This is a genomic window from Streptomyces sp. NBC_01498 (genome assembly GCF_036327775.1).
Lineage (GTDB): Bacteria > Actinomycetota > Actinomycetes > Streptomycetales > Streptomycetaceae > Streptomyces.
Genome location: NZ_CP109598.1, coordinates 3,681,440 through 3,738,148, shown reverse-complemented (window position 1 = coordinate 3,738,148; position 56,709 = coordinate 3,681,440). Strand labels below are relative to the sequence as shown.

General features: G+C 71.7%; 52 protein-coding genes and 1 tRNA gene (1 of these 53 running past the window's edge). 25 read left to right on the top strand and 28 right to left on the bottom strand.

Features of this window, described 5'->3' with window-relative positions:
- On the bottom strand, nt 1–93 hold the start of the coding sequence (gene pdhA, locus OG875_RS15935; protein ID WP_330174899.1) for a pyruvate dehydrogenase (acetyl-transferring) E1 component subunit alpha. 1,134 nt of this gene lie to the left of the window's left edge; only the first 93 of its 1,227 coding nucleotides appear in the window; its start codon is at nt 91–93; the stop codon falls past the left edge of the window.
- A gap of 325 nt (nt 94–418) precedes the next feature.
- Here pdhA (OG875_RS15935) and OG875_RS15930 point away from each other — a divergent pair, with 325 nt between their 5' ends.
- From OG875_RS15930 to OG875_RS15920, 3 genes are all read left to right on the top strand, one after another.
- Nucleotides 419–1,078, top strand: a complete 660-nt coding sequence (locus OG875_RS15930) for a response regulator transcription factor (RefSeq protein ID WP_330174898.1) — start codon at nt 419–421, stop codon at nt 1,076–1,078.
- Between the two features lie 307 nt (nt 1,079–1,385).
- Nucleotides 1,386–1,940 (top strand): pyridoxamine 5'-phosphate oxidase family protein, encoded by a 555-nt coding sequence (locus tag OG875_RS15925; RefSeq protein WP_330174897.1) that lies wholly within the window; start codon nt 1,386–1,388, stop codon nt 1,938–1,940.
- Between the two features lie 191 nt (nt 1,941–2,131).
- Complete coding sequence (locus tag OG875_RS15920) at nt 2,132–3,211, top strand: phosphotransferase (protein WP_443079120.1); 1,080 nt, start codon at nt 2,132–2,134, stop codon at nt 3,209–3,211.
- Here the strand turns inward: OG875_RS15920 and OG875_RS15915 are convergent, their stop codons facing one another.
- Complete coding sequence (locus OG875_RS15915; RefSeq protein WP_330174896.1) at nt 3,212–4,774, bottom strand: protein kinase domain-containing protein; 1,563 nt, start codon at nt 4,772–4,774, stop codon at nt 3,212–3,214.
- A 404-nt stretch (nt 4,775–5,178) separates the two neighbouring features.
- Here OG875_RS15915 and OG875_RS15910 point away from each other — a divergent pair, with 404 nt between their 5' ends.
- The 6 genes from OG875_RS15910 (at nt 5,179) to OG875_RS15885 (ending at nt 13,118) form a co-directional block, all read left to right on the top strand.
- Nucleotides 5,179–6,819 (top strand): protein kinase domain-containing protein, encoded by a 1,641-nt coding sequence (locus OG875_RS15910; RefSeq protein ID WP_330174895.1) that lies wholly within the window; start codon nt 5,179–5,181, stop codon nt 6,817–6,819.
- A gap of 213 nt (nt 6,820–7,032) precedes the next feature.
- Nucleotides 7,033–7,704 carry a hypothetical protein gene (locus tag OG875_RS15905; RefSeq protein WP_330174894.1) on the top strand — a complete coding sequence of 224 codons (672 nt, stop codon included), beginning with the start codon at nt 7,033–7,035 and terminating at the stop codon, nt 7,702–7,704.
- A gap of 138 nt (nt 7,705–7,842) precedes the next feature.
- Nucleotides 7,843–8,490 (top strand): PadR family transcriptional regulator, encoded by a 648-nt coding sequence (locus OG875_RS15900; RefSeq protein WP_330174893.1) that lies wholly within the window; start codon nt 7,843–7,845, stop codon nt 8,488–8,490.
- A gap of 254 nt (nt 8,491–8,744) precedes the next feature.
- Entirely contained in the window at nt 8,745–9,494 is a 750-nt protein-coding gene (locus OG875_RS15895; RefSeq protein WP_330174892.1) for an ABC transporter ATP-binding protein, read from the top strand.
- A complete protein-coding gene (locus OG875_RS15890) occupies nt 9,491–12,466 on the top strand; it encodes an FtsX-like permease family protein (RefSeq protein ID WP_330174891.1) in 2,976 nt (991 codons plus the stop codon). Before OG875_RS15895 ends, OG875_RS15890 begins: the two co-directional genes overlap by 4 nt.
- 97 nt (nt 12,467–12,563) lie before the next feature.
- Nucleotides 12,564–13,118 carry a bacterial proteasome activator family protein gene (locus OG875_RS15885; protein WP_330174890.1) on the top strand — a complete coding sequence of 185 codons (555 nt, stop codon included), beginning with the start codon at nt 12,564–12,566 and terminating at the stop codon, nt 13,116–13,118.
- Between the two features lie 161 nt (nt 13,119–13,279).
- Here the strand turns inward: OG875_RS15885 and OG875_RS15880 are convergent, their stop codons facing one another.
- The 7 genes from OG875_RS15880 to pdhA (OG875_RS15850) form a co-directional block, all read right to left on the bottom strand.
- Entirely contained in the window at nt 13,280–14,266 is a 987-nt protein-coding gene (locus OG875_RS15880) for an NAD(P)H-quinone oxidoreductase (RefSeq protein ID WP_330174889.1), read from the bottom strand.
- Nucleotides 14,267–14,589: 323 nt separating this feature from the next.
- Nucleotides 14,590–15,645: a potassium channel family protein gene (locus OG875_RS15875; protein WP_330177759.1), complete on the bottom strand. Its 1,056-nt coding sequence runs from the start codon at nt 15,643–15,645 to the stop codon at nt 14,590–14,592.
- A gap of 20 nt (nt 15,646–15,665) precedes the next feature.
- The gene (locus tag OG875_RS15870) at nt 15,666–17,219 is read right to left on the bottom strand and encodes a molybdopterin molybdotransferase MoeA (RefSeq protein WP_330174888.1); all 1,554 of its coding nucleotides are present in this window, start codon (nt 17,217–17,219) and stop codon (nt 15,666–15,668) included.
- Nucleotides 17,216–18,205, bottom strand: coding sequence for a DUF6457 domain-containing protein (locus tag OG875_RS15865; protein ID WP_443079263.1), 990 nt, complete (start codon nt 18,203–18,205; stop codon nt 17,216–17,218). The genes OG875_RS15870 and OG875_RS15865 overlap by 4 nt, the downstream gene beginning before the upstream one ends.
- Before the next feature lie 212 nt (nt 18,206–18,417).
- Nucleotides 18,418–19,827, bottom strand: a complete 1,410-nt coding sequence (locus OG875_RS15860) for a dihydrolipoamide acetyltransferase family protein (protein ID WP_330174886.1) — start codon at nt 19,825–19,827, stop codon at nt 18,418–18,420.
- Nucleotides 19,827–20,858: an alpha-ketoacid dehydrogenase subunit beta gene (locus OG875_RS15855; protein WP_330174885.1), complete on the bottom strand. Its 1,032-nt coding sequence runs from the start codon at nt 20,856–20,858 to the stop codon at nt 19,827–19,829. Before OG875_RS15855 ends, OG875_RS15860 begins: the two co-directional genes overlap by 1 nt.
- Entirely contained in the window at nt 20,855–22,036 is a 1,182-nt protein-coding gene (gene pdhA, locus OG875_RS15850; RefSeq protein ID WP_330174884.1) for a pyruvate dehydrogenase (acetyl-transferring) E1 component subunit alpha, read from the bottom strand. The genes OG875_RS15855 and pdhA (OG875_RS15850) overlap by 4 nt, the downstream gene beginning before the upstream one ends.
- A gap of 173 nt (nt 22,037–22,209) precedes the next feature.
- Between pdhA (OG875_RS15850) and OG875_RS15845 the strand changes: the two genes are divergently transcribed.
- Nucleotides 22,210–22,722, top strand: a complete 513-nt coding sequence (locus OG875_RS15845) for an Lrp/AsnC family transcriptional regulator (RefSeq protein WP_330174883.1) — start codon at nt 22,210–22,212, stop codon at nt 22,720–22,722.
- 125 nt (nt 22,723–22,847) lie between these two features.
- Here the strand turns inward: OG875_RS15845 and OG875_RS15840 are convergent, their stop codons facing one another.
- A complete protein-coding gene (locus tag OG875_RS15840) occupies nt 22,848–23,444 on the bottom strand; it encodes a TetR/AcrR family transcriptional regulator (protein WP_330174882.1) in 597 nt (198 codons plus the stop codon).
- Nucleotides 23,441–24,970, bottom strand: a complete 1,530-nt coding sequence (locus tag OG875_RS15835; protein WP_330174881.1) for a 3-hydroxyacyl-CoA dehydrogenase — start codon at nt 24,968–24,970, stop codon at nt 23,441–23,443. Before OG875_RS15835 ends, OG875_RS15840 begins: the two co-directional genes overlap by 4 nt.
- 242 nt (nt 24,971–25,212) lie before the next feature.
- Here OG875_RS15835 and paaN point away from each other — a divergent pair, with 242 nt between their 5' ends.
- Nucleotides 25,213–26,922: a phenylacetic acid degradation protein PaaN gene (gene paaN / locus OG875_RS15830; RefSeq protein ID WP_330174880.1), complete on the top strand. Its 1,710-nt coding sequence runs from the start codon at nt 25,213–25,215 to the stop codon at nt 26,920–26,922.
- Nucleotides 26,923–26,974: 52 nt separating this feature from the next.
- Here the strand turns inward: paaN and OG875_RS15825 are convergent, their stop codons facing one another.
- From OG875_RS15825 to OG875_RS15815, 3 genes are read right to left on the bottom strand one after another with little or no spacing between them, the layout of a single operon-like run.
- Nucleotides 26,975–27,727, bottom strand: coding sequence for a TrmH family RNA methyltransferase (locus tag OG875_RS15825; protein WP_330174879.1), 753 nt, complete (start codon nt 27,725–27,727; stop codon nt 26,975–26,977).
- Between the two features lie 29 nt (nt 27,728–27,756).
- Nucleotides 27,757–29,049: an HTTM domain-containing protein gene (locus OG875_RS15820; RefSeq protein ID WP_330174878.1), complete on the bottom strand. Its 1,293-nt coding sequence runs from the start codon at nt 29,047–29,049 to the stop codon at nt 27,757–27,759.
- On the bottom strand, nt 29,046–29,885 hold the full coding sequence (locus OG875_RS15815) for a DUF5819 family protein (RefSeq protein WP_330174877.1): 840 nt from the start codon (nt 29,883–29,885) through the stop codon (nt 29,046–29,048). Before OG875_RS15815 ends, OG875_RS15820 begins: the two co-directional genes overlap by 4 nt.
- A gap of 115 nt (nt 29,886–30,000) precedes the next feature.
- On the opposite strand from OG875_RS15815, the gene paaA reads away from it, so the two are divergent.
- The 5 genes from paaA to OG875_RS15790 are packed head-to-tail and all read left to right on the top strand — an operon-like array spanning nt 30,001 to nt 33,717.
- Nucleotides 30,001–31,011 (top strand): 1,2-phenylacetyl-CoA epoxidase subunit PaaA, encoded by a 1,011-nt coding sequence (gene paaA, locus OG875_RS15810; RefSeq protein WP_443079119.1) that lies wholly within the window; start codon nt 30,001–30,003, stop codon nt 31,009–31,011.
- Nucleotides 31,008–31,298: a 1,2-phenylacetyl-CoA epoxidase subunit PaaB gene (gene paaB / locus OG875_RS15805; protein ID WP_242574060.1), complete on the top strand. Its 291-nt coding sequence runs from the start codon at nt 31,008–31,010 to the stop codon at nt 31,296–31,298. Before paaA ends, paaB begins: the two co-directional genes overlap by 4 nt.
- On the top strand, nt 31,295–32,161 hold the full coding sequence (paaC, locus tag OG875_RS15800; RefSeq protein WP_443079118.1) for a 1,2-phenylacetyl-CoA epoxidase subunit PaaC: 867 nt from the start codon (nt 31,295–31,297) through the stop codon (nt 32,159–32,161). Before paaB ends, paaC begins: the two co-directional genes overlap by 4 nt.
- Nucleotides 32,155–32,661, top strand: coding sequence for a 1,2-phenylacetyl-CoA epoxidase subunit PaaD (gene paaD, locus OG875_RS15795; RefSeq protein ID WP_330174876.1), 507 nt, complete (start codon nt 32,155–32,157; stop codon nt 32,659–32,661). The genes paaC and paaD overlap by 7 nt, the downstream gene beginning before the upstream one ends.
- On the top strand, nt 32,662–33,717 hold the full coding sequence (locus tag OG875_RS15790; protein WP_330174875.1) for a 2Fe-2S iron-sulfur cluster-binding protein: 1,056 nt from the start codon (nt 32,662–32,664) through the stop codon (nt 33,715–33,717). It begins immediately after the preceding gene.
- Nucleotides 33,718–33,869: 152 nt separating this feature from the next.
- Here the strand turns inward: OG875_RS15790 and OG875_RS15785 are convergent, their stop codons facing one another.
- From OG875_RS15785 to OG875_RS15770, 4 genes are all read right to left on the bottom strand, one after another.
- Nucleotides 33,870–34,214, bottom strand: a complete 345-nt coding sequence (locus OG875_RS15785) for a rhodanese-like domain-containing protein (RefSeq protein WP_330174874.1) — start codon at nt 34,212–34,214, stop codon at nt 33,870–33,872.
- Nucleotides 34,215–34,408: 194 nt separating this feature from the next.
- Nucleotides 34,409–35,302: a J domain-containing protein gene (locus OG875_RS15780; RefSeq protein WP_330174873.1), complete on the bottom strand. Its 894-nt coding sequence runs from the start codon at nt 35,300–35,302 to the stop codon at nt 34,409–34,411.
- A 108-nt stretch (nt 35,303–35,410) separates the two neighbouring features.
- The gene (locus OG875_RS15775; RefSeq protein ID WP_330174872.1) at nt 35,411–36,874 is read right to left on the bottom strand and encodes a DUF2252 domain-containing protein; all 1,464 of its coding nucleotides are present in this window, start codon (nt 36,872–36,874) and stop codon (nt 35,411–35,413) included.
- A gap of 129 nt (nt 36,875–37,003) precedes the next feature.
- Complete coding sequence (locus OG875_RS15770; protein WP_330174871.1) at nt 37,004–37,360, bottom strand: winged helix-turn-helix transcriptional regulator; 357 nt, start codon at nt 37,358–37,360, stop codon at nt 37,004–37,006.
- Between the two features lie 207 nt (nt 37,361–37,567).
- On the opposite strand from OG875_RS15770, the gene OG875_RS15765 reads away from it, so the two are divergent.
- Nucleotides 37,568–38,179: an FMN-dependent NADH-azoreductase gene (locus OG875_RS15765; RefSeq protein WP_330174870.1), complete on the top strand. Its 612-nt coding sequence runs from the start codon at nt 37,568–37,570 to the stop codon at nt 38,177–38,179.
- Between the two features lie 101 nt (nt 38,180–38,280).
- Here the strand turns inward: OG875_RS15765 and OG875_RS15760 are convergent, their stop codons facing one another.
- Both OG875_RS15760 and OG875_RS15755 read right to left on the bottom strand, forming a co-directional pair.
- On the bottom strand, nt 38,281–39,057 hold the full coding sequence (locus tag OG875_RS15760) for an oxidoreductase (RefSeq protein ID WP_330174869.1): 777 nt from the start codon (nt 39,055–39,057) through the stop codon (nt 38,281–38,283).
- 495 nt (nt 39,058–39,552) lie between these two features.
- Nucleotides 39,553–39,639, bottom strand: a tRNA-Leu gene (locus OG875_RS15755).
- A gap of 313 nt (nt 39,640–39,952) precedes the next feature.
- Here OG875_RS15755 and OG875_RS15750 point away from each other — a divergent pair.
- The 6 genes from OG875_RS15750 to pknB all read left to right on the top strand — a co-directional run bounded on the left by OG875_RS15750 (nt 39,953) and on the right by pknB (nt 48,138).
- Complete coding sequence (locus tag OG875_RS15750) at nt 39,953–40,816, top strand: DUF3662 and FHA domain-containing protein (RefSeq protein ID WP_330174868.1); 864 nt, start codon at nt 39,953–39,955, stop codon at nt 40,814–40,816.
- Nucleotides 40,817–40,826: 10 nt separating this feature from the next.
- Complete coding sequence (locus tag OG875_RS15745; RefSeq protein WP_330174867.1) at nt 40,827–41,339, top strand: FHA domain-containing protein FhaB/FipA; 513 nt, start codon at nt 40,827–40,829, stop codon at nt 41,337–41,339.
- Nucleotides 41,340–41,480: 141 nt separating this feature from the next.
- Entirely contained in the window at nt 41,481–43,007 is a 1,527-nt protein-coding gene (locus OG875_RS15740; protein ID WP_330174866.1) for a PP2C family protein-serine/threonine phosphatase, read from the top strand.
- Nucleotides 43,008–43,033: 26 nt separating this feature from the next.
- Entirely contained in the window at nt 43,034–44,443 is a 1,410-nt protein-coding gene (locus OG875_RS15735) for an FtsW/RodA/SpoVE family cell cycle protein (protein ID WP_330174865.1), read from the top strand.
- A complete protein-coding gene (locus OG875_RS15730; RefSeq protein ID WP_330174864.1) occupies nt 44,440–45,900 on the top strand; it encodes a peptidoglycan D,D-transpeptidase FtsI family protein in 1,461 nt (486 codons plus the stop codon). The genes OG875_RS15735 and OG875_RS15730 overlap by 4 nt, the downstream gene beginning before the upstream one ends.
- A gap of 222 nt (nt 45,901–46,122) precedes the next feature.
- Nucleotides 46,123–48,138: a Stk1 family PASTA domain-containing Ser/Thr kinase gene (pknB, locus tag OG875_RS15725; RefSeq protein ID WP_330174863.1), complete on the top strand. Its 2,016-nt coding sequence runs from the start codon at nt 46,123–46,125 to the stop codon at nt 48,136–48,138.
- Between the two features lie 168 nt (nt 48,139–48,306).
- Here the strand turns inward: pknB and OG875_RS15720 are convergent, their stop codons facing one another.
- The 5 genes from OG875_RS15720 to OG875_RS15700 all read right to left on the bottom strand — a co-directional run bounded on the left by OG875_RS15720 (nt 48,307) and on the right by OG875_RS15700 (nt 52,518).
- The gene (locus tag OG875_RS15720; RefSeq protein ID WP_330177756.1) at nt 48,307–49,023 is read right to left on the bottom strand and encodes a class E sortase; all 717 of its coding nucleotides are present in this window, start codon (nt 49,021–49,023) and stop codon (nt 48,307–48,309) included.
- A gap of 259 nt (nt 49,024–49,282) precedes the next feature.
- Nucleotides 49,283–50,728, bottom strand: a complete 1,446-nt coding sequence (locus OG875_RS15715; protein ID WP_330174862.1) for a class E sortase — start codon at nt 50,726–50,728, stop codon at nt 49,283–49,285.
- Nucleotides 50,725–51,366, bottom strand: coding sequence for an aminodeoxychorismate/anthranilate synthase component II (locus OG875_RS15710; protein ID WP_330174861.1), 642 nt, complete (start codon nt 51,364–51,366; stop codon nt 50,725–50,727). The genes OG875_RS15715 and OG875_RS15710 overlap by 4 nt, the downstream gene beginning before the upstream one ends.
- Entirely contained in the window at nt 51,363–51,536 is a 174-nt protein-coding gene (locus OG875_RS15705; protein ID WP_330174860.1) for a hypothetical protein, read from the bottom strand. The genes OG875_RS15710 and OG875_RS15705 overlap by 4 nt, the downstream gene beginning before the upstream one ends.
- Nucleotides 51,537–51,750: 214 nt before the next feature.
- Complete coding sequence (locus tag OG875_RS15700) at nt 51,751–52,518, bottom strand: DUF881 domain-containing protein (protein WP_330174859.1); 768 nt, start codon at nt 52,516–52,518, stop codon at nt 51,751–51,753.
- Nucleotides 52,519–52,660: 142 nt separating this feature from the next.
- Here OG875_RS15700 and crgA point away from each other — a divergent pair, with 142 nt between their 5' ends.
- Nucleotides 52,661–52,918, top strand: a complete 258-nt coding sequence (gene crgA / locus OG875_RS15695; protein ID WP_330174858.1) for a cell division protein CrgA — start codon at nt 52,661–52,663, stop codon at nt 52,916–52,918.
- Between the two features lie 434 nt (nt 52,919–53,352).
- On the opposite strand, the gene OG875_RS15690 is transcribed toward crgA, so the two are convergent.
- Nucleotides 53,353–54,246 (bottom strand): rhomboid family intramembrane serine protease, encoded by an 894-nt coding sequence (locus OG875_RS15690; protein ID WP_330174857.1) that lies wholly within the window; start codon nt 54,244–54,246, stop codon nt 53,353–53,355.
- Between the two features lie 258 nt (nt 54,247–54,504).
- The gene (locus OG875_RS15685; protein ID WP_330174856.1) at nt 54,505–55,032 is read right to left on the bottom strand and encodes a peptidylprolyl isomerase; all 528 of its coding nucleotides are present in this window, start codon (nt 55,030–55,032) and stop codon (nt 54,505–54,507) included.
- 301 nt (nt 55,033–55,333) lie between these two features.
- Between OG875_RS15685 and OG875_RS15680 the strand changes: the two genes are divergently transcribed.
- Nucleotides 55,334–56,020 (top strand): DUF5324 family protein, encoded by a 687-nt coding sequence (locus tag OG875_RS15680; RefSeq protein WP_330174855.1) that lies wholly within the window; start codon nt 55,334–55,336, stop codon nt 56,018–56,020.
- Nucleotides 56,021–56,180: 160 nt separating this feature from the next.
- On the opposite strand, the gene OG875_RS15675 is transcribed toward OG875_RS15680, so the two are convergent.
- Complete coding sequence (locus OG875_RS15675; RefSeq protein ID WP_330174854.1) at nt 56,181–56,609, bottom strand: DUF6344 domain-containing protein; 429 nt, start codon at nt 56,607–56,609, stop codon at nt 56,181–56,183.
- Nucleotides 56,610–56,709: the final 100 nt, after the last annotated feature.

Below are 56,709 nucleotides of genomic sequence, written 5' to 3'. Positions count from 1 at the left end.
AGCCTTCGGCTGCGGCGTCCTCTTGACACCGGCGCGCTTGGTGCCGCTGCTACGTCGCGGCTTTCGCGCGGCGGCAGTGCTCTCCACGGTCACGTGCGTGCTCCTCCGTCGGTCCGGTCCCCGGGATCCGCCGGGTACCAGTGCGGCTCGCCTGTCTCCGGACGTGTGCACGGGGTGGGTGCGGTCCGGCCGGGACAGGCGTGACAGGTGCCCCGGCGAGCACCCTGTCACAGGCACGTTACCCAGTGGGTCGCACTCCTGCGAAACCCCTACTGACCTGCGATTTTGCTTGGATTTCCAAGTAAATCGAAAAAGTTGGGGACAACCACTGGTCACAGCCTTGCAGGCCGCCGGAACAACGGCACGTTATCCCGGCGGCCCACGGCGGGGATAGGGGGAAGTGTGTTTGACTGATCTCGTGCCTGAAAAGGGAAAAATCACCGTTTTTCTACTGGACGACCACGAGGTCGTCCGACGGGGTGTGCACGAGCTGCTCGCCGTCGAGGACGACATCGAGGTGGTCGGCGAGGCCGGGACCGCCGCGGAGGCGCTCACCCGGATCCCGGCGACCCGACCGGACGTGGCGGTGCTCGACGTACGGCTGCCGGACGGCAGCGGGGTCGAGGTGTGCCGGGAGATCCGCGCGCGGGACGAGGCCATCAAGTGCCTGATGCTCACCTCGTTCTCCGACGACGAGGCGCTGTTCGACGCGATCATGGCGGGCGCCTCGGGGTACGTGCTCAAGGCCATCCGGGGCGACGAACTACTCACCGCCGTACGGGACGTGGCGGCCGGCCGGTCCCTGCTGGACCCGGTCGCGACGGCGCGCGTCCTCCAGCGGCTGCGCGAGGGCAGCACCCCCAAGGGCGACGAGAAACTCGCGGCCCTCACCGAGCAGGAACGCAAGATCCTGGACCTGATCGGGGAGGGGCTGACCAATCGCGCGATCGGCGAGCGGCTGCATCTCGCCGAGAAGACGATCAAGAATTACGTCTCCAGCCTGCTCGCCAAGCTGGGTATGGAGCGGCGCTCGCAGGCGGCGGCGTACGTGGCGCGCATCCAGGCCGAGCAGCGCTGACCCGAGCCGATCGAACGCCGAGCACGCCGACCCGCTGAACCTCGGTCCGACCGACCGCCGGCCCGACCGACCGCAGACCACGGCGACCCGACTGAACGCCGACGCGACCGACCGTGGGCGCGACTGACCTCCGGCGCGACCGTTCGACCCGCCTGACCTGGGACGACGCGGTGACGGCAGCGGTGAAACCCGGCGAAGGCCCCGACTCCGCCCGGGTCGGGCGGAGGCCCGGCGAGGACCAAGGTCCCGCCGATCGGGGGCGGGCTCCCCTGGCTGTGTGGACGGGCGGTGACAGAGAGTGGACGGCATGTCCACTGATGTGCGCGCGATCGAACTGCTTCGACGAGTCCGGTACGGGCGCGTGGCGACGAGTATGCGGGCGATGCCCTTCGTGGCACCGGCACGCCACATCGTCAGGGACGGGAACGTGGTCCTGCGGATGCACCGCGGGATGGGGTACCACCGGGCGTGCGGCGGCAGCGTGGTCGCGTACGGCGCCGACAACTTCAGCAGCGGCGAGCCCGGCCTGTGGTCGGTCCAGTTCACCGGCACCGCGAACATGATCAGGCCGACGGAGGACGAACTGGCGCTTTTCGGCGGGGGCCCGCACCGCGTCGACGGCGAACCCTTCGAGCCCGTCTACATGAGCCTCACACCGCGGTTCGCGACCGTGCACCTTCTCGAATACGCGACGGACCACGCCGCCGAGGACCGCGCCGGGCACCTGCCCGGGGGCTCCTCCGCGTGCGTATGCCCCGACGGAGACCGGGACGGGCGGCCGGACGGTCGGCGCGACGCGGACCGGGACGGGCAGCCGGTGGTCCGTACCGAGGGCCGACCCGCCGAGTACCTCGCGGGATGACGGGACGGCGGGGCAACCGGCCGGACCGCCCGCCGGGCCCGCGCCCGCCCGTACCCCGCCGCACAGTGGACCATGCGTTCGACCACGCGTTCGAGCAGTCATTCGACCGGCCGTTCGACATTTCCCCGGCCGCCCCCCGCGCGAGCGCACCGCGACAAGACCGCCACGCTGCGTGATCTATCATCTGAAAGGTGCCGCGCTCATCTGCAACAATTGCGACGCTGCCCTATGTCGCGCCCGCTCCCCCCGTGGTGGACCTGCCCTTCGGCCTCCTGCCGCTCGGTGACCTGCTCCGCCGCTACCAGTACGGCGGCGAACCGCTGGCCTGCCAGCCGGTCGCCCAGGGCCTGCTGAACCGGGGCTACCGGCTCACCACCACCCACGGTGCCTACTTCCTCAAGCACCATCTCGACGGCGACCGCGAGTCCATCGGCCGCCAGCACCGCGCCACCCGCCGGCTCCAGGCGCTCGGCATGCCCGTCGCACCGCCCGTACGGGACACCGAGGGCGGCACCGTCGCCGTCGTCGGCGGCCACTGCTACGCCCTGCACCCCTGGATCAACGGCCGGCACCGTACCGGCGCCCAGCTCACCCACCACGCCTCGCGGCGGCTCGGGACGCTCCTCGGAGCCGTACACACCTGTCTGGAGGAGGTCATGGGGGCCGCGCCGGACCACCCTCCGTACGAAGGCGCGTACGACAGCGCCACCCCGGCCGACACCTTCGCCCTCATCGACGAACTCCTCGCGCTCGCCCGCGACCGCAGCCCGCGCGACGAGTTCGATCTCCTCGCCGAGCACCGGCTGCGGGAACGCCGCGACCTGCTGGAGCGCTACGCCCACCACCGGCCGCCGCGCGGCGCCGAGACGCCCACCGGGTGGGTGCACGGCGACTTCCACCCGCTGAACCTGCTCTACCGGGGCACCGAACCCGTCGCGATCGTCGACTGGGACCGGCTGTCCGTCCAGCCGCGCGCGGAGGAGGCCGTCCGGGCGGCGGCGATCTTCTTCGTCCTGCCGTCGGGGGAGCTGGACCTGGCGAAGGTACGGGCGTACGCGCACGCCTACCGGCAGGCGTCGGGCGCGGACGCCGCCGAACTGGCCGCCGCCGTCCACCGGGTGTGGTGGGAGCGGCTCAACGACTTCTGGATACTGCGCTGGCGCTACCAGCTGGACGACCGAAGGGCCGACCCGCAGTTTCCCGCGGTGTCGGCCCTGGCGGTCTGGTGGACGCGGGGGTACGAGAAAGTACGCGACGCGTTCGCCGGGTGATCAGTTCTGGTCGCCGAGGCCGACGGAGGTGCCCTCGCCGCCGCCGATCGCCGTTTCCTCCTCCGGCGGAGGCGTCTCCTCCGGCGGGTCCTCGGTCGTCGGGTCCGACGACGGCTCCCCGCTGCCCCCGTCCGTCGTCCCCTCGTCGTCGCCCGGGTCGGGGGACGACGGGGTGTTGGACGGCTTGTCCGACTCCGACGGCTTCTCGCTCGGGGTGTCGTCCGTCGGGTACTCCGGCTGCTGGTTGCCGCCCGTCGAGGTGTCCTGGTCGCCGTCGTCCGACGGCGTGGGCTCCTCGTCCGACTTCGACGGCTCGTCGCTGGGGGTGTCCGACGGGCTCTGGCTGGTCTTCTGGTCGGGGGTGCCGCTGTCACCCGAGCCGGTGATGTTGTTCACCGCGTACGCGACTCCCGCCACGATCGCGACCACGGCGAGCAGGGCGACCAGCCACATCTTGCCGCGGCCACCGCCCCCGTTGCCGTGGTGCATCCCGTCGTAGCCGCCGTCGTGCGGATTCTGCGGCGGCAGCATCGGGCGCTGCGCGGTGTCGCCGTGCATCGGGTGCCCGAGCGCGGCCGTCGCGGCGACGCCCATCGCCGGGATGCCGCTCTCGTGCAGGTCGACGGGGCCGGTGTTCCAGGTGCCCGTGTGGCTGCCCTGCTGCTGGAGCATCTGCATGCCGTACTGGACGAGGCCGCGCATCTCCTCGGCGCTCTGGAACCGGTCGTCCGGGTCCTTCGCCAGCGAGCGCATGACCAGCCCGTCCAGCTCCGGCGGCGCCACGTCCGAGACCTCGGAGGGCGGGACGGCGATGTCCTGGACGTGCTGGTACACCACGGACAGCGGTGTCTCGCCGGTGAACGGCGGGCGCAGCGACAGGAGTTCGTAGAGCAGACAGCCGGTGGCGTACAGGTCGGACCGGTGGTCGACGGCCTTGCCCAGCGCCTGCTCGGGGGAGAGGTACTGGGGCGTGCCCATGACCATGCCGGTCTGGGTCATGGTCGACTGCGCGCCGTGCAGGGCGCGCGCGATGCCGAAGTCCATGACCTTGACCGCGCCGCCGTGCGTGATGATCACGTTCGCCGGCTTGATGTCGCGGTGCACGATGCCGTGCTGGTGCGAGTACGCGAGCGCTTCCAGCACCCCGGAGACGATGATCAGCGCCTGCTCGGGCGGCGGGGCCTCGGCGTTGAGGAGCAGATCGCGGATCGTGCGGCCCTCGACGAGCTCCATGACGATGTACGGGACGGTCTGGCCGCCCACCACATCCTCACCGGAGTCGTACACGGCCACCACGGCATGGTGGTTGAGCCCGGCCACCGACTGGGCCTCGCGGGTGAAGCGGGCCTTCGAGACGGGGTCCTCGGCGAGGTCGGAACGCAGCAGCTTGACCGCCACGGTGCGGCCGAGCCGCACGTCCTCCGCCGCGTACACCTCGGCCATGCCGCCCCGGCCGAGGCGGTACGTCATCCGGTAGCGGCCGTCGCCGACCAGTCCGCCGACGCCCCATGAGTCCGCCGCATCAGGCACTCCGCCGCCGCCTGCTTCGGGTTCGGGTGCCATCAGTCCTCGCCGTCGTTTCTGTCCACGTGCCCGCCCGCGTGCGCGGGACGCGGTGGTGCCTGGGATGAAGGGAATGCATGGAATGTATGGGGTTCAGGGCCCGTTGGGGAACCTGAACGGTGCTGTGCCGGTCACGCTACAGCCTCCGCGCGGCGGGCCCGCCGGAGCTGGACCGGTCATCCAATCAGCTACGGGTGCGGGCACGCACATTCCATGCGGGTCCTGTAACGCTTCCGGGATGCTTGTTGTGCGTACGGTCACGGAACGGGCGCCCGGCTTGACGTGTCAGTGCCCTGCGGCAGACTTGCCCCCGTAGACACGGGACCACGCGAGCGCGGATCAGCACGGATCGACGCGAAGCCACCGGCAACACCGCGCCGCCGTGCCGGGGGGGAAGCACACTCATGAGCCAGGACGGCGCACAGGGCCGCTACGCGGGCGGTTCGGTCGCGGGGGGCCGCTACCAGCTTCGTGATCTTCTCGGTGAGGGCGGCATGGCGTCCGTCTACCTCGCGTACGACTCGGCGCTCGACCGGCAGGTCGCGATCAAGACGCTCCACACCGAACTGGGCCGCGAGCAGTCCTTCCGCGAGCGCTTCCGCCGCGAGGCGCAGGCTGTGGCGAAACTCTCGCACACCAACATCGTCTCCGTGTTCGACACGGGTGAGGACGAGCTGGACGGCTCGCTCATGCCGTACATCGTCATGGAGTACGTGGAGGGGCAGCCGCTCGGCTCCGTCCTCCAGTCGGACATCCGGCAGTACGGGGCGATGCCGGCCGACCGCGCGCTGAAGGTGACGGCGGACGTGCTCGCCGCGCTGGAGACCAGTCACGAGATGGGCCTGGTCCACCGGGACATCAAGCCCGGCAACGTGATGGTGACCAAGCGCGGCGTCATCAAGGTGATGGACTTCGGCATCGCGCGGGCCATGCAGTCGGGTGTCACGTCGATGACGCAGACCGGCATGGTCGTCGGGACTCCGCAGTACCTGTCGCCCGAGCAGGCGCTGGGGCGCGGCGTGGACGCCCGTTCCGACCTGTATTCGGTCGGCATCATGCTCTTCCAGCTGCTGACGGGCCGGCTGCCCTTCGACGCGGACTCGCCGCTGGCGATCGCGTACGCGCATGTGCAGGAGGAGCCGGTCGCGCCCTCCTCGATCAACCGTTCCGTCACGCCCGCGGTAGACGCACTGGTCGCGCGGGCGTTGAAGAAGAACCCGAACGAGCGGTTTCCGAGCGCCGCCGCGATGCGTGACGAGTGCGCGCGGGTGCTGCCGCAGGGCCAGACCGGCGCGCCGGTGATCGTGCGGGGCGCCCCGTCGGCGAGCGGCGCGGGGGTGGCCTCGGCGGTTTTCCCGCCGGTCGACCAGGGGACGCAGCCGCTGCACGGCGGAGCGCCGGGTCCGCACGGCGGGGTGCAGACGCCGTACCAGCCGGGGCCGTACGGGCCGCCGGCGTCGGCCGCGCCGACGTACGGGTATCCGCAGCAGCACCAGCCGCAGCCCCAGCACCACGGCTACCAGACGCCGACGCCGTACACGATGTCGCCGCAGACGCATCCGATGGGGCAGGGGCAGGGCGGCAACGGCGGCGGTGCGGGTGGCGGTGGTGGTGGCGGTCGGCGGAACATGGCGCTCGTCGTCGGATCGGTCGCCCTCGCGGTCGCCGCGATCGCCGGTCTGGTCTTCGTGCTCACCCAGGGTGGCAACGAGGACGACGACCCGAACGCCAAGCCGAGCGGTTCGAGCGCGGCGGGTCACCGCCCGCCGGAGCGCCACCGCGTCATCGACAAGGACAAGTGCGAGGACGCGTGGGAGGACGGTGTGGACCCGAGCAAGGTCCAGGCGCCCGACCTGCGGTACAAGGACATCCTGTCGGTGAAGGAGTGTCTGCGGTCGGCGGACTGGACCTGGAAGGAGATCCAGGTCGACGACCCGACGCAGGCGGAAGGCATCGTGGTCGATCAGTTCCCGAGCCAGGGCTCGGCGGTGCTGCCCGGGAAGCAGGAGTTCGAGCTGAAGATCTCGACGGGCAACCCGGGATAGTCGACCTGGGTGGACGATCCGGGGTGGTCGATCCGGGGTGGTCGATCCGGCCGGGCTGTCGGTTCCGGGCAGCCGGCCCTTCCCCGTGGGTGAGGAAGCGGCCCGCGCGCTGTACGTGAGGAAGCGGCTCCGCGCGCGGAGTGTACGGGCACTTTGACCGTCGGCCGTCGCCGAGATGCCGCTTCCGTCACCACATGTGACGCTGAGTCGGTGATGTCACGGCTCGACGGACGGCCCCTCGCACGGCTCCGCGTCTTCTGCGCGCTCGTCGTCTCGGTGGCCGCTCTGGCGGTGACCGTTCCCCTCGCGTACGGCGAGGACGGGGAGCCGCCGCGTGGCGGGCCGACCCGGGCGCCGAGTGCGACCGCCTCGCTGGCGGGGCATCCGGCCGGGCAGGGGCGCCCCCGGCCGGGTCGTCCGACCGGGACCGGCGGGGCGTCGGAGCCGGGAGCCGCCGACGGGCGGTGGGAGGCCGTGACGCGGCCGTCGGTGTCGCCGAGCACGAGCCCGAGCACGAGCGGAAGACCGTCGTCCGGTTCCGCTTCGCCGAGTCCGGGACGTTCCGGGTCCACCTCACCCGAGCCGGAGAGCGGCCGAACCGACGGCGCGGAGGAGGACGGCGGCACGGGGGACGGACGGGACCCGGACGGCCGCGACGAGGGCTCCGGGGACGACGAGGAGCTTCTGCCGGAGGACCTCGACGCCTCGCAGGACACACCTCTCCCGTCCCGTACGCCTCCTCAGGACTCCACCGCGCGGGAGCGGAACAGCCAGGCCGTCTCCCGGTCCGCCGTCGGGCCGAGCCCCGCGCTGACCCTCGGCGTCGGTATGGCGCTCATGGGACTCGGCATCGGTTTTCTGGGTGTACGGCTGCGGCGTCGCTGAGGGCGGAGGCGCCCGTGCACCTGTCCTGAGCTGGCCCTTCACCACTCCCGTAGGCCCCACTCTCCTCCTTGAGGGGGACCTGTGGGGTCCGTCTCAAGGACCTTGCCAGCGGGACCATACTCGGTATACATACTGAGTATGTCGATCCGCCACGGGCTTCTGGCCCTCCTCGAACCGGGCCCGCGCTACGGCTCTCAGCTCCGTACGGAGTTCGAGTCCCGCACCGGCGCCACCTGGCCCCTGAACGTCGGCCAGGTCTACACGACCCTCAACCGGCTGGAGCGCGACGGCCTCGTCGCCCAGGACGGTGAGGACGACGCCGGCCGCGCGCTCTACGCGATCACGGACGCGGGCCGCGACGAGCTGCGGAACTGGTTCCGGTCGCCGGTCGACCGGCGCAGTCCGCCGCGCGACGAACTGGCCATCAAGCTCGCCATGGCCGTCGGCACGCCCGGCATCGACATCCGGGAGGTGATCCAGTCGCAGCGCCACCACACCGTGCAGGCGATGCAGGACTACACCCGGCTCAAGGCCCAGGCCACCGAGGCAGCACCGGACAACCCGGACGACGTGGCGTGGCTGCTCGTCCTGGAGCAGCTCATCTTCCACACGGAGGCCGAGGCGCGCTGGCTCGACCACTGCGAGGCCCGGCTCGTCCGTCTCTCGATGAAGGCGGCGGAGACGGCAGCCGCCGAGCCGCCCCGCCCCGCCGAAGCGGACGCGGACGCGGGGGAGAAGGCCGCGCGGGGTCCACGGCTCGGCCTCGGGCGCGCCCGGAAGCGCTGACGAGGGGCGCGTGGCGGAGCACGTACGGAATCCGCGCGGAGCCCGTAACGAGCCCGCGCGGATCAGGTACCGAGCCCACACGGACCAGGTACCGAAGCCCGTCACTCGCAGAAGCACAAGCAAGAACACACACAGGAACACACGTCCCACGCACCACGGGGCCCCACCGCCCCTCATACGGACACCCGCCCCACGCGACGCACCAGAACCAGCACCAGCACCAGCACCAGACCCGTTCCCAAGGGGGACCCTTCATGCCCGACCAGGCATCCCAACCATCCCGACCCGTCCTGCGGCTCCAGGACCTCACCCGCGTCCACGGCAGCGGCGCCACCGAGGTGCACGCACTGCGCGGCATCAACCTCGACGTCTTCCCCGGCGAACTCGTCGCCGTCATGGGCCCGTCCGGCTCGGGCAAGTCCACGCTGCTGACCATCGCCGGCGGCCTCGACACCCCCACCTCGGGGCGGGTGCTGGTCGAGGACACCGACCTCACCACCGCCGACCGCAAGCAGATCGCCGCCCTGCGCCGCCGCAGCATCGGCTACGTCTTCCAGGACTACAACCTCATCCCGGCCCTCACCGCCGCCGAGAACGTCGCGCTCCCCCGCGAACTCGACGGTGTCTCGGCCCGCAAGGCCCACCGCGAGGCCGTCGACGCCCTGCGCGAGATGGAGCTCGACCATCTCGCCGACCGTTTCCCGGACGAGATGTCCGGCGGCCAGCAGCAGCGCGTGGCCATCGCCCGCGCGCTCGTCGGCGACCGCCGCCTCGTACTCGCCGACGAGCCCACCGGCGCCCTCGACTCCGAGACCGGCGAATCCGTGCTCGCCCTGCTGCGCAGCCGCTGCGACGCGGGAGCCGCCGGTGTCCTGGTCACCCACGAGCCGCGCTTCGCGGCCTGGGCCGACCGTGTCGTGTTCCTCCGGGACGGCGCCGTCGTGGACCAGACCGTCCGCAGCCAGGCCGACTCCCTCCTCACGGGGCAGGCGGCCGAACGGTGAGGACCTGGTACCACTCCTGGCGTGCCGCGATCCGCATAGCCCGCCGTGACGCCTGGCGCTTCAAGGGCCGCAGCTTTCTCGTCCTCGCCATGCTCGCCCTGCCGATCCTCGGGGTCAGCGCGGCCGATCTGACGCTGCGCAGCGCGGAGCTGTCCCCGGCCGAGAAGCTGACCCGTGAACTCGGGCACGCCGACGCCCGGGTGGACGACCCGAAGCTCGGCGGCGCGGCACTTCTCCAGCTGCCGGACGGCACCTCGCTCGTCCCGGAGGGGGACTACGGCGACAAGCCCTGGCCCCAGGGCGACACGGACGTACTCGCCGCCCTCCCCGAGGGCACGAGGTCGCTTGAGGACGCGAGGGGCACGGCCAAGCTCCGGACCGTCCACGGTCTGCTGAACAGCGAGATCCGGGAGCTGGACGCGGCGGACCCGATGGCCGAGGGCATCATGCACCTCGACCGGGGCCGGTTCCCGCGGACGGCGAACGAGGTCGCCGCGACCACCGCCTTCCTGGAGGCCAGCGGTCTGCACGTCGGCTCGAAGCTCACGGCGCGCGGCCTCGACACCGAGTACCGGATCGTCGGCGCGTACGAACTGCCCGACAATCTGGACGAGGCCCAGGTCAACGCGCTGCCCGGCGCCCTGCTCGACCCGCTCGGCACGGCGCTGGCCGCCGCCGAACTGCCCGACACCCGGAAGTCGGTCACGCATCTGGTCACCACGTCCGGCGACGCCGGTTTCACGTGGAACATGGTGATGAAGGCCAACAAAAAGGGCATCACGGTCGCCTCCCGTGCCGTCATCCTCGACCCGCCCGCCGACTCCGACGTGCCGTACTTCCAGCAGCAGGGCGCGTCGGCGGGCGAGAAAGGCCCCCGATACACCACCGCGCTCGCCGCCGCGGCCACCGTCGTCGCCCTCATGATGCTGGAGATCTGCCTGCTGGCCGGTCCCGCGTTCGCCGTGGGCGCCCGCCGCTCGCGCCGCCAGCTCGGACTGGTCGGTGCCAACGGCGGCGACCGGCACCACATCAGGGCCATCGTCCTGAGCGGCGGACTGGTGATCGGTGTGGTCGCCGCCGTCGTGGGCACGACGCTGGGCGTGGCGCTGACCTTCCTGCTCCGCCCGGTGCTCGAAGACTGGCTGGGCGTGCGTTTCGGCGGGTTCGACGTACGCCCGCTGGAGCTGGCCGGGATCGCCCTGCTCGCCGTCATCACCGGCCTGCTCGCGGCGATCGTCCCGGCGGTGACCGCGTCCCGGCAGACCGTCGTGGCCTCGCTCACCGGCCGCCAGGGCGTCCGCCGCAGCAGTCGCGTGCTGCCGGCCGTCGGACTGGTCGCCGTCGTGCTGGGCGCGGGCATCGCCCTCTACGGCTCGGCGGTCTCCGACCAGGTGCTGCTCGTCGGGGGCGGCAGCGCCCTGGCCGAGCTGGGCGTGGTGGCACTGACCCCCGCCCTGGTCGGCCTCTTCGGGCGGATCGGCCACTGGTTGCCGCTCTCCCCGCGCCTCGCGCTGCGGGACGCCGTACGCAACCGGGGCCGTACGGCTCCGGCGGTGGCCGCGGTGCTGGCGGCGGTCGCGGGCACGGTGGCCGTGGCGACGTACACGGCCAGTTCGGAAGCCCAGGAGCGGGCCCGGTACGAGGCGTCGCTGCCGTACGGCGCGGTCGCGATCCTGTCGCCGGAGTCGGCGGCCGACGTGCCCGCGATCCGGGACGACGTGCAGCGGCTGCTGCCGACCGGGATCCGGGCCGACGTGGACCGCGTCGTGGTCGGCAAGGGGAACTGTTCGGCATACGGGGGCAACGACGAGTGCGGACGGTACGAGGTCGTCGTACCGAAGGCGCACGAGTGCCCGCTGTGGCAGTACTCCGGGACCGGGGACCCCGCCGAGAAGTTCTCCGTGGCCGAGCGGCGCAAGCTCGCGTACGACTGGCGCTGCGCCCAGGGGGACAACGGCGCCGGCAGCTACGGAGGCGAGATCGTGATCGGTGACGAGAAGCTGCTCACGGTGCTGGGCATCAAGGACCCGGAGGCGCGCGAGGCCCTGGCGAACGGGCAGGCGGTCTCCTTCAGCAAGCGCAACGTCGCGCCCGCCGCTTCGGCCGCTGCCACCGCTTCGGGGACGGGCGGCGCGCGGAGCGGGACGCCGGCCGCGGCGGCCGACAGGACTGGCGGGTCCGGCGGGTCCGGCGGGTCTGACGGGACAATCAGCATCCGTGTCATCGAGGCGGCGGACATGGAAGCGGCCGACCAGGCGGGGGCCGAGGGCAAGGAACCACCCGGCACCGTCACGTCGATCCCCGCCCACCAGGCACCCGACGACGAGCGCGCGTACGGCATCACGATGATCGTGCCGGCGGACGCCGCGCGGAAGGCGGGGCTGACGACCGTACCGTTCGGCGCGTTCTACACCACCCGGCAGGTGCCGAGCAGTGCGGAGGAGCAGCAGGTCTTCGCCGAGATCGACAAGACGGGCAGCGACGCCCAGCTGATCATCGAGAACGGCTTCACCCCCGAGAACGGTGCCACCCTGCTGGCCCTCGCCGTCTTCGCGGGACTCATCACGATCGGCGCGGCCGGTATCGCCACGGGCCTCGCCCAGGCGGACGCCGAGCCCGACCTGAAGACGCTGGCGGCGGTCGGGGCGCCGCCCCGGGTCCGCAAGGCCCTGAGCGGGTTCCAGTGCGGGGTGGTGGCGGCGATGGGTGTCGTGCTCGGCTCGGCGTCGGGAATCCTGCCCGCCATCGGGCTGCGCTTCACGGAACGCCGTGCGGAGGAAGGAAGGTTCCAGCGGCTTCTGGACGACGGGTACGCGGGCGGCGGAGGGGACGTCACGGCGCCCTTCGTGCCCGTGGTCATCCCCTGGGAGACGCTGGGCCTGCTGCTGATCGCGGTACCGCTCGGCGCGGCGCTCCTCGCCGCGCTGGTGACCCGCTCGCGGGGCGCGCTGACCCGCAGGGCGGCGATCTGAGACGGGTCCGGCGGGCCCGCTGCCCCCGGAGGAGAGCCGTGCGCTCACCTTCGGGGGCTCACCGCGCGTCGGTACCCAGGTGCGCGACAATGAACATATGGAAATGCCGAGGAACGAACAGTCGCAAGAGAGCAACCCGCAAGTCCTCGTGGTGGGCCAGGACGGGATGGCGCTCGGCGGCGGTCACGGGGACAACGAGCCGCGCGAGATCCCGGTGACGGAGATGGTCGAACAGCCCGCGAAGGTCATGCGTATCGGCAGCATGATCAAGCAGCTGCTGGAGGAGGTGCGGGCGGCGCCGCTGGACGAGGCGAGCCGGGTACGGCTCAAGGAGATCCACGCCGGTTCGGTGAAGGAACTGGAGGACGGGCTCGCCCCCGAACTCGTCGAGGAGCTGGAACGCCTCTCCCTCCCCTTCACCGACGAGGCCATCCCGTCGGAGGCCGAACTGCGCATCGCGCAGGCGCAGTTGGTGGGCTGGCTGGAGGGTTTGTTCCACGGGATCCAGACCGCCCTGTTCGCCCAGCAGATGGCGGCGCGGGCGCAGTTGGAGCAGATGCGCAGGGCGCTGCCGCCGGGTGCGTCGGGCGGCGACGAGGACGGCGACGACCCGGGCGCCCACGGCGCGATCCGCTCGGGCCCGTATCTCTGACGGTCGGTCGGTGAAGGGACTCTGACGGTCGTTCTCGGGGGCCGTTTTCCGCTGATCGCCGGACGTGCGCCTGGTGCCGCCCGTCCGGTGATCGCGGGCCTTCCTACGGTCTTGCGGACCTACCGGCCTGCCGACCTCACGGGCCTGCCGACCTCACGGGCTCACGGGCGCGTCAGCAGGATCTTGCCGACGTGGTCGCTGGCCTCCAGCGCGCGGTGCGCCTCGGACGCCTCCGACAGCGGGAAGGTGGCGTGGACGACCGGCCGCACCTGGCCGGTGGCGATGAGCGGCCAGACGTGTTCGCGTACGGCCGCGACGATGGACGCCTTCTCGCCGAGCGGACGGCCCCGGAGCGAGGTGGCCGTGATCGCGGCGCGCTTGCCCAGCAGGGCGGACAGATTGAGTTCGCCCTTCACCCCGCCCTGGAGTCCGATCACCGCGAGTCGCCCGTTGACGGCCAGCGCCTTCACGTTCCGGTCGAGGTACTTCGCGCCGACGATGTCGAGGATGACGTCCGCGCCGGCCCCGTCGGTGGCCTTCTTGAGTTCCGCCACGAAATCCTGTTCGCGGTAGTCGATCAGGATGTCCGCGCCCAACTCGGCGCAGCGCGCCAGCTTCTCGGGCCCGCCCGCCGTGACCGCGACGCGCGCGCCCACGGACTTCGCGAGCTGGATGGCCATCGTGCCGATGCCACTCGCGCCGCCGTGCGCCAACAGCGTCTCGCCCGGCCGCAGATGGGCGATCATGAAGACGTTCGACCAGACCGTGCAGGTCACTTCGGGAAGCGCGGCGGCCGTCACCAGGTCCACACCCTCGGGTACGGGGAGCAACTGGCCCACGGGGACGGCGACCTTCTCCGCGTAACCGCCGCCCGAGAGCAGGGCGCACACCTCGTCGCCGACCGACCAGCCCGATTCCTCGGTGCCGGGGCCGAGCGCGGCGACCCGGCCCGCGCACTCCAGACCGGGGTACGGGGACGAGCCTGGCGGAGGGTCGTAGAAGCCCTGGCGTTGCAGCAGATCGGCGCGATTGACCGCGCTCGCGACGACATCGACGAGGATTTCACCCTCGGCCGGTACGGGGTCGGGCACGTCGGCCCAGACGAGCGACTCGGGGCCACCGGGTTCCGGAATCGTGATCGCATACATGCCCGGGAGGCTACCCCCGGGGCCGCACCGCAGTACGGGCCGAGGGGTCCGGGACGCTTCGGGCTGGGGGCTCGGGCGAGGACGCCGGGCTCCGGCGCGGGGCGCGGGCTCGGGGCTCCGGCGCGGGGCGCGGGCTCGGGCGGGGGCAGCGGGCTCCGGCGCGGGGCAGGGCGGGGCTGCGCGCGGCGGGCCGACCGCCAGGGCGGGGCCGGAACCAAGCCGGGGCCGGAACCAGGGCGGGACCGGGACCAGGCCGGGACCAGGGCGGGGCCCGGCCCCCGCAGCCCGGCCGCAGCCCGGCGGCCGGGCCCTCCCCGTACTCCTCAGTCCGTCCTGTTCTGGTCCGACGGCGGGTCCGCCCGCACGATCGTGATCAGCCGGTCGGTGAGCTGGAGCGGGCTGGCCGCAGGGTCGTCGTACCCCAGCAGCCGGTGCCCGCGCAGGACGCTGACCACCAGGTCGTCCGTCTCCCGTACGTTCCGCCCCACCTCGGCCTTTATCACCGGCCGTTCGATGAGGTCGAGGCCGCTGCCCTGCTGGATCAGGTCCTCCATCACCGTGCCCGCGACCGGACTGAGCACCGAGAGCCCGAGCAGCCGGCCGGCCGCGCTGGCGCTGGTGATCACGGCGTCCGCGCCGGACTGGCGCAGCAGCGGCGCGTTCTCCTCCTCACGCACGGCAGCCACGATCTTCGCCCCCCGGTTGAGCTGGCGCGCGGTCAGCGCGACCAGCACCGCCGTGTCGTCGCGCTGCGTCGCGATCACGATCTGCCGGGCCCGCTGAAGTTCGGCCCGCAACAGCACATCGCTCCGGGTGGCGTCGCCGATGACCCCGGCGAAACCGTCCGCGTTGGCCGCCTCGATCACCTTCGCACTCGGGTCGACGATGACGATCTGGTCCTTGCTGAGCCCGGTGGCGCAGAGGGTCTGCATCGCCGACCGGCCCTTGGTGCCGAATCCGACGATGACGGTGTGGTCACGCAAGTTGGTCCTCCAGCGGTTCAGCCGCCACTCCTCCCGGGTGCGCTCCGTGAGGACCTCAAGAGTGGTGCCGACCAGGATGATCAGAAAGAGCACGCGCAGCGGCGTGACCAGCACGACATTGATGAGCCGGGCCGCGTCGCTGTACGGAACGATGTCGCCGTAACCCGTGGTGGAGAGGGTGACGGTGGCGTAGTAGACGGAGTCGAGGAAGTCGACCGAGTCGTCGGAGTTGTCGTGGTAGCCGGTGCGGTCGATCCAGACGATGAAAACTGTCGTCGCGAGCACGCCGAGCGCCATCAGCAGCCGCTTGCTGACCTGTCGCAGCGGCTGTTCCACTATCCGTCGGGGCAGTTTCACCCGGCTGGTGACCAGGTGCTCATCGGCATGACGCGCCATCGCGTCGTGGCCGGGAAGTTTCACGTGAAACACCCGTCTTCAGGGGGAGCGGTGGCGTCGGCCATGACCGCCCAGGGCAGATCGAGGACTTCCAGCTCGTCCCCCGGTCGCGCGCCGCCGGGTGGCACGACCGCGAGTCCGTCGGCGACGGCGATCCCGCGCAGCATGGCGGGCCCGTTGTAGCGCAGCGGTACGAGCCGGTCGTCGCGGTGGACGAAGGGGACGAGCCGGGTGTCGTGGGGATGTCCGTGCAACTCTTCCCGTACGGGCGCGACATACGCCGCCCCCGGGGCCCGTCCGCTGAGCGCCCGTAGCAGCGGTTCCGCGAGCGTCAGCAGTCCGGACACGGCGGCGAGCGGATTGCCCGGCAGGCCCACCAGATGACGGCCGTCGGCGAGCCCGGCCAGCAGCATGGGGTGGCCGGGGCGTACGGCGACCCCGTCCACGAGCAGGTCGGCGCCCGCCCTCGCGAGCACGGGGTGGACATGGTCGACGGGCCCGGCGGCCGTACCGCCCGTGGTGAGGACCAGATCGGCCTCGGATTCGGTGACCGCTTGGTACAGGGCGCGCTCGTTGTCGGCGACCCGGCGGGTGTCGATCACCTCGGCGCCGAGCGCGCGCAGCCAGGGCGCGAGCATCGGGCCGAGCGCGTCACGGATGAGGCCGTCGCGGGGCAGTCCCCGGACGAGCAGTTCGTCGCCGAGTACCAGCACGTCGACGGTGGGACGGCGGGCGACGAGGAGGGCGTCGTAACCGGCGGCGGCGGCCAGACCGAGCACCGCCGGGGTCACCACGGCGCCGGCGGGCAGGAGTTGCTCGCCCGAGCGGCACTCCTGGGCACGGGGGCGGATGTCCTGGCCCTGGACCACCTGACGTTCGGCGTGGAGATGGCCGGTGGGGTCCGTGCGGGCGTGCTCGCTGCGGATCACGGCGGTGGCGTCGGGCGGGACACGGGCGCCGGTCGCGATCCGTACGGCGGTGCCGTCGGGGAGCGGGGTGGTGGCGGTGTGCCCGGCGAGGATGCCGTCGGAGGCGTGCGCCGCCGCCTCCTGGGGGCGTACCGACCAGGGGCCGGGGCCGGACACCGCCCAGCCGTCCATCGCGGAGGTGTCGAACGACGGCAGATCGGTGAGCGCGGCCAGGGGCGCGGCGAGGACCTGCCCGAGGGCCTGGGCGAGAGGGACGCTGGTGGTACGGGAGGGGTGGGCGGGGTCGCCGGTGCGCCGGCCGGGGGCGTTCGCGGCCGAGCGGCCGGAGCGGGCGGCGATCGTACGGGCCTCGGCCCAGGACACCGCGCGGTCCCGACGCGCGGCGGCGGTGGGCCGGGCGGACGTGGCGGCGGGTCCCGGGGACGGGGTTGCGGGTCCTCGGCCCGCGCCGGGCTCGGAGTCCCGTCGGCCCCGACCGGCCGACCGGTCCCACTGGTCCCGGTGATCCCACGGACCCGGGTCATCAGGTCGGTCCCGCCCGTCCCGCCGGTCCCGGTCGTCCGGCCCGTCCCGCTCCTCCGGATGCCTGGCGAACAGGGCGAGGACATCTTCGACCCCGTCGGCCTCGCGGTCCTGGGCCGTCATCCGGCGTCGGCCCCCTCGGCGGTACCGCTGCCACCGTCATCCGTGGCGCGATTCGCTCCGTTGCCGCTGCGGTCGGTGCCGCCCGCGCCCGGTCCGCTGCCGCCGCTGCCCGTACGGCCGTTCTCCGTTTGGCCGTTCTCCTCCTCGTCGGCCCAGCGCAGGGCCAGCGCCGTTGCCTTGCGGGTCGCCTCGGCCACCGCCTCGGGACCGCCGCCCCCGGCCGCCACGCGCCCCGCCGCGTACCCGACCAGGAAGGTCGTCAGGGGTGCGGCGGGCCGGGCGACACCGTGCGCGGCGTCGCGGGCGAGATCGAGGAGGACGTTGATGTCGACGTCGAGTTCGAAGCCGAGTTCGTCCTTGACAGCGGTGATCCATTCGTCCAGCACGGTTCCATGCTCCCTGATACGTGCCCGCGCCGTGAAAACGTCCTCCCAGGTGTCGCAGTCGAAGGATGCGAGCGGGTCGGTGTCCGTGGCGACAGGGGTGAGGTGAAGTTCCTGCGTCAGAAGTCGTAACGGCAGCCCCGCGAGACTGCCGTACTCGGTGGCGAGCAGGGCGATCTCCCGGCGCAGCGGCTCCGTACGGTAAGCGGCCACCAGGGGCTGATCGCGGCCGTCCGCGTCGGTGAGCAGCGCGCCCTCGCGCTCGACGTCCGCCGCGAGGGCCGCCAGGAGCCGGTCGGTCGTCGCGCGCGTCAGGAACGGCAGATCGGCTGAGAGTACGAGGACGGTGTCCGCCCGGACCTGGCGTACCCCGGCGTCGAGCGCGGGGACCGGCCCGCCGCCGGGCGGCTCCTCGCGGGCCCAGTGCACGGGCCGGACCGTGGGCCGCCGCCCGCCCACGACGACCGTGCGCGCTGCGCCGCCGCAGGCGCCGAGCACCCGGTCGAGCAGCGTCCGCCCGCCGACGCCGACGGCGGGTTTGTCGGCGCCGCCGAGGCGCTTGGCGGCGCCCCCGGCGAGCACGATGGCGTCATGGACGGTCACGGTCATGGCTGAAGTATGGTCCGCGATCGCGGGTCCGACGCACCCGATGGGCGACCGTGACGGCGAACCGCGCGGGTCCGGCCGTGGCACCGGTCCGGCCGCCGGGTCCCCGGCCGGACCCGAGACGGGACTCCGGCCCGACCCGAGGGGGGTTCCGGGGGCCTCGCGGCCGCGTCCCCGACCTCTCCCCCGCAGAGGACTCCTCGCCCCTCCTACAAGGTGCGCAGCAGCACCGCCGGTTGTTCCACGCAGTCCGCCACGTACCGGAGGAAGCCGCCCGCCGTGCCGCCGTCGCACACCCGGTGGTCGAAGGTGAGGGAGAGCTGGACGACCTTGCGTACGGCCAACTCGCCCTGGTGGACCCACGGTTTCGCGACGATACGGCCGATGCCGAGCATCGCGGCCTCGGGGTGGTTGATGATCGGCGTGGAGCCGTCGACGCCGAACACGCCGTAGTTGTTCAGCGTGAACGTGCCGCCGGTCAGGTCCCCGGGGGTGAGCGTCCCGGCCCTGCCCGCCTCCGTCAGCCGCGCGAACTCCGCGCTCAGCGACTCCGCCGAACGGTCCTGCGCGTCCCGTACGACCGGAACGACCAGCCCGCGCTCGGTCTGGGCGGCGAAGCCGAGGTGGACGTCGCGCAGCCGGACGATCTCCCTGGCCTCCGTGTCCACCGTGGAGTTCAGCTCCGGGAACCGGGCGAGCGCGGCCGTGCAGATCCGTGCCAGCAGGGCGATGAGGGATATCTTCGGCCCGCCGGCGGCGTTGGCGGCGGCCCTGGCCGCCAGCAGTTCGGTCGCGTCCGCGTCGACCCAGCAGGTCGCCTCCGGGATCTCGCGCCGGCTGCGGCTGAGCTTGTCGGCGACCGCGCCCCGGACACCGCGCAGCGGTACGCGCTCGACGACCGCCGCCGACCTGGACGCACCGGACGACGCACCGGGCACGGGAGTGGGAACGGGCGAGGACGACGTCTGTACGGAGCTTTCCAACCGCTCGATGGCCTGCTCGACGTCACCGCGCAGGATCAGCCCCTCGGGGCCCGATCCGGCGAGCGCCCGGAGGTCAAGCCCGTTCTGCCGGGCCAGCCGCCGCACCAGGGGTGAGATGACCGGGACGGGCCCGGACCGCTCGGGAACGGCCACCGGCTCCGGTGCCGCCACCGGGGCAACGGCGACCGGGGCGGCGGGCGTGACCGGGGCGGCGGGCACAGTGGTGACCGTCACCGGCCGGACCCGGCGACGGCGCGCGGCCGGCGCGGCCGTGCCGTATCCCACCAGCACGTTCCCCGACGACTCGGCGGATTCGTCCGCCCCGGCAGTGGCCGTCCCGTCGCCCGAACCCGCGCCGTCGGCTCCCGCACCGGCCCGCGCCGGCTCCGACGCCCCGACCGCCACCGTCAACAGCGGTGCGCCGACCGGCAGTTCGGTGCCTTCCTCGCCGTACCGCGCGGTGACCACACCCCCGTAGGGGCACGGCACCTCGACCATCGCCTTGGCCGTCTCGACCTCCACGACGGGCTGGTCGATCGCCACGACATCGCCGACCGCCACCAGCCAGCGGACGATCTCGGCCTCGGTCAGCCCCTCGCCGAGATCCGGCAGCTTGAATTCGAGCACCTGGGCCATCAGCTGTCCGCCTCCCACTGAAGCCGCGCGACCGCGTCGAGCACCCGGTCCACACCCGGCAGATGGTGCTGCTCCAGCATCGGCGGCGGATACGGGATGTCGAATCCCGCGACCCGCAGCACCGGAGCCTCCAGATGGTGGAAGCACCGCTCGGTGATCCGGGCGGCGATCTCCCCGCCCGGCCCGCCGAAGCCCTGGGACTCGTGGACGACCACCGCGCGGCCGGTCCTCCGTACGGAGGCGACCACCGTCTCGTCGTCGAACGGCACCAGCGAGCGCAGGTCCACCACTTCCAGGTCCCAGCCCTCCGCGCGCGCCGCCTCGGCCGCCTCCAGACAGACCGTGAGGGAGGGCCCGTACGTGACGAGCGTGGCGCTGCGTCCCGGACGCCGCACCACGGCCCGGCCTATCGGCTCCACCGTGGCGGGCGCCCCGGGCGACCACTGCGACTTCGACCAGTACAGCCGCTTGGGCTCCAGGAAGACCACCGGGTCGTCGGAGGCGATGGACGCCCGCAGCAGCCCGTACGCGTCCTCGACGGTCGCGGGGGTGACCACATGGAGGCCCGGCGTCGCCATGTAGTACGCCTCGGAGGAGTCGCTGTGGTGCTCGACCCCGCCGATCCCGCCTCCGTAAGGAATGCGGATGGTGATCGGCAGCGGCAGCGCGCCGCGCGTGCGGTTGCGCGTCTTGGCGACATGGCTGGCCAGCTGCTCGAACGCCGGGTAGGCGAAGGCGTCGAACTGCATCTCCACGACGGGCCGCAGCCCGTACATGGCCATGCCGACGGCCGCGCCGAGAATGCCCGCCTCGGCCAGCGGTGTGTCGGTGCAGCGGTCGTCGCCGAACTCGGCGGCGAGTCCGTCGGTCACCCGGAAGACTCCGCCGAGCGTGCCGACGTCCTCACCGAGGATGTGCACGGTCGGGTCCTCGGCCATCGCGTCACGCATCGCTTGCCGCAACGCCTGCGCCATGGTCGCGGGCTTCGCCGCCTTGGCGGACCCGGCCGCCCTGGGGGCCACGGTGGTCATCGGGTCCCGCCCTGTCCCGGCGCGTCGTCGGCCGGCTCGGCCGACGCGTCCAGTTCGGCCCGCAACAGGGCTGCCTGCTCCCGCAGTTGCGAGGTCTGCTCCGCGTACACATGGGCGAAGAGGTCCATGGGGTCGAGCTCCGGGTCGGCGTTCATCCGGTCGCGCAGCCGCGCGGCCATCGCGTCGGCGTCGTCCGCCGCCTTGCTGATCCCGTCCCGGTCGAGCATGCCGCGCTCCGTCAGCTCGTGCTCCAGCAGCCGGACCGGGTCGTGGGCGCGCCACGCCTCGACCTCGCCGTCACCCCGGTAGCGCGTCGCGTCGTCCGCGTTCGTGTGGGCGTCCAGGCGGTAGGTCACGGCCTCGACGAGGGTCGGGCCCCCGCCGCTCCGGGCCCGTCGCACGGCCTCGGAGAGCACCGCGTGCATCGCGGGCGCGTCGTTCCCGTCGACCAGCCTGCCCGGCATGCCGTAACCGACGGCCTTGTGGGCCAGCGACGGGGCGGCGGTCTGCTTGGCGAGCGGGACGGAGATGGCGAAGCCGTTGTTCTGTACGAGGAAGACCACGGGCGCCTGCCACACGGCGGCGAAGTTCAGCGCCTCGTGGAAGTCGCCCTCGCTGGTGCCGCCGTCGCCGACCATGGCGAGCGCGACCACGTCGTCGCCCTTGAGGCGCGCGGCGTGCGCCAGCCCCACGGCGTGCGGGAGCTGGGTGGCCAGCGGGGTCGAGAGCGGCGCGATGCGGTGCTCGCGGGGGTCGTAGCCGGTGTGCCAGTCGCCGCGCAGCAGCGTGAGGGCCTGGACGGGGTCCAGACCGCGCGCCACGACGGCGAGGGTGTCGCGGTAGCTGGGGAAGAGCCAGTCCCGCTCCTGGAGCACCAGGGCGGCGGCGACCTCGCAGGCTTCCTGGCCGGTGCTCGACGGGTAGACGGCCAGCCGGCCCTGCTTGGTGAGGGCGGTGGCCTGCGCGTTGAAGCGACGGCCGCGGACCAGTTCCGCGTACAGCCGGCGCAGCAGCTCGGGGTCGACGTCCCCGGCCGCTTCCGTACCCAGTACGCGGTACGGCTCGCGGTCGGGAAGCAACGGGGCGGGGTCCGTGCGGGGCTGCCACACCGGGGGCGGGGTGGTCCGGTGGACGACGGCACCCGGGGGTTCCTGGACCGTCGTGCTGCTCTTCTTCAACGCGTGCACCTCCTTCGGGGCGGGCGTGGGCGGCGCGGGGGTGTGGTCCGCCTCACCTACCGATTGTTCGGTTGCCGCGCCAATTTGGCTACTGGCGGCCTCAGCCTGTGGACAAACGGTTCTGCACAGCCTGTGATGGACACAGGGTGTCCAGGAACGGAGAGGTGGGGCCCATGGCGGCTGAACAAATGGCCGGGGAGTGGGGAACGGGCGGGCAGGAGCCGCCACCCCGGCCGCTGGACGCGATCGACCGCGACATCCTGCGCATCCTCCAGGCGGACGGCCGCGCCTCGGTGCGCTCCGTGGCCGAGCGGGTCCATGTGTCGCGCGCCAACGCGTACGCCCGGATCAACCGGCTCGTCGAGGACCGCGTCATCCGGGGTTTCGGTGCTCGGATCAACCATGAACGGGCAGGTCAGGGCGCCTCCGCGTACATCACCCTGAAGATCGTGCAGAACTCGTGGCGGACCGTCCGCGAGCAGCTCCAGGAGCTGCCGGGAGCCACCCACATCGCCCTGGTCAGCGGCGATTTCGATGTGCTGCTGCTGGTCCACGCCCCGGACAACCGCACGCTGCGCGAACTGGTGCTGACCCGGCTCCAGTCGATCCCCGAGGTGCTGTCCACCCGCACGCTGCTGGTCTTCGAGGAGACCGACCTCGACCAGAACGCCCCGCCCGCGCCCTGACGGCACCGGGACAGGCGGGACGGAGCGGACGGGACGGACGGGACGGACGGGACGGACGGGACGGACGGGACGGGGCCCGGAACCGGACGGAGCCGTTCCGCACCGCCGCCGAATCCCGCAGCCGGTTACGCCGGTCCGGTACGCAGCCCGTCGAAGGCCATCCGTACGACCGCCTCGGCCACCTGGTGGCTGTCGTAGCCGCCGGCCCCCTGCGGCCGGTACCACTCCACCAGCGAGTTGACCATGCCGAACAGCAGCCTCGTCGCCAGCCGGGTGTCCATGTCCGCGCGAAGGTCGCCGTCGCTGGCCGCCGCCTTGAGCAGGTCGGCGACCCGCTGGTCGAACTCCCGCCGCCGCTCCATGGCCCAGCGCTCGGTCCGGGTGTTGCCCCGCACCCGCAGCAGCAGCGTCACGTAGGGCAGCTCGGCCATCAGGACCTCGACGGTCCGGCGCGTCACGTACTCGACCTGCTCGATCGCCCGGCCGCGCCCGGCGCCCGGCTCGTCCAGGATTCCGAAGAGGCCGTCCGTGGCCCGGCTGACCGCCCGGCGCAGCAGCTCCTCCTTGCCGGTCACATGGTGGTAGATCGAGGACTTGGAGATCCCGGCGGCCTTCGACAGATGCTCCATCGACGTGCCGTCGTAACCGCGTTCGTTGAAGACGGCGACGGCGACGGTCAGCAGCGTCTCGGGCGTGTACGTGTCGCGCTTGGGAGTCGTCATGCGCCCGCCCCTTCCCGTACGGCCTCGGCGGCGGCAAGGCGGCGCAGGGCCCGTGAGGCGGCGTACCGGCCCGTCGGGTACTCCTCGTGCAGCCGCTCCAGCAGCCGCAGGATCCGGCCCGCCCCCAGCTCCGTGCCCCAGTCGAGCGGCCCGCGCGGGTAGTTCACGCCGAGCCGCATGGCGGTGTCGATGTCCTCGGCGGACGCGACGCCCCGCGCCTCGGCGTCCAGCGCGAAGTCCACGAGCATGGCGACCGTACGCGCCACGATCATGCCGGGGACGTCGGCGATCACACTGACCCGCTTGCCGAGCGCCTGGAAGAGGCCGACGGCCGTACGGAGCGACTCGTCGGGCACCGAGGCGGACGCCGCCAGGGCCGTCCTGGTCGCGGTGCGGAAGTCCAGCGCGAGGTCGAAGTGGATCAGAGGCTCGCCGGAGCTGTCGGCGGCGGCGCCGTCCGTGAGGGACAGCGCGGTGCCGCAGGGCAGTTCGAGCCGGCCGGGGAGTCCGGGGGGCGCGTCCTCTTTACGTATGAGCTCGATCCCGGCCTCCTCGATCAGTTCGAGGAGCGTCGCCGCCCCGGCCGGCTCGCCCCGGACGACGACGGACGACGGCGGGTCGGCGGGCGGCGCGGTGTGCGGTACGGGCGCGGGGGCGCCGTCCTCGTACGAGAACCAGCCGCGCCCCGACTTGCGGCCGAGCCGGCCCGACTCCACGAGGCGCCGCTGGGCCAGCGAGGGCGTGAACCGGGCGTCCTGGAAGAAGGACTCCCACACGGACCGGGTGACCGCCTCGTTGACGTCCTGGCCGATCAGGTCGGTCAGTTCGAAGGGGCCCATCCGGAAGCCGCCGGACTCGCGCAGGACGGCGTCGATGGTCGCCGGGTCGGCGGCCCGCTCCTCGTGGACCCGCAGCGCCTCGGCGTAGAAGGGACGGGCGACGCGGTTGACGACGAAGCCGGGGGTGTCGGCGCAGCGGACCGGTGTCTTGCCCCAGGCCGCGGCCGTCTCCCGGGCGCGGGTGGCCGCCGGCTCGTCGGTGGCGTGGCCGCTGACGACCTCGACCAGCGGCATGAGCGGCGCGGGGTTGAAGAAGTGCAGGCCGACGACACGGCCGGGGTGGCGCAGGGGACCGGCGACGGCCGTGACGGAGAGGGAGGAGGTGTTGGTGGCGAGCACGCAGTCCTCGCCGACGATGTCCTCCAGCGCCGCGAACAGCTCCTGTTTGACGGTCAGTCGCTCCAGGACGGCTTCGACGACGAGCGCGGCGTCCGCGAGGTCGGTCAGTTCGGCGGCGGGGAGCAGCCGGGCCTTGGCGCTGTCGCGGGCACCGGCGTCCAGCCGGCCCTTCTCGGTCAGCCGGTCCAGCCGGGCGCCGACGGCGCGGGCCGCTTCGAGGGCGCGGCCGGGCAGGGCGTCGTAGAGGCGCACGGGGTGGCCGGCGACGAGAGCCACCTGGGCGATGCCCTGCCCCATCGTGCCGGTGCCGACCACCGCGACGACGCGGGAGCGCTCGATTGCTGTCATGGACCCGATCCTCCTGTATGAGCTTCCGCCGCGGTACGGGAGCCTCCCCCGGAGGCCGGTCCGGCATGGTGTTCAGCCGGATCCGACCGGAACAAGACCGTTCACCGGACGGGACAGGCCGGGTTTTCCACAGCCCCCTTGTCCCGACCGATCGTTCGGTTACTCTAACTCTGTCCGTCGCTCGTGTCCCGCAGTCGTACATGTCCCCCGTCCCGCCCAGCTCGACGAGGAGTTGGTCCGTCATGGCCGCCCAGCTCAGCCCCCAGCAGCTCACCGAGAAGCACCGGCCCACGCTCGACCGGGCCCTCGACGCGATTGGTACGCGCGCCTACTGGTCGCCCCATCCCGAGCACCCGAAGGCGTACGGCGAGAGCGCGCCCGCCGACGGCCTGGCCGCGTTCCAGGCCCTGCGCGACACCCGTTTCGACCTGGACCAGCCGGGCACCGACGGCTGGACGGGCGGCGAGACCTCGCCCTACGGCCCCGAGCTGGGCGTCGAGTATCCGCACGCCGATCCGGACGTCCTGCTGCCCGCCATGCGCGCGGGCATGGGCGCCTGGCGCGCGGCGGGTCCGGAGACGCGCGCCCTGGTGAGCCTGGAGATCCTGGCGCGGATCAGCGCCCGTACCCACGAGTTCGCCCACGCCGTGATGCACACCAGCGGCCAGGCGTTCATGATGGCGTTCCAGGCGGGCGGCCCGCACGCGCAGGACCGCGGCCTGGAGGCGGTGGCGTACGCGTACCGAGAGCAGACCCGTACGCCCGCCGACGCCGACTGGTCCAAGCCGCAGGGCAAGCGCGCTCCCCTGGAGCTGCGGAAGTCCTTCACCACGGCGCCGCGCGGCATTTCGCTGCTGATCGGCTGCAACACCTTCCCGACGTGGAACGGCTATCCGGGCCTGTTCGCCTCGCTGGCCACCGGCAACCCGGTCCTCGTCAAGCCGCACCCGCGCGCGGTGCTGCCCCTCGCGCTCACGGTGCGGGTGGCCCGCGAGGTCCTGGCCGAGGCCGGTTTCGACCCGAACCTGGTCGCGCTGGCCGCCGAGCGCCCCGGCGAGGGCATCGCCAAGACCCTGGCCGTGCGGCCCGAGATCAAGATCATCGACTACACGGGTTCCACCGCCTTCGGCGACTGGCTTGAGGTCAACGCCCGCCAGGCGCAGGTCTACACGGAGAAGGCCGGCGTCAACACGGTCGTCGTGGACTCCACCGACAACTACCGGGGCATGCTCGCCAACCTGGCGTTCTCCCTCTCGCTGTACAGCGGCCAGATGTGCACCACCCCGCAGAATCTCCTGATCCCGCGCGACGGCATCACGACGGACGCGGGCCCGAAGTCGTTCGACGAGGTCGTGGCCGACCTGGCCGCCTCCGTGAGCGGTCTGCTCGGCGACGACGCGCGCGCCAACGGCCTGCTCGGCGCCCTGGTCAACCCGGATGTGAGGGCGAGGCTGGACGGCGCCGCCGCGCTGGGCGAGGTGGCCCTCGCCTCCCGCGAGATCGCCCACCCGGACTTCCCGGACGCGGTGGTCCGCACCCCCGTGATCGTCACGTCCGACGGCTCGCGCAAGCAGTGGGACGCGGCGGAGGGGGCGAACGGCTCCGAGGCGCCGTATCTCAGCGAGTGCTTCGGCCCGGTCTCGTTCGCGGTCGCCGTGGACTCCACCGAGGAGGCGCTGGAGCTGCTGCGCCGCACGGTGCGGGACAAGGGCGCGATGACGGTCGGGGCGTACACGACGTCGGCCGAGACGGAGCGGGCCGTCGAGGACGTCTGTCTGGAGGAGCTGGCGCAGCTGTCGCTGAACCTGACGGGCGGCGTCTATGTGAACCAGACCGCGGCGTTCTCCGACTTCCACGGCTCCGGCGGCAACCCGGCGGCGAACGCGGCGCTGTGCGACGCGGCGTTCGTGGCCAACCGCTTCCGTACGGTGGAGGTCCGCCGCCAGGCGTGACACCGGCTCCCGGGCCCGGCCGCCCGGCCGTCCGACGGCGGCCGGGCGCCGGTCAGTTCGGCCCGCCCCAGTGGAACAGGGTCATGGCCACGCTGGTGGCGAGGTTGTAGCTGGAGACCTGGGGCCGCATCGGCAGGGCCAGCAATGTGTCGGCCCTCCCGCGCAGTTCGGCGGAGAGCCCGTGGCGCTCCGAGCCGAAGGCGAGCAGCGCGTCGTCGGGGATGCTCACGGCGCGGATGTCGGCGCCCTCCGGGTCCAGGGCGTACAGCGGGCCCGGGGGGAACGCGTCCGGGGGCAGCCGTTCCACGGCGGTGGCGAAGTGCAGCCCGGCGCCCGCGCGGACGACGTTCGGGTGCCAGGGATCGAGGTCCCCGGTGGTCACCACGCCGGTCGCGCCGAAACCGGCCGCGAGGCGCACCACCGCGCCCACGTTCCCGAGGTTGCGCGGATTGTCGAGGACGACGACCGGGGAGCGCCGGGGGGCGGCGGCCAGCCTCGCCAGGTTCTCCGGGCGCCCGGGTCTGACGGCGAGCGCCACCACCCGCGTCGGGTGCACCTGCGGCACCAGGGCGCGCAGCTCGGCGGCGGGCACCTCCACGAGACACCGCCGCAGGGTGCCGGTCACGTCGTCGGCGAGTTCGGCCGCGAGGGCGAGCACGGACTCCTTGTCACTGGTGACGGCGAGCCTTACGCCGGCCCCGAACCGCAGGGCGTGCTTCAGCGCGTGGAAGCCGTCGAGGACGACGGCTCCCGGCGCGGTCTCGTGCCACAGCCGCAGGGCGTGCGCGGCGTCGGAGTCGTTCATCGCGCCAGCGTAGGCGGCCGGGCGGGCCGTCAGCGCACCAGCGAGGGGTCCGTGCCGGGGCCGGAGGGCGGCGGGGGCGCCGGGTCGTGCGGGAGCGCCTTGCCGTCGTCCACCCGGCGCTGGTCGGGTACCGAGCCCCCGGGAGCCCGCGGCTCCGGGTCCCCCGGCCGGGCGGTGTACCGCCGTCGTAGCGTCGTCGCCGCCTCGCCGACCCTGACCAGGAAACCCGTCGGCAGGAAGACGGCGTCGGCGGCGATCATCGCGAGCGAGAAGAACGGCAGCCCGAGCAGGACGGCGATCCCCGCGTGCTCCAGCATCATCGCCACCAGCAGCACGTTCTTGACGCGCCGGTTGAAGAGTGTGAACGGGAACGCGACCTGCACCATCACCGTGCCGTACGTCAGCGCCATGACGATCACACCGCTGGACGCCAGGATGTCGGAGAGGGCGGGCCAAGGGGCGAAGTAGTCCAGATGCAACGGGTAGTAGAGGGCGGTGCCGTCCTGCCAGCGCGAGCCCTGGATCTTGTACCAGCCGGCCGTGGCGTAGATCAGACAGACCTCCGCCATGATCACGACGAGGGTGGCGTTGTGCACGAGGTTCGCGACGACGTCCAGCAGCGCGCGCAGCTCACCGCCGGGCGCGTGGCGGTTCACCGCCCACCACAGCCCCTGGGAGACCCACAGGGCCCACAGCAGCGCCGTCAGCCACCACTCGCCGCCGGTCCGGTCCAGCAGCGTGCCCAGCAGGGCCACACCGAGCACGGCCCACAGGACCGGCCCGACCCGGTCCACCGGCGCGGCCCCGCCGGTCGCCGCTGCGCGCGCGGCGCGGGCCTCCCGGCGGGCGTCGAGCGACCAGACCCGGCCGCAGCGGGTGAGCACCAGATAGATCGCCATCAGATGGATGACGTTGTCGCCGCCGTCGCCCATGAAGATGCTGCGGTTCTGGAGGGACAGCACGCCCACCATGAACAGCACGGACATGGTGCGGGTGCGCCAGCCGAGCATCAGCAGGACGCTGGACAGGACGGCGACGGCGTACACGCTCTCGAACCAGACGCCGCTGTCGGACCACATCAGTGTGGTGAACGCGCCGTTGCCGGAGATCAGTTGCTGGGCCATGTCCCAGCTCCACGGGCTGCCGGGGCCGTACAGCTCACGGCGGTGGGGCAGTTCACGCAGCAGGAAGAGAAGCCAGGCGGCGGCGAACCCGATGCGGACGATCGCGCTCTGGTACGGGCCGAGGGCCTGGGAGGTGACGCGCTGGAGGGCGAGGAGGGCCTTGCGGTCGACGGTCGGCTCGTGGGTGTGGCGGCTCATCCGCGGTCCTCCGTACGGCCGTTGCGGACGCCTTCGGCCAGATCACCGGAGGTGACGGTCCACCACGGGAAGACCCGGTGGCCGGGCCGCGTGTTGGTCTTCTCGCCGCTCCACGGGGGCGCCTGGACGGACCGGGAGACGGACCGGAGCTGGATGCGTTCGACGGGCCCGCCGAGGTCGTGCGCCTCCAGGCGCAGCATGACTATCCGGCGTATATAGCCCTCGGAGAGCTGCCCGCGCAGACCGTTGGGGCGGGCCTTGTCGTCGTGGGAGTCGACGAAGAAGTCCCAGCCCCGGCGCAGCTCGTTCTGGTCGACATGGCTGGGGAAGGGGTTGCCGTGGATGGCCGCGCCGTCCTCGGCGGTCAGATTGATCCAGTCGGTCGTACGGCGCGACCCGCCGGGCCCCTCGACCTCGGCGCGCACCTCGACGGCGATGTTCTGCTGGAGGGGGTTGGGCGCGAAGAGCTTCCAGTTCTGCTCGAACTCGGGGTAGACCCAGTCGCCGATCTGCTCGCCGTACTGCTTGGAGACCGTGTTGGACGGGGCGACGTGCAGGAAGACCATGGCCACATGGCCCACGGCGAGCAGCCCGACGACGGCGAGAGCGAGCGCGGCGGCCAGCTGGTACGGGAAGGAGAGCCCGGCTATGCCCCGGGAGACGGCGGGCGGCGGGCCGGGTGAAGGACCGCGCGGCGGGCCTTCCGGCTGTGTAGCGGACGAGAGGCCGGACGAGGGGCCGCCGGACGAGGAGGCGGGGGGTGGGCCCGGCTGCGGGCCGGGCGAGGGGCCGGGTGGTGGCTCCGGGTTCTCACCCTTGTCGTCGTACGAATCCATCCCGCCCCGATCCCCGTCTTTTCCACCGTCGGTTATCCACAGGGTTGACACCCTACGGGCCGCCGACCGACCATTGAAGTCCATGAACCGAACGATCGGTCGGTAGGGGGCTCGGATGACGGCAGTGACCGTGGGGACGGCTGTGGAGGCGCGGGTGGACATGACGGCAGCGGCACACGAGGCGGCGTTCGACGCGGCCGTGGCGGCCGACGAGCGCATCGAGCCCCGCGACTGGATGCCGGACGCCTACCGCGCCTCGCTCGTCCGCCAGATGGCCCAGCACGCGCACTCGGAAATCATCGGCATGCAGCCGGAGGCGAACTGGATCACCCGCGCGCCCTCCCTGCGGCGCAAGGCGATCCTGATGGCCAAGGTGCAGGACGAGGCGGGACACGGGCTGTATCTCTACAGCGCGGCGGAAACGCTCGGCACGAGCCGCGACGAGCTGCTCGACAAGCTCCACGCCGGCCGCCAGAAGTATTCGTCGATCTTCAACTATCCAACGCTGACCTGGGCGGACGTCGGCGCCGTCGGCTGGCTCGTGGACGGCGCCGCGATCACCAACCAGGTCCCGCTCTGCCGCTGCTCCTACGGGCCCTACGCACGCGCGATGGTCCGCGTCTGCAAGGAGGAGTCCTTCCACCAGCGCCAGGGGTACGAGTCGCTGCTCGCCCTCAGCCGGGGCACCCCGGCGCAGCACGAGATGGCACAGGACGCGGTGAACCGCTGGTGGTGGCCCTCGCTCATGATGTTCGGCCCGCCGGACGACGAGTCGGCGCACTCCGCGCAGTCCATGACCTGGAAGATCAAGCGGCATTCGAACGACGAGCTGCGGCAGCGGTTCGTGGACATCTGCGTCCCGCAGGCCGAGACGCTCGGACTCACCCTCCCCGACCCGGACCTGAAGTGGAACGAGGAGCGGGGGAAGCACGACTTCGGGGCGATCGACTGGGACGAGTTCCGCGAGGTCCTGAAGGGCAACGGCCCGTGCAACGAACAGCGGATCGGCCAGCGGCGCCGCGCGCACGAGGAAGGCGCCTGGGTGCGCGAGGCGGCGACGGCGTACGCGGCGAAGCACAGTGGCGGTACGGGCGACAGCGACACGCGGAAAGAGGCGACGGCATGAGCGGTTCGACCCAGTGGCCTCTGTGGGAGGTCTTCGTACGCTCCCGCCGGGGGCTCTCACACACCCACGCGGGCAGCCTGCACGCCCCGGACGCGGAGATGGCCCTGCGCAACGCGCGCGACCTCTACACCCGGCGCAGCGAGGGCGTGTCGATCTGGGTGGTGCCCTCCGCCTCGGTCACGGCCTCCTCGCCCGACGAGAAGGACGCCTTCTTCGAGCCGGCCGGCGACAAGCCGTACCGGCACCCCACGTTCTACGAGATCCCGGAAGGGGTGCGTCACCTGTGAGCGCCACCCCGACGGAGACGAACGCGGAACCGAACGCGAACGCGGAGCCGGACTCAGGGCCGGGCACGGACGCCGGGGGCGGGTCCGGCGGCGCGGCGCTGGCCCTCGCCGACGACGCGCTGATCCTCTCGCACCGGCTGGGGGAGTGGGCGGGCCACGCGCCCGAGCTGGAGGAGGAGGTGGCCCTCGCCAACATCGCACTCGACCTGCTCGGCCAGGCCCGCATCCTGTACTCCCTGGTGGGGGACGAGGACGAACTGGCCTATCTCCGCGAGGAACGCGCCTTCCGCAACCTCCAGCTGGTCGAGCAGCCGAACGGCGACTTCGCGCACACCATCGCCCGTCAGCTCTACTTCTCCACCTACCAGCGGCTGCTGTACGAGCGGCTGGCGGCCGGGGACGGCCCGTTCGCCGCGCTGGCCGCCAAGGCCGTGAAAGAGGTCGACTACCACCAGGACCACGCCGAGCAGTGGACACTGCGACTCGGTGACGGCACGGCGGAGAGCCATGAGCGGATGCAGCGGGCGTGCACGGCGCTGTGGCGGTTCACCGGCGAGATGTTCCGACCGGTGGGCGGCGCGCTCGACCACGCCGGGCCCGACCGTGCCGGACTTGACCACGCCGGGCCCGACCGTGCGGACAGCGAGCTGCTGACCGGTGTCGACGGACGGGAACTGGAGGAGCGCTGGCTCTCCTCCGTCACCGCCGTGCTGGAGCGCGCGACGCTCACCGTGCCCGGCGGACCCCGCACCGGGGCCTGGAGGGCGGGCGCGGGACGACAGGGCCTGCACACCGAGTCGTTCGGCCGGATGCTCGCCGAGATGCAGCATCTGCACCGCAGCCACCCTGGGGCGTCATGGTGACCGGGACGGGCGAACCGACGGCGCTGGAGAGCGAACTGCGCGCGCTCGCCGGCTCCGTCCTCGACCCCGAACTGCCCGTGGTGACGCTGGAGGAGCTGGGCGTACTGCGCGCGGTCCATGTCTCCGGCCCCGGCCGGGTCGAGGTCGAGCTGACCCCCACCTACACGGGCTGCCCCGCGATCGAGGCGATGTCCTCGGACATCGAACAGGTGCTGCACGAGCACGGGATACCCGACGTCACCGTCGTCACCGTGCTCTCCCCCGCCTGGTCCACCGACGACATCAGCGCCGAGGGCCGGCGCAAGCTCGCGGAGTTCGGAATCGCCCCGCCGCGCCCGCACAGCACCGACGGACCGGTCCCGCTCACCCTCGCCATCCGCTGCCCGCACTGCGGCTCGACGGACACCGAACTGCTGAGCAGGTTCTCCTCCACCGCCTGCAAGGCACTGCGCCGCTGCTCGGTCTGCCGTGAACCGTTCGACCACTTCAAGGAGTTGTAGATGTTCCACCCGCTCCGCGTCAGCGAGGTCGAGCGGCTCACGGACGACTCGGTGGCCGTCACCTTCGCCGTGCCGCCCGAGCTGCGCGAGACGTTCCGGCACACACCGGGCCAGCACGTCGCGCTGCGCCGCGTCGGGGACGGCGACGGGATCCGCCGTACGTACTCGATCTGCGCGCCCGCGGACGAGCACCCCGTGCTGCGCGTGGGCATCCGGCTGGTCGAGGGCGGCGAGTTCTCGACGTACGCCCTCAAGGAACTCGCCGAGGGCGACACGGTCGACGTGATGGAGCCGACCGGCCGCTTCGTGCTCACGCCGCGCGCCGGGTACTTCGCCGCGATCGTCGGCGGCAGCGGCATCACACCGGTGCTGTCGATCGCCTCCACGCTCCTCGCCCGGGAGCCGGAGGCCCGGTTCTGTCTGATCCGCAGCGACCGCACGGTGGCCTCGACGATGTTCCTGGAGGAGGTCGCCGACCTCAAGGACCGTTACCCGGACCGCTTCCAGCTGGTCACGGTCGTCTCCCGGGAGGAACAGCAGACCGGGCTCACCTCGGGCCGTCTGGACGAGGAACGGCTGGCGGGGCTGCTGCCCGCGCTGCTGTCGGTGGACAGTGTCGACGGCTGGTTCCTGTGCGGGCCGTTCGGCCTGGTCACCGGCGCGGAGCGGGCACTGCGCACGCTCGGTGTCCGGCGGAAGACGATCCACCAGGAGATCTTCCACGTGGACGACGCCCTGGCACCCCCGGCCCCGGCGGCGACCAGGCCCGTGCCCGCCGGCGGAAGCACGCTCACCGCGACGCTCGACGGGCGCTCCGGCAGCTGGCCCGTCCAGGAGGGGGAGTCCCTGCTGGAGACGGTGCTGCGCAGCCGCGCCGACGCGCCCTACGCGTGCAAGGGCGGCGTCTGCGGCACCTGCCGGGCCTTCCTCGTCTCCGGCGAGGTCCGGATGGACCGCAACTTCGCCCTGGAGCCGGAGGAGACCGAGGCGGGCTTCGTCCTGGCCTGCCAGTCCCGTCCGGCCACCACCCAGGTCGAGTTGGACTTCGACCGCTGAGCGCCGGCCCCCACGCGGACCCCGCGCACCCCGCGGACCGCTCCGGGCGGCCGTAACCAGGACCCGGCGGGCGCGGCCGGGGGTGCGGGCCGAGGGTGCGGGCCGGGGCGGCAAGTCGGCGCGCCCGAGGCGGAGTCGGGAGTGCCGGGTCGTCAGAGGACGAAGGCCGGGGTGCCGTTGTCGGTGACCATCGGGCAGCCCGCGCCGTCCCACGCCTGCATCCCGCCCTCGACGTTCACCGCGTCGATCCCCTGCCCCACCAGATACTGGGTGACCTGCGCGGACCGGCCGCCGACCCGGCACATGACGAAGGCCCTTCGTCCCTCGGCCACCGCCTCGGTCACCTCGCCGAAGCGCGCCACGAAGTCGCTCATCGGGACGTGCAGCGCGCCTTCGACATGGCCGGCCGCCCACTCGTCGTCCTCACGGACGTCGAGCACCAGACCGTCGGAAGGGACCGCCGCGACATCCACCGCGGGCAGCTGGGCGAAACTCATGTGATGCCTTCTCTCATACAGATGTGTCTGCGGGATACGTCTGCCGGATACGCCTGACGAACTGTCCGTAGGTGCGCGCCGGAACGGCTGCCCGCACCTCGCCGGGCGTGCTCCGGACGCGCCGTCCGTGCCCGGCACAGCGTCCGTGCCCGGCACGACAAACGCGACAGGTACAGCCTGGCGTACGGGACGCGCTACGGCCGCACCAACCGGGCCAGTTCCGACTCGCGTCCCGAAACCTCCGCGAGCAACTGCTCGGCGATCTCCTCCAGCAGCCGGTCGGGGTCGTCCGGTGCCATCTGGAGCATGGCGCCGATCGCGCTCTGCTCCAGGTCCTGCGCCACGATCGTCAGCAGTTCCTTGCGCTTGGCCAGCCAGTCCAGCCGGGCGTAGAGCTCCTCGTTCTCACCGAGTCGCGGCGCCTCGGGGACCGGCCCCGCCGCCCACTCCTCGGCGAGCTCCCTCAGCAGCGCCTCGTCCCCGCGTCCGTAGGCCCCGTTGACGCGGGTGATGAACTCCTCCCGCCGCTCCCGCTCCGTGTCGTCCTGAGCGAGATCCGGATGCGCCTTGCGAGCCAGATCGCGGTAGAGCTTGCGTACCTCGTCGGTCGGCCGCACCCGCTTCGGCGGCTGCACGGGCTGGTCGGTGAGCATCGCCGCGGCCTCGGCCGACAGCCCGTCGGAGTCCAGCCAGTCGTGGAACAGCTCCTCGACCCCCGGCATCGGCTGCACCAGCGCCCGCGCCTCACGGGCCTTGCGCAGATCCTCGGGGTCGCCCGACCGGGCCGCGCGCGCCTCGGCGATCATCGCGTCCAGCTCGTCCAGCCGCGCGTACATCGGGCCCAGCCGCTGGTGGTGCAGCCGGGAGAAGTTCTCCACCTCGACCCGGAACGTCTCCACCGCGATCTCGAACTCGATCAGCGCCTGCTCGGCGGCCCGCACGGCCCGCTCCAGCCGGGCCTCCGGCCGCTCGGCCCCCGTGGCGTCCGCGTCCTCGTTGGTGGTCTCCGTCGTCGCATCCGGCACGTCTGGCACGTCCTGCTCGTCGTCGTTACGGGTCGTCGGCTCCCCGAAGGCGTCCTGCGTCACCCGTCCAGCCTACGGGCGAACCCGCCCGCCCTCCTCACGTCCCCGGCCACGACGCCGCGCACCCCGCAGGTCCCGGCCCCAACCCGGACCGGGCCGCCCGCGTACCCCTCAGACCCCTTGCTCGGCGGCTATCCGGCCGCTCCTGACGGCCTCCACCAGCTCGGCGTGATCGGCCTCGGTCCGGTCCGCGTACGCGACGGCGAAGGCGGCGACGGCCTCGTCCAGCTCGTCGTTCTTGCCGCAGTACCCCGCGACGAACCTCGGGTCCACGCTGTGCGCGTGCGCCCTCGCCAGCAGCGCGCCCGTCATGCGCGCGTAGTCGTCGATCTGGTCCGCCGGAAGCGCGGCCGGGTCGACACTCCCCTTGCGGTTCCGGAACTGCCGCACCTGATACGGCCTGCCGTCCACCGTCGTCCACCCCAGCAGGTTGTCGCTGACGACCTGCATCCGCTTCTGCCCGCACACCACCCGGCGCCCCTCGTGCCCGGCCGCCGGTGTCTCGAACCCGGCCGCCTCCACGTACGGCAGCAGCGCCGACGCCCGCGCCTCCTTCACCTGGAGCACCAGCGGCTCGCCCAGGTGGTCCAGCAGCAGCACCACGTACGACCGCGTCCCGACGCTGCCCGTGCCGACCACCCGGAACGCCACGTCGTGTATCGCGTACCGCGCGAGCAGCGGCAGCCGGTCCTCGGAGAGCGTGTCGACATATTCGCCGAGCGCCGCGGCGACCGCCGCCGCCTCCTCGTCCGGCACCCGCCGCAGCACCGGCGGCGCGTCGACGAAACGCCGCTGCGCCACCCGGCCGCCCCTCCCACCACCGTCACCGTCACCGTCGGCGTCCACGATCTCGGTCGACCGGGCGGCGAACCGCGCGCTCGTGTTCTTCCGCGCCTTCTCCGACACCCGCTCCAGGGTCCCCATCAGGTCGCGCGCGTCCGTGTGGGAGACGAGCTCCTCGTCGGCGATCGCGTTCCACGCGTCCAGCACCGGCAGCTTCGACAGCAGCCGCATCGTGCGCCGGTACGCGCCCACCGCGTCCCGCGCACCGCTCCGGCAGGTGTCCTCGTCGGCGCCGGCCTCCCGCCCGGCGAGCACCAGTGAGGTCGCGAGCCGCTTGACGTCCCACTCCCAGGGACCGACCACCGTCTCGTCGAAGTCGTTCAGATCGATGACGAGACGGCCTCGCGCGTCCCCGTACAGCCCGAAGTTCGCCGCGTGCGCGTCACCGCATATCTGCGCCCCCGCGCCCGTCACCGGGGTCCGCACCAGGTCGTGGGCCATCAGCCCCGCCGCGCCGCGCAGAAACGCGAACGGCGTCGCGGCCATCCGCCCCACCCGCAGCGGCGCCAGCTCCGGCACCCGGCCGCGGTTCGACTCCTCGACGGCCCGCACCGCGTCCGGCCGCCCGGCGGAGAGCGTCAGCGAGTCGTGCGACGACCTCGGCACCTGCTTCCGCAGGGCCTTCCCGGCCTCTTTCCGCGTGCTCCGCGCGCTGCCCGGCGGAACCCGCCGTGCGAAGCCCGGCACCACCGGAATGCGCTCATCCGTCACCGCCGAACCGTCCTCACCCATGGCACGTCAGCCTCCCCCGTCACATGCCCCACATCATCCGCCCACGACGGTACTCCCGCACCACGAGACCGTCTCCCCCTGTGGATAACTCCCCGCGGCCACCACCCGGGCCCGGCTCGCGGGGCCCGTTCAGCCCCGCTCGGGACAGCCGCGCTCACCGGGCAGATGCTTCTCGGCCCACCGCCCCAGCTCCCGGAGCGCGGGCTCCATCGCGGCTCCCGCCTCGGTGAGCCGGTACGCGACCCGCAGCGGCGGCCCCGCGTCGACCTCCCGCACCACCAGCCCGGCAGCCGCCAGCTCCGTCAGCCGGTCGGACAGCATGCGCTCGCTGATACCGGGGATCGCCCGCCGCAACTCCGCGAAGTGCACGGCCCGCTGCATCAGGACGGACACGATCAGCCCGGTCCACCGCTTGCCGAACAGCTCGAAGACACGCGTCATCCCCAAGTCCACCTGCTTGCAAGGTTCCTCGCGGCTTCCCTCCATGCCCCCAGCCTACCGGTGAGACCGAGAACACCTAATTAAAAGTAAGCAACTATGCTATCAATAGGAACGTACGAAAGTACGGATTCAGCCAAGCCCCGCCGCACGCCGTGCGCGGACCACCCTCGGCCTCCCCTGCACCTTTCGTCCCTTTCGTTACGCCAGTTGTTACGCCAGTCCGTCCGCCCGCTCCCACCCATGGAGACCCTCATGGCCACGCTGCTGCACATCGACTCCGCCGTCTCCCCGCAGGGCTCCGCCTCGCGCGAGGTCACCGCCGCCTTCGTCGAGAGCTGGCGCGAGCAGCACCCGGAAGGCCGGGTCGTCTACCGCGATCTGGCCGCGACCCCGCTGCCCCACCTGAGCATCGGCGCCGTCGTCGCGGGCCCGGAGGACGCGCTGCGAGCCGAACTCGCCGCCGAACTGGCGGCTGCCGACGCGGTTCTCATCGGCGCCCCGATGTACAACTTCACGATCTCGTCCACGCTGAAGGCATGGCTGGACCACGTGATCATCACCGGCCACAACTCGCAGGAGCACAGCGTGATCACCGGCCGGCCGGTGACGGTCGTCGCCAGCCGGGGCGGCTCGTACGCGCCCGGAACCCCGCGCGAGAGCTTCGAGTTCGTCCAGAACTATCTGGAAAAGGTCCTGAACGCGATGTTCGGCGTCGAGGTCGACTTCATCGTCGCCGAACTGACCCTGGCCCACGTGGTTCCCGCGATGGCCGGCCTCATCCCGCTCGCCGAGGCGTCCCGTACGAACGCCCGCGCCGAGGCCGCGCGCAAGGCCAAGGCCCTGGCCGCCCGCCTCGCCGCCTGACCCGCACCCCGACGCCCGCCTCGCCGCCTGACGACACGCACCCCGACGCCCGTGCGGGCCGACCACCGAGGGGCCGACCACCGCCCCGGACCGGCCGGTTCTCACCGCATGGTGGTGATCATCCCGGCGTCGATGGTGACGTCCGCGCCCGTGATGTTGGCCGCGCGGTCGCTCGCCAGGAAGGCGACGAGGTCGGCCACCTCGGACGGCGTGCTGAAGCGCCCGAGCGGGGTGGCGCCGACGGCGGAACGGGCGATGTCCTCGGCGCTCTCCCCGGTGGCGTCCGACATGGTCCTGGCCACGCCCGTGTCTCCGAGCCACAGATCGGTGGCGACGGGGCCGGGGCTGACCGAGACCACACGGACGCCACGAGGGCCCACTTCCTTCGACAGCCCCTTGGCGAAGTTCGTGAGGGCCGCCTTGATCACGGAGTAGTCCAGCACCAGGGGGTCGGGCAGAAAGGCGTTCACGGAGCCCACCATCACGATCACGCCGCCGCCCCGCTCCACCATGCCCGGGAGAACCGCGCGCGTGGCGCGTACGGCCGTCATGAATCCCAGCGTCCACGACGTGTGCCAGTCGTCGTCGGTGATGGTGAGGAATCCACCGGGGCGGGGTGTCACCGCACCCACGTTGTTGACCAGGAGGGCGATACGGCCCCGCCGCTCCGCCGCCTCGACCAGGGCCGCCGGCCCGGACGTCGTCGTGAGGTCACCGGGGACGAAGGTGACCTTGCCGGCGTCGACCAGTTCCTCGATCTCCGGGCTCGGGCCGCGTGCCCCCGCGACGACATGCGCTCCGGCGTCCGTGAGCGTACGCGTCACCGCCAGCCCGATTCCCTTGCTCGCGCCGGTCACCACGGCGGTCCTGCCGTCCATGTGCAAGTCCATCGCCACGCCGCCTCACGTCTCGTGGAGTCAGTGCCGGGACGCGAAACCCATGTGGCGAGCGGCCGGCTCCGTCGGCAGTCGCCGACACCGAACCGGAGCGAGTGCTCTACCGCTTCACGCCCTCCGGGCGGTCATATGTTCAACGTAACGCCGCACTCACGGCACCGCGCGCGGAGGTTGCCCGCCCGGTTTCCCACGGAAGCCCGGGGCCGTCTCCGGACCACGCGCGCAGGCACCTCGCGGACAACTCGCAGGCGCCTCGCACCGATGTGAGAGACACCTCACACCAGGCATAACAGTCAAAGATCGACCACCGGCAACCGACCACCGGCGACCAACCGCCCTCACCACCGCCGACCCCCGCCCCACCTCTCCTACCGCCGACCCCCGCCCCACCACCGCACACAACAAAAAGGCCGCCATCGCTGTCACGATGACGACCGTTTCGTCGTTGCTCCGGACCACCGAACGATCGGTGACCTCTGGTGCGCGAGGGGGGAGTTGAACCCCCACGCCCTTTCGGGCACTGGAACCTGAATCCAGCGCGTCTGCCTATTCCGCCACCCGCGCATTGGGTGTGCCGCCCGCTCCCTCACCTGCTGGTGTGATCGCCTGGCGACATCGAAAAGATTAGCACGCTGCCAAGGGTGGAATCACATCCGTTTGTCGCGGCCGCCCGGCCGGGGAACAAGTAGGCCGAGGTGCCCTCCCCGCCCCTCCGGAGACCACCCCGGATGCGGGACACTGTCTTGGGGCCGCCTCTACGATCCGTGTGAGGGGTGACACTCATCGACGGGGCAGACAAGGGGAACCAGCCGATTTCCCGACGCGTGGATACGATCAGTAAGCAGTACCAGGACGGCGACAACGGAGGAGGTGCCCCATGGGAGTCCTGAAGCGGTTCGAGCAGCGACTCGAAGGTCTCGTCAACGGCACCTTCGCGAAGGTGTTCAAGTCCGAGGTCCAGCCCGTGGAGATCGCCGGCGCCCTTCAGCGTGAGTGCGACAACAACGCCACGATCTGGAATCGCGAGCGGACGGTCGTCCCCAACGACTTCATCGTGGAGTTGAGCGCGCCCGACTTCGAGCGGCTGAGCCCGTACTCGGGCCAGCTCGGCGACGAACTCTCCGGGCTCGTCCGCGACTACGCGAAGCAGCAGCGCTACACCTTCATGGGCCCGATCAAGGTCCATCTGGAGAAGGCCGACGACCTCGACACCGGTCTGTACCGGGTGCGCAGCCGCACCCTGGCGTCGAGCACGTCCCAGGGCACACCCCAGGGCCCCGACAGCGGTCCCGCCCACGGAGCGCCGCCCCGGAGCCACGCGGCCCCGCCGGCCGCGCCGCCCGGTGGCGGTTACGGGTATCCGCCGCCCATGCCGCCGTCGCCCCCGCCGGGCGCCGGCCATCAGGCACCGTCCGCCCGTCCCTCTTCGGCACCGCCTCCCGGGGCGATGCCGGGTGCCCAGGTCCGCCGGTGGATCGAGATCAACGGCAACCGCCACCAGATCTCCCGTTCCACGCTCGTGCTGGGCCGCAGCACCGACGCCGACGTGCGGATCGACGACCCCGGCGTCTCCCGCCGGCACTGCGAGATCCGGACAGGTACGCCCTCGACGATCCAGGATCTCGGATCCACCAACGGCATCGTGGTAGACGGACAGCACACCACCCGCGCTACGCTCCGCGACGGCTCGCGGATCGTCGTGGGCCAAACCACCATCGTTTACCGGCAAGCCGAAGGGTGAAGCGGGGGCAATGTCAGAGCTGACCCTGACGGTCATGCGGCTAGGTTTCCTGGCTGTTCTGTGGCTGTTCGTGATTGTGGCCGTCCAGGTCATTCGGAGCGATCTGTTCGGCACGCGTGTCACGCAGCGCGGCTCACGCCGCAATGCCGACGCGCGACCACCGGCGACCGCCCGCCAGAACACCGCTCCGCCCGCGCAGCGGCAGCAGAGCGGCCGCCAGCGCCGGGGGGCGCCCACGAAGCTGGTCGTCTCGGAGGGCATCCTCACCGGCACCACGGTGGCCCTCCAGGGACAGACCATCACCCTGGGCCGGGCGCACGACTCGACGATCGTGCTGGACGACGACTACGCGTCCAGCAGGCATGCCAGGATCTATCCGGACCGGGACGGTCAGTGGATCGTCGAGGATCTCGGGTCCACCAACGGCACGTATCTCGACCGGACCCGGCTCACCACCCCGACACCGATTCCGCCGGGCGCGCCGATCCGCATCGGCAAGACCGTCATCGAGCTGCGGAAGTAGTACGACAATGAGCGAGCGGAGCGAGCGAGCCGCGGCGGTCCCGACGTGGGACCGCGGGGGGCTCCCGACCGGAGGGTGGGCAGTGTGGCTCGAGACCGGCTGGCGCCACATTCGGCCGGCGAACCGACAGGAGAGGCGCGCATGAGCCTTTCCCTGCGCTTCGCCGCCGGGTCGCACAAAGGCATGATCCGGGAGGGGAACGAGGACTCCGGCTATGCCGGTCCCCGGCTCCTGGCCATCGCCGACGGCATGGGCGGCCAGGCCGCCGGAGAGGTCGCCTCGTCCGAGGTGATCTCCACGCTCGTGCAGCTCGACGACGACGTGCCGGGATCGGACATCCTCACCTCGCTCGGTACGGCGGTCCAGCGCGCCAACGACCAGTTGCGCGTGATGGTCGAGGAGGACCCCCAGCTGGAGGGCATGGGCACCACGCTCACCGCCCTCCTGTGGACGGGCCGGCGTCTCGGACTCGTCCATGTCGGCGACTCCCGCGCGTACCTCCTGCGCGACGGCGTGCTCACCCAGATCACCCAGGACCACACCTGGGTGCAGCGCCTGGTCGACGAGGGGCGCATCACGGAGGAGGAGGCCACCACCCACCCGCAGCGCTCCCTGCTGATGCGCGCGCTGGGCAGTGGCGACCATGTCGAGCCCGATCTCTCCATCCGTGAGGTCCGGGCGGGCGACCGCTACCTGATCTGCTCCGACGGCCTCTCCGGCGTCGTCTCGCACCAGACCATGGAAGAGACCCTGGCGAGCTACCAGGGCCCGCAGGAGACCATCCAGGACCTCATCCAGCTCGCCCTGCGCGGCGGCGGTCCCGACAACATCACCTGCATCGTCGCCGACGTCCTGGACGTCGAGTCCAACGACACCCTGGCCGGGCATCTCAGCGACACCCCGGTCGTCGTCGGCGCCGTCGCCGAGAACCAGCAGCTGCACTCCGCCGAGAGCGACCCGTCGATGCAGACGCCGGCCGGCCGCGCCGCCGGCCTGGGCCGCCCCGTACCGCAGCAGCACCAGCCACCGCCGGGCGGCTTCGGCCCGCCGGGCAGCGGAGACGGAGCCGGTTACGGCGGCATGCCGCCGGAGGCCGGCTTCGGCGCGTACAGCGACGACGACTTCGTGAAGCCGCGTTCCGCCGGCCGCAAGTGGTTCAAGCGGTCGTTCTACACGGTCCTGGCGCTGGCGGTCGTCGGCGGCGGTCTGTACGGCGGCTACCGCTGGACGCAGACGCAGTACTACGTCGGGGCCAACGACGAGCACGTCGCGCTCTACCGGGGCATCAGCCAGGACCTTGCCTGGGTGAACCTGTCGAAGGTCGAACAGGACTTCCTCAAGATCGAACTCAAGTACCTGCCGCCGTACCAGCGCAAGCAGGTCGAGGAGACCATCGCCGAGGGCAGCAAGGCGTCCGCGCGCACCAAGATCGAGGACCTGTCCAAGCAGGCCGAGGCGTGCAAGAAGGACGAGCAGCGCCGCGAGTCCGAGCGAGCCGCCAACGCCATCAACGGCGAGGGCGAGGCGGGCGGTACGACGGGGACCAAGCCGAAGACCGGCACCAGCACGACCACCAAGCCAGAGACGTCGAAAACGGCGACTCCCTCTCCGGGCCCCAGCCTCTCGGAGGAGGAGCGGAAGCTGGCCTCGAACTGCGGTAAGCAGTAGCCGGCCGTAGGGGGCCTTTCACCACCATGAGCGTTGTCACGAACACCACCACCATCGGCGCCATCGAGGCGCCGAGCCGGCGCAACACCGAGCTCGCCATGCTCGCCTTCGCCGTCCTCATCCCGACCTTCGCGTATCTCAACGTCGGCCTCGCGGTCAACAACGAGGTGCCCAGCGGCATGATCGGGTACGGCCTGGGCATCGGCCTGCTGGCCGGTGTCGGCCATCTCGTGGTGCGCAAGTTCGCCCCGTACGCCGACCCGCTGCTGCTGCCGCTCGCCACCCTGCTCAACGGACTCGGCCTGGTCCTCATCTGGCGTCTCGACCAGTCGCCCCGGCTGATCGCCCGCGCCCAGAACATCTTCGGGGGCTTCTCCCCGGACGCGCCCAAGCAGCTGCTCTACTCGGCCATCGGCATCGCGCTGTTCGTCGCCGTCCTGCTGCTGCTCAAGGACCACCGCATCCTCCAGCGCTACACCTACATCTCGATGGCGGTGGCCCTGGTCCTGCTGATCCTGCCGATGTTCTTCCCGGCCCGGAACGGCGCGAAGATCTGGATCAGCCTCGGCCCCCTCAACGTCCAGCCGGGCGAGTTCGCGAAGATCATCATCGCGGTCTTCTTCTCCGGCTACCTGATGGTGAAGCGCGACGCCCTGGCCCTCGCCAGCCGTCGGGTGATGGGCCTGTACCTGCCGCGCGGACGCGACCTCGGCCCGATCCTCATGGTCTGGGCCATGTCCATCCTGATCCTGGTCTTCGAGACCGACCTCGGCACCTCGCTGCTGTTCTTCGGCCTCTTCGTGATCATGCTGTACGTCGCCACCGAGCGGACCAGCTGGATCGTCTTCGGCCTCGTCATGTCGGCCGCGGGCGCGGTCGGCGTGGCCACCTTCGAGCCGCACGTCCAGCAGCGCGTCGAGTTCTGGCTCAACCCGTTCGCGCAGTCCACCTGGGACCAGAGCGAGCAGGTCGGCCAGGCGCTGATGTCGTTCGGCGCGGGCGGCACCCTCGGCACCGGACTCGGCCAGGGCAACTCCGACCTGATCGGCTTCGCGGCCAACTCCGACTTCATCCTCTCCACCGTCGGCGAGGAGTTCGGGCTCGCCGGGATGATGGCGTTCCTGCTGATCTACGGCCTGATCGTGGAACGCGGCGTACGGACGGCGCTCGCCGCCCGCGACCCGTTCGGCAAGCTCCTGGCGATCGGCCTCTCCGGCGCCTTCGCGATCCAGGTGTTCGTCGTCGCCGGCGGCGTCATGGGCCTCATCCCGCTGACCGGTATGACGATGCCGTTCGTCGCGGCCGGCGGCTCGTCGGTGATCGCCAACTGGGCGCTGATCGGCATCCTCATCCGTATCAGCGACACCGCGCGCCGCCCCGCCCCGGCTCCCGCCCCGTCACCCGACGCCGAGATGACCCAGGTGGTCCGACCGTGAACAAGCCCCTGCGCCGCATCGCGATCTTCTGCGGACTGCTCGTGCTGGCCCTGCTGCTGCGGACCAACTGGCTCCAGTACGTGGAGGCGGACGAGCTCAACTCGCACGAGCGCAACCGCCGGGTACTGATAGAGCGGTACGCCAGCGAGCGCGGCAACATCGTCGTCGACGGCAAGCCCATCACCGGCTCCGCGAAGACGAAGGACACCGACTTCAAGTACAAGCGGACCTATCTCGACGGCCCGATGTGGGCACCGGTCACCGGCTACGCCTCGCAGGCGTTCGGCGCCACCCAGATCGAGAGCATCGAGGACGGCATCCTCACCGGCAACGACGACCAGCTCTTCTTCGACCGCACGCTGGCGATGTTCACCGGCGACGAGGCCAAGGGCGGCAACGTCGTCACGACCCTCAACGGGGCCGCCCAGAAGGCGGCCTTCGAGGGGCTGGGCAAGAAGAAGGGCGCCGTCGTCGCCCTGGAGCCGGGGACCGGCAAGATCCTCGCGCTGGCCTCCACGCCCTCGTACGACCCCTCGACCTTCGCCGGGTACGGCGCCAAGGACGAGGTGGCGTGGAAGGACCTCGGCAGGAACGATGACAAGCCGATGCTGAACCGCGCGCTGCGCGAGACGTATCCGCCCGGCTCCACCTTCAAGGTCCTCACCGCCGCCGCCGCCCTGGAGCACGGCGTCGTGGACGACATCGACGCGAAGACCGACTCCCCGCTCCCCTGGATAATGCCGGGCACGACCACCCCGCTGGTGAACGAGGGCAACATCCCCTGCGAGGACGCGACGCTCCGGGAGGCCCTGCGGGTCTCCTGCAACTCGGTCTTCGGCAAGCTCGGCGTCGACGTCGGCAAGGACCAGATGCTGGAGACGGCGAAGAAGTTCGGCTTCAACGAGGAGCAGTTCGTCCCGGTCCGCGCCAACGCCTCGTTCTTCCCCGAGGAGCTGAACCAGTCGCAGACCGCCCTGTCCTCCATCGGGCAGTTCGACACCCGTACGACCCCGCTCCAGATGGCCATGGTCGCCTCCGCCGTCGCCAACGACGGCAAGCTGATGAAGCCGTACATGATCGACCAGCTCGAAGCCCCGAACCTGGACGTGATCACGAAGACCGAGCCCGAGGAGATGAGCCAGCCCCTCAGCCAGGAGCACGCGCAGATGCTCCAGGACATGATGGAGACGGTCATCGACGAGGGCACCGGCCGGCGGGCGAAGATCCCCAACGTCACCGTGGGCGGCAAGACCGGTACCGCGCAGCACGGCGAGAACAACAGCGAGGACCCCTACGCCTGGTTCATCTCCTACGCCAAGGGGGAGAACGGGTCGCCGGTCGCGGTGGCGGTCGTCGTCGAGGACAGCGAGGCGGTCCGCGACGACATCTCCGGCGGCGGTCTCGCCGCGCCCATCGCCAAGGACGTGATGGAAGCCGTGATCAACAGCGACAAGTGACCCGGACGACCGGGACTCACCCGTACCGGCCCGGACAGCCCTCGCGCTGTCCGGGCCGGTGGTCGATACCAGCCGATATGTGACGATTCAAGTTCCAGTCCTGTATCAGCTGTCAGGGACGGTCGGACCGGATGCGGCGCGGCCGGTAGCGTATGCGCGAACAGCACACCGCCGGACCGCACACCGGTGCGGTCTCGGACAGACGGAGAGGGCTGGAACAGTATGGAAGAGCCGCGTCGCCTCGGCGGCCGGTACGAGCTGGGCTCGGTGCTCGGCCGTGGTGGCATGGCCGAGGTGTACCTCGCGCACGACACCCGGCTCGGCCGCACCGTCGCTGTGAAGACGCTGCGGGCCGACCTCGCCCGCGACCCGTCCTTCCAGGCCCGGTTCCGCCGAGAGGCCCAGTCGGCCGCCTCGCTCAACCACCCGGCGATCGTCGCTGTCTACGACACCGGCGAGGACTACGTCGACGGGGTGTCCATCCCGTACATCGTCATGGAGTACGTCGACGGGTCCACCCTGCGTGAGCTGCTGCACTCCGGGCGCAGACTGCTGCCCGAGCGCACGCTGGAGATGACCGTGGGCATCCTCCAGGCGCTGGAGTACTCGCACCGCGCCCAGATCGTCCACCGCGACATCAAGCCGGCCAACGTCATGCTGACGCGCACCGGCCAGGTCAAGGTCATGGACTTCGGCATCGCCCGTGCCATGGGCGACTCCGGCATGACGATGACCCAGACGTCCGCGGTCATCGGCACCGCGCAGTACCTCTCCCCCGAGCAGGCCAAGGGCGAGCAGGTCGACGCGCGCTCCGACCTGTACTCCACCGGCTGTCTGCTGTACGAGCTGCTGACCGTACGCCCGCCCTTCATCGGCGACTCGCCGGTCGCGGTCGCCTATCAGCACGTACGGGAGGAGCCGCAGCCTCCCAGCATCTACGACCCCGAGATCACGCCCGAGATGGACGCGATCGTCCTGAAGGCGCTCGTCAAGGACCCGGACTACCGCTACCAGTCGGCCGACGAGATGCGCGCCGACATCGAGGCGTGCCTCGACGGGCAGCCCGTCGCGGCCACGGCGGCGATGGGTTCGGTCGGTTACGCGGGCGGCTACGGCGGCGCCGACGACCAGCCCACCACGGCGCTGCGCACCGCGCCGCCGGGTGGCGCCCAGACCTCGATGCTGCCGCCGGTCAACCCCGACGACGGCGGCTTCGGGAACTACGACGAGCGTCCGGACCGGCGCCGGCAGAAGAAGTCCAACAGCTCGACGATCCTGCTGATCGTGGCCGGCATCCTGGTTCTCGCGGGCGCCGTTCTCATCGGCAAGGTGGTCTTCGGGGGCGAGAACGGCTCGGACCCGGTCAGCGTGCCGCAGCTGGTGGGCGTCACGATGGAGGAGGCCAAGGTACTGGCGAGCAACGCGTCGGTGCAGGTCACCCAGTCCGGCACCGACCGCTGCGAACAGCCCAAGGGCGCCATCTGCTCGCAGAACCCGGCGTCCGGCGGGAAGATGGACCAGGGCGACACCATCCAGGTCGTCGTCTCCGAGGGCGCGCCCAAGGTCCAGGTGCCCGACGTCGCCGACAAGGCCGTCGAGGACGCCACGAAGACGCTCCAGGAAGCGGACTTCAACGTCGAGACCAAGCAGGTCGAGAGCGACGAGGACCCCGGCACGGTCGTCAGCCAGAAGCCGAGCGGCGGCTCCGAGGCCGAGAAGGGCTCGACGGTCACGCTGTCCGTCGCCAAGCAGGCGCGGGAAACGGTGCCGAACGTCGTGGACCAGCAGTTCGACGCGGCTAAGGGCCAGCTCGAAACGCTCGGGTTCACCGTCGCGCGCACCGAGGTGGACTCCGACAAGGACGCGGGCACGGTCGTCGGCCAGAGCCCCGAGGGCAACGCCAAGGCGCCCAAGAACAGCCAGGTCACGCTCCAGGTCTCGAAGGGCCCGCCGCAGCCGGAGAAGGTCCAGGTCCCCGGCGACCTCGCGAACAAGACGGTCGCCGAGGCGAAGGCCCAGCTCGAAGCCCTGGGTCTGGCCGTCGCACTCGGGCCGAACTCGCCGGACGACCCCAACGCGCGCGTGATCGCCACCAACCCGGGGGGCGGTCAGCAGGTCGACAAGGGCAGCACGGTGACCCTGTTCGTCCTTCCCGGGAACGGCGGGGGCGACAACCAGGGCGGCGGCGGCAACGGAGGGTTCATCGGCGGCGGCCAGGGCGGCTTCCGGAACGACTGACACCGGCACCCGGCACCGACGCCGACGCCTTCCGCGGGCCTCCTGAAGAGGTGACGAAGCCCCGGCCTCCTGAAGAGGATGCCGGGGCTTCGTCGTGTCCGGGGCTCGTGTGCGCGTGGCTCGGGTGTCCGGGGTGGGGTGGGGCGGCCCGGTGCGTACGGGAGCGGCTCAGAGCAGCTCGTCGGGCTTCGTACGCTTCTCGTCGACGTTCTCCGTACGCTCCAGCTCGGCCCACACGATGTAGCGGTAGTCCGAGGTGAGGACGGGTGTGCAGGTCGTGAGCGTCAGATAGCGGCCGGGCTTCTTCTTCCCCGACTCCTCGGGCACCGGCTTCAGCACGTCGACGTTGTACTTCGAGGTCTTCGGCAGGGTCTTGAAGACCTTGTAGACGTACCAGGTGTCCTTCGTCTCGAAGACGATCGAGTCACCGGTCCGGAGCTTGTGGATGTTGTGGAACTTGGCGCCGTGCCCGTCGCGGTGCGCGGCCAGCGAGAAGTTCCCCCGCTGGTCCTGCGGCAGCGCGGACTTCACGGGGTCGGTGTAGTAGCCGGCGACCCCGTTGTTGAGGGACTTGGGGTTCGTGCCCTTCTTGACGAGGACCTCGCCGTTCTTCATCGCGGGCGCGTGCAGGAAGCCGATGCCGCCCTTGACGTCGAGGGCGCCGGGGCCGCCGCGGCCGACGGCCCAGTTGTCCCGCACCTCGTGGCCCTGCTTGGTGGCCTCGCGGTCGGCCAGCACGTTCGTCCACCACAGCGAGTAGACGACGAAGAGACCGAGCACCAGGCCCGCGGTGATGAGCAGTTCGCCGACGACGCTGGCGACGGCGGCACCCCGGCTCCGCCGGGGACGGGCGGGAGCGGGAGGCGGTACGGGAGCGGGGTCCACCGGGTCGGACGCGGCCCCGGTCGCGTCCACGTCCACGTCCCCGTCCACGTGCGCGGGATCGGGGTCGGGACCGGCGTCCGGTACGGGACCGGCGGGCCCGGCGGCCGTGGAATCGGGGTCGACCACCCCGGTCGTCACCGACGGATCGTTTTTCCCGGCGTTCCCGGCGTTCACGGGTGCGCCCGCGCGCCCGTCGTCGTGCTCGGTTCCGGCTGCCACCGCACCCGCCCCCTGGTCCCTGGTCTCCGTCGTGATGGGTTCAGTCCACGAGAGCGTCGGGCTTTCCCTTGTCGCGTGGCCGTTCCTCAACCATCTTGCCCCACACGATCATTCGATACGTACTGGTGAATTCCGGCGTACAGGTCGTCAACGTGATGTATCGCCCCGGTCCGGTGAATCCGGAGCCCTGCGGGACGGGCTGGATGACACTCACGTTCGACGGAGGTGTCTGCGGGAGGATGCTCGCCATGTCGTAGGTGAAGTAGCTGTCCTGCGTCTCCACCACGATCTTGTCGCCGGGCACCAGCCGGTTGATGTAGCGGAACGGCTCCCCGTGGGTGTTGCGGTGTCCCGCGACCGAGAAGTTGCCCTGCTTGTCGGAGGGCATCGCGGTCTTGAGCCGGCCCTCCGCGTAGTGGCCGACCATGCCCCGGTCCAGGACCTTCGCCTTGTCGATCCCCTCCGCGATCGGGACGACGACGTCCAGCTTGGGGATGTGCATGATCGCGAACCCCTGGCCGGGCTCGAAGGCGCCGGGCTGGCGGCCCTTGGCCCAGCCGTCCTGGATCTTGTCCGTCTCCTTGCCCGCGTACAGATCGGCCCGCACGTTGGTCCACCAGAGCTGGTAGGCGACGAACAGCAGCATCAGCACCCCGAAGCTGATGAAGATCTCGCCGACCGCGCGGCTGAGCACGACCCCCGGACTGTCCTTGAGGGCACGGGCGGCCTTCCGCGCCTCGACGCGGGAGAGCGGCCTGGAGGGCGCCGGGGCGCCCGGAGCGGCCGGGGGACCCGCGGCGCCCGCGGGGCGCGTACGGCCCCGCCCACGGCCGCCCTTGGCCGCCTTGCGCCGCTCGGCACGGCCCCCGGTGGCGGGTTCGGACCGGACCGGCCGCCCGGGGCCGCTCTCCGGGGCGGGGTCGGGGCCGGGTTCCGGGCCGAAGTCCGGTGCGGGCTCGGGGAGGGCTTCCGGCGCCGGGACGGCCGGCAGGACGGCCGTGGCGTCCTCGGCGCCCCCGGTGCTCCCGGTGCTCCCGCCGCCGGCGGGCACGTACGGCGGCTCGGGCTCCGGCTCGGGTCGTCGCCGGCGCCCCCGGCCGGGCGGTACGGGAACGGGCGGTACGGACCCCGGCGGCGGGGTCCGGAGCGGAGGCGGCCCGGAGGCTGCCTGCGACGCCCAGTCCTGCCCCTGATCGGCGGACGGGCCTCCGTACGGATACGGCCCGTGCCCCGCCCACGGCCGCTCCTCGGGCAGCGGCCCCGATATCCCGGGCCTCGACGGGATGCCGGGCCCCGCCGGAGCGGCCGGGAACTCCGGGTGCGCGGGGGGCGGGACGGGCGCGGGGCCCTGTCCGGGAAGGGGGTCGTTCAGGGGGTCCACGAGTCCGTCCACGGCAGCCTCGAACGCGCCAGGTCCCTCGTACGGTTCCCGCCGTTCGTACGGAGCGCCGTATCCCGCGTCGTGCTCGGGACGGAGTGCGGTCACGCGACCGCCTTGCCCACCACCGGCGCCAGGCCCGCCGACCGGCCCACGGCGTCCGGATCACCGCACTGCGCCAGCCAGTTGGCCAGCATCAGGTGCCCGTGCTCGGTCAGCACGGACTCGGGGTGGAACTGCACACCCTCGACGGCCAGTTCCCGGTGGCGCACGCCCATGACGATGCCGTCGGCCGTACGCGCGGTGACCTCCAACTCGTCCGGCAGGGCGGCCGGTTCCGCCGCCAGCGAGTGGTAGCGGGTCGCCGTGAACGGCGAGGGCAGTCCGGCGAACACGCCCTTGCCCTCGTGTGTGACCAGCGAGGTCTTGCCGTGCAGGAGTTCGGGGGCGCGGCCGACCACGCCCCCGTACGCCACCGCCATCGACTGCATGCCGAGGCACACCCCGAAGACGGGCACGCCGGTCGCCGCGCAGTGGCGCACCATGTCGACGCAGACACCGGCCTGTTCGGGCGTGCCGGGACCGGGGGAGAGCATCACCCCGTCGAAGCCGTCCTGGGCGTGCGCCGTCGACACCTCGTCGTTGCGCAGCACTTCGCACTCCGCGCCGAGCTGGTACAGGTACTGAACGATGTTGAAGACGAAGCTGTCGTAGTTGTCCACGACGAGAACGCGGGCACCGCTCATGAGGCGCCTCCCGCACCGGTCACCGTCGCGTCGCCGAACGGAAGGATCGGCTCCGCCCACGGGAAGACGTACTGGAACAGCACGAGGACGACCGCGAGCGCCAGCACGAGCGCGATGACCGCCCGTACCCAGACGTTGCCCGGCAGATGCCGCCAGATCCAGCCGTACATGCTGTCCCTTCCGTTCCTACGGGTTCCCGTTTCCCGTCGCCCGCCCGCCCGACCGCGCCGCCGTCGTACCGGAGCGCGCGGTACCGAACCAGACTAAGGGGCCGCGGGGCCACGTGGGCGGCGCACGGGTCAGGTGTGCCGTCGGCCTCTTTCAGGAGGAGGACGGGCGGCCGGACCGGATCCCCGGCCGGACCGCCGGACCGGGCTGTCGCGGCTACCCCACCGGCTTCGCGTAGTGGAGGTCCACGGTGCCCGTGTAGCCGGGAAGCGTCGTCCCGCCGTCCTCGTCGACCTTCCAGCCGAGCCCGTACGCCTGCACGTACAGCTGGTAGTTCTGGATCGCCGGTGACTCCTCCAGCGCCTCCCGCAGCCGATCCTGGTCCCCCACGGCGGTGATCCGGTACGGCGGCGAGTAGACCCGGCCCTGGAGGATCAGGGTGTTGCCGACGCAGCGCACCGCGCTGGTGGAGATCAGCCGCTGGTCCATCACACGGATGCCCTTGGCGCCGCCCTGCCAGAGGGCGTTGACGACGGCCTGGAGGTCCTGCTGGTGGATGACGAGGTCGTTGGGCTGCGGCTCGGGGTATCCGGGATTGGCGGTGGCGTCCGGCGGGGCGTCGTCCAGGGTGACGGTGAGGGCCCGGCCCGAGACCTTCGTGGTCCCCGCCACGTTCTCCAGCCCCCGGAGTGCGGCGTCCTCCTCCTTGGTGGAGCCGTCGTCCCGGTTGGCGAGGGTGTCGACGCTCCTGCGTACGGCCGCGGTCGACTCCTCCAGCACGCCGTTCCTGTCGCTGCGCTCCTGGATCAGGTCCGAGAGCTTGAGCAGGGAGTCGTCCGTACGGAGGTTGGTGCCCTTCGCCGTGTTGAAGCTCGTGACGAAGATGAGGCCGGCGAGGGCGAAGACCCCGGCCGTGAGCAGGCGTACCGGCCGCCGGACCGGTCGGCGGACCGGCCCTTCGGGAAAGTCGGCGGAATTGCTCAACGTACCCTTATCTCCTTAGGCGCCACGGAAGCACTACGCTAACGGACGCCCGGCGGAGGCAGCGTTCCCCCCGCTCCTCGTGCCCGGTACACCGTTTCAGTTACCTGCGCGGTCACGCAGCGCATCGACAGGAGAGTCCCTCGTGCCGAAGTCACGGATCCGCAAGAAGGCCGATTTCACGCCGCCGCCCGCGGCGAAGCAGTCGACCACGATAAACCTGTCCAATCGGAGCTGGGTCGCGCCCGTCATGCTCGCCCTGTTCCTCGTCGGGCTGGCCTGGATCGTGGTCTTCTATGTGACCGACGGGACCCTGCCGGTCGACGCCTTCGGCAACTGGAACATCGTCGTCGGGTTCGGGTTCATCGCCGCCGGCTTCGGCGTCTCCACGCAGTGGAAGTAGCTCCGGGCGCGGTGGAGGCAGGTCCGGCGACCCGCGTCAAGCTCTGCCCAGACACTTATCCACAGTGCTGTCCACAGCCGGGGGAAAAGGTCAGACGATCTGTGGATAACTTCACGGCATGTTGACGCCGGTGTGACTGGAACGCTCGCTTCGGCCGTTGTGATGAAGCGCCCCGCCCCTTGTCCTTGCTGGGAAAACCCAGATCAGGGACAAGGGGCACGCGTGTTCCCCATGCCGGGCGCACACATTGCACAAGATCCGGCACACGCTGTGGACAACTCTGTGCGCGAACGGTCCTGAACGGTCGTCCGGGCGCCCGTAAGGCCGGCCGGCGGTCCTCACCCGGCGGGGCCGGGCGCCCGGCGGTCCCGATCCTTGGCAGGACCGGGTGCCCGACGGGCACCCCGCTGCCCGGAGAACCGGCTTCCCCCGTCTCAGGAGAGCTGACCGGTCCTGATCACGATGATCACGACGGTCACCAGCAGCACCAGCGCGCAGGTGCCCCACTGGACCAGCGCCCGGCGCTCGCGCGGCGCGTGCACCATGCCGACGGCGACCGCCGTGCCCGCGACCAGCCCGCCGAGATGTGCCTCCCAGGCGATGCCGGACCAGAGGAACGTGAAGACCAGGTTCAGCGCCAGCAGGACCAGGACCGGCCGCATCTCGTAACGCATCCGGCGCATCAGCACGGCCGTGGCGCCGAGCAGCCCGAAGACGGCGCCCGAGGCACCGAGCGACCCCTGGTTGGGCGCGGCGATCAGGTAGGTCAGGGCACTGCCCGCCAGCCCGGAGAGCAGATACAGCGCGAGGAAGCGCGACCGTCCGAGCGCGGCCTCCAGGGGACCGCCGAGCCACCACAGCCCCAGCATGTTGAACGCGATGTGCCAGACGGCCTGGTGCAGGAACACCGCGGTGAACAGGCGGTACCACTGCCCCTGGGCGACGCCGACCAGCTCGCCCAGCTCGGGGTTGAAGGCGTCCCCGATGAGGTCCAGTTCGCCGACGACGCGCCGTTCGCTGACGAGGACGCCGACGAAGACCGCGAGATTCATGCCCAGCAGGATCTTGGTGATCAGCCGGGGGTCGGCGGTGACGGTGCCGCCGGCGATGGTGCGCGGCCGGGCGGCGGTGGGGGACATCCCCGTACCGGACCCGTCCCGTACGCAGTTCGGGCACTGGAATCCGACGGAGGCACTGATCATGCAGTCCGTGCAGATGGGGCGGTCGCAGCGGGTGCAGCGGATGCCCGTCTCACGGTCCGGGTGCCGGTAGCAGTGAGGTGCGGCGTCGGTGGCGGGCCGGTCCGGGCCCCCGGGCTGCTGGTCCATCGGTCCCCTCGGTACTGGATACGGCGCTCGATGCGGTGAAGGGCGCAGAGCGCACCGCCCTCCCCGCCCGGTATGTAACCACTACGGACGGGCAGGGCGGGATGGTTCCCCGAACGGGAATCCGAACCGGGGACGCCGGCCAGGACCCGGGCCGGGCCCGGACACGGCACGGACGGCACCCGGCAGGGCCCGGACAAGGGCCGGCGGTCGCACGGTCCGCCGGACAGGACCCGGCGGGGTCCGCCGTACGGTCCCGGACTAGCGGGTCTCGACGACGACCGACTCGATCCTGACTTCCTCCACCGGGCGGTCGGTGCGCGGGTTGGTCTGGGTGGCGCCGATGGCGTCCACGACCTTCTTGCTCGCCTCGTCGGTGACCTCGCCGAAGATGGAGTGCTTGCGGGTCAGCCACGCGGTGGGCGCCAGGGTGATGAAGAACTGCGAGCCGTTGGTGCCCGGTCCCGCGTTCGCCATGGCCAGGAGGTACGGCCGGTCGAAGGAGAGGTCGGGGTGGAACTCGTCCCCGAACTCGTAGCCCGGACCACCGGTGCCGTTGCCCAGCGGGTCCCCGCCCTGGATCATGAAACCGCTGATCACCCGGTGGAAGACGGTGCCGTCGTACAGCCGGTCGTTCGACTTCTTGCCGGTCGCCGGGTTGGTCCATTCACGCTCGCCCTCGGCGAGCTCCACAAAGTTCTTGACCGTCTTCGGCGCGTGGTTCGGCAGGAGCCGGATCTCGATGTCGCCGTGGTTGGTCTTCAGGGTGGCGTAAAGCTGCTCGGCCACGATCTGCCTTCCGTGAGTCTGCAATGACCCTGCCGATCCTCGCACGGACGGCCCTCGCGCCGCCCGCCCCGTACCCCCCAACCGCGCACGGCGTCCCGATGACGGGGAATCAGCGCTCCCCGACGGGGAACACGCGGAGCAGGAAAAGGGGCAGCCGTCGTCCTCCTTGACCCGGATGCCCGCACCGCATGCCGGTACGGCGGGCGGCAGGCATGATTTCGATCTGGGTGGACAGGCGGATCTTTGTCCAATAACGGGGGAAACCCCCAAGCCCCTGACCGCCACCGAGGAGGAGGATCCTGTGACCCGCATGGACAGCGTGCGCGCCGCTACCGATTCGGCGAAGGAGAGCGTGCTGCACGCCGCGGAAGCGGTGGCACCCTACGCCGATACGGCCAAGGAACAGGCCGCGTTGTACGCCGAAGAGGCCCGCGTCCGGCTCGCACCGAAGGTGTCGAAGGCCGCGAAGCAGGCTCGTGTTCAAGCTCGTGTTCAGTACGGCGCCCATGTGGCGCCGCATGTGCCCCCCAAGGTCGACGTGGCCGCGCACCGGGCCGCCGCACAGACCCGCAGGGCCGTGCGTCAGGCAGCCGACTTCACGGTGCCGCGCGTCGAGCACGCCGTGTCCGTCGCACAGCCGGTCGCCGGGGAAGCAGCGGCTCGTTCCGCTGCCGCCCTCGCCGCGCTGCGTGGTCAGATCACGGTGAAGGAGGTCCAGAAGCTCGTGAGGAAGCATGAGCGGCGGGCCAGGGCCGGACGTCTCGCCAAGGGCCTGGTGGCTCTCGGTCTGCTGACCGGCGGCGCGGTCGCCGCGTGGAAGTGGTGGGACAAGCAGGCCAATCCCGACTGGCTCGTGGAACCGCCCGCTCCTACCGAGGTCTCCGCGCACGACGCGTCGCTGTCGTCCGTCGACGGCAGCCAGGGTGCGCTCGATCCGGAGGTGCAGGCCAAGCAGGCCGAGGACGAGGCGAGGAATCGGGACCGGTAGGACGAACGCCGGTACGGCAACCGCCGGCAGGACGAACACTGGTACGACGACCTCCGGCAGGACGACCGCCGTTGACGGGTGGCCGGTGAACCGTGGGGCCGGACGATTCCGGTGAGACGTGCGGTGCGGGCGCCGGGAGTCCTTGAGGAGTCCCGGTTCCTCACGCCGCCGCCGCGAGCGCCGCGTCGGCGGCGGCCTCGTTGTCCCGCGCCACGTCGGCGTCCGTACGGGTGTCGACGGGCAGGCGCCGGACGGACGGTGACGAACCGTGCGCCTCGGCGCGGATGCGCTGCTCGATGGTCGGCGGGCGGGACGTGTCCGCCGGCCGCGCGCTGTCCGGCAGGGCGTGCCGCTCCGCCGTCATCGCGTCACCCCCGCCCCGTTCACCGGCGGCGGGCACCGCCGCGTCGGCCGGGCGGCCCTCCGGCGCGCGGTCCTTCACCGGCTGCTCGGCGGGCTGCGGTGCGGCGGCGTCCGCCGCCGCGGCGGGGGCGGTCAGCCCCAGGGTGGTGAGCACCGCGAAGAACGCGGTCAGGAAGGCGGTCCACAGACTCTCGATCGTGAAATTCTTGACCTTGAAGGCGGCCATGACCCCTCGCTTTCAGCTTGCTTTCGGGTTGAGCGATCTACATACCTTCCTCATGATGTGTACGCATCTCGGGAATCGAAGGACCAACGCCAGCGCTGCG

Bases quoted from the DNA above. Each gene is read 5' to 3' on its own strand.
- OG875_RS15925 (WP_330174897.1), top strand. From the start codon at position 1,386: ATGTCCACTGATGTGCGCGCGATCGAACTGCTTCGACGAGTCCGGTAC.
- OG875_RS15760 (WP_330174869.1), bottom strand. From the start codon at position 39,057: ATGGACGGCAGGACCGCCGTGGTGACCGGCGCGAGCAAGGGAATCGGG.
- OG875_RS15885 (WP_330174890.1), top strand. From the start codon at position 12,564: ATGGAAATGCCGAGGAACGAACAGTCGCAAGAGAGCAACCCGCAAGTC.
- OG875_RS15710 (WP_330174861.1), bottom strand. From the start codon at position 51,366: ATGAGCGGTGCCCGCGTTCTCGTCGTGGACAACTACGACAGCTTCGTC.
- paaB (WP_242574060.1), top strand. From the start codon at position 31,008: ATGAGCGGTTCGACCCAGTGGCCTCTGTGGGAGGTCTTCGTACGCTCC.
- paaN (WP_330174880.1), top strand. From the start codon at position 25,213: ATGGCCGCCCAGCTCAGCCCCCAGCAGCTCACCGAGAAGCACCGGCCC.
- OG875_RS15820 (WP_330174878.1), bottom strand. From the start codon at position 29,049: ATGAGCCGCCACACCCACGAGCCGACCGTCGACCGCAAGGCCCTCCTC.
- OG875_RS15845 (WP_330174883.1), top strand. From the start codon at position 22,210: ATGGCGGCTGAACAAATGGCCGGGGAGTGGGGAACGGGCGGGCAGGAG.
- OG875_RS15915 (WP_330174896.1), bottom strand. From the start codon at position 4,774: ATGGCACCCGAACCCGAAGCAGGCGGCGGCGGAGTGCCTGATGCGGCG.
- OG875_RS15775 (WP_330174872.1), bottom strand. From the start codon at position 36,874: ATGGGTGAGGACGGTTCGGCGGTGACGGATGAGCGCATTCCGGTGGTG.
- pknB (WP_330174863.1), top strand. From the start codon at position 46,123: ATGGAAGAGCCGCGTCGCCTCGGCGGCCGGTACGAGCTGGGCTCGGTG.
- OG875_RS15765 (WP_330174870.1), top strand. From the start codon at position 37,568: ATGGCCACGCTGCTGCACATCGACTCCGCCGTCTCCCCGCAGGGCTCC.
- paaA (WP_443079119.1), top strand. From the start codon at position 30,001: ATGACGGCAGTGACCGTGGGGACGGCTGTGGAGGCGCGGGTGGACATG.
- OG875_RS15880 (WP_330174889.1), bottom strand. From the start codon at position 14,266: ATGTATGCGATCACGATTCCGGAACCCGGTGGCCCCGAGTCGCTCGTC.
- OG875_RS15905 (WP_330174894.1), top strand. From the start codon at position 7,033: ATGTCACGGCTCGACGGACGGCCCCTCGCACGGCTCCGCGTCTTCTGC.
- OG875_RS15895 (WP_330174892.1), top strand. From the start codon at position 8,745: ATGCCCGACCAGGCATCCCAACCATCCCGACCCGTCCTGCGGCTCCAG.
- OG875_RS15770 (WP_330174871.1), bottom strand. From the start codon at position 37,360: ATGGAGGGAAGCCGCGAGGAACCTTGCAAGCAGGTGGACTTGGGGATG.
- OG875_RS15840 (WP_330174882.1), bottom strand. From the start codon at position 23,444: ATGACGACTCCCAAGCGCGACACGTACACGCCCGAGACGCTGCTGACC.
- OG875_RS15740 (WP_330174866.1), top strand. From the start codon at position 41,481: ATGAGCCTTTCCCTGCGCTTCGCCGCCGGGTCGCACAAAGGCATGATC.
- OG875_RS15690 (WP_330174857.1), bottom strand. From the start codon at position 54,246: ATGGACCAGCAGCCCGGGGGCCCGGACCGGCCCGCCACCGACGCCGCA.
- OG875_RS15870 (WP_330174888.1), bottom strand. From the start codon at position 17,219: ATGACGGCCCAGGACCGCGAGGCCGACGGGGTCGAAGATGTCCTCGCC.
- paaD (WP_330174876.1), top strand. From the start codon at position 32,155: ATGGTGACCGGGACGGGCGAACCGACGGCGCTGGAGAGCGAACTGCGC.
- OG875_RS15735 (WP_330174865.1), top strand. From the start codon at position 43,034: ATGAGCGTTGTCACGAACACCACCACCATCGGCGCCATCGAGGCGCCG.
- OG875_RS15705 (WP_330174860.1), bottom strand. From the start codon at position 51,536: ATGTACGGCTGGATCTGGCGGCATCTGCCGGGCAACGTCTGGGTACGG.
- OG875_RS15785 (WP_330174874.1), bottom strand. From the start codon at position 34,214: ATGAGTTTCGCCCAGCTGCCCGCGGTGGATGTCGCGGCGGTCCCTTCC.
- OG875_RS15875 (WP_330177759.1), bottom strand. From the start codon at position 15,645: ATGGCGCGTCATGCCGATGAGCACCTGGTCACCAGCCGGGTGAAACTG.
- OG875_RS15790 (WP_330174875.1), top strand. From the start codon at position 32,662: ATGTTCCACCCGCTCCGCGTCAGCGAGGTCGAGCGGCTCACGGACGAC.
- OG875_RS15825 (WP_330174879.1), bottom strand. From the start codon at position 27,727: ATGAACGACTCCGACGCCGCGCACGCCCTGCGGCTGTGGCACGAGACC.
- OG875_RS15855 (WP_330174885.1), bottom strand. From the start codon at position 20,858: ATGACCACCGTGGCCCCCAGGGCGGCCGGGTCCGCCAAGGCGGCGAAG.
- OG875_RS15745 (WP_330174867.1), top strand. From the start codon at position 40,827: ATGTCAGAGCTGACCCTGACGGTCATGCGGCTAGGTTTCCTGGCTGTT.
- OG875_RS15900 (WP_330174893.1), top strand. From the start codon at position 7,843: ATGTCGATCCGCCACGGGCTTCTGGCCCTCCTCGAACCGGGCCCGCGC.
- OG875_RS15675 (WP_330174854.1), bottom strand. From the start codon at position 56,609: ATGGCCGCCTTCAAGGTCAAGAATTTCACGATCGAGAGTCTGTGGACC.
- OG875_RS15860 (WP_330174886.1), bottom strand. From the start codon at position 19,827: ATGGCCCAGGTGCTCGAATTCAAGCTGCCGGATCTCGGCGAGGGGCTG.
- OG875_RS15750 (WP_330174868.1), top strand. From the start codon at position 39,953: ATGGGAGTCCTGAAGCGGTTCGAGCAGCGACTCGAAGGTCTCGTCAAC.
- OG875_RS15835 (WP_330174881.1), bottom strand. From the start codon at position 24,970: ATGACAGCAATCGAGCGCTCCCGCGTCGTCGCGGTGGTCGGCACCGGC.
- OG875_RS15910 (WP_330174895.1), top strand. From the start codon at position 5,179: ATGAGCCAGGACGGCGCACAGGGCCGCTACGCGGGCGGTTCGGTCGCG.
- OG875_RS15815 (WP_330174877.1), bottom strand. From the start codon at position 29,885: ATGGATTCGTACGACGACAAGGGTGAGAACCCGGAGCCACCACCCGGC.